Genomic DNA, 57,671 nt, shown 5'->3' with positions numbered 1-57,671 from the left:
TCATTGGCGAAGGTCTGAGCAATGTGACCCGACCAAATCCAACCGGACGCGCCCTTATTAAAGCCCCACAGACCGTCGAGCATGTACAGGGACGCATCGCCGCCACCAGTAGCCGCCTTAATCTGAACCGGAATATTGCGGTTCATAGCCGGCGAGAAGACCTGGCAGTACTGAACCCACCAGTTGTATGGATCCCACTCACAGCCTGGACGCAGTCGATCACGGTTTGGATCAGCACTCGCATCCTTCGCGGATGCGAGCATGATGCCACCAAACACCATTGCAACAGCCACAAGGGCAGCTACGACCTTCACCGTGAAGTTACGACTCACTGCAGTAAAGCTCATCGTTCTCCTCTTTACTTTCGGACTTACCTCCGCGCCAGACTTTTCGGAGGCAGTCGCTTACGCGAGCTTTCGCTTTTCTGCTTCCAGTTGTGACGCGACAACTGGAGACCCCACAAAAGAATCTCGAGTATGTAACGATACTCAATCGTTTCCCTACATCCAAGTTTAAATCGTAATCATTCCGTAATATTTCTCACATTTCTCCCCAAAACTATCCACCACAAGGAGAAACAATGTTTACCAGCATGGAATTACAAAATTGTAATTCTGCCCCCGGCTGATCCGTAGGACTAACTGAGAAACCTAAAACACGCCTACAAGAACCCCAAACACAACCTAAGTACTAACGAGGTACAGAAAAGCCCATGCACCCCTCGGTGCATGGGCTTTCAGCTACCACCCGAACCCGACGAGAAAACCGACGGAAATCGCAGTTCGCTTAAAGGGAAAAGAACTGGGAACTACCCCAGAGTCGGGACAGCGTAGACAGCGATAGCAATGGACAGCAGCCACAGTACGGCCAGTGCCTGCAGCGGACGGTCCTTGAGCGCAATCTCATCCGGGCTTCCCGCATCACCACGGTCAACGTCGGCTGCGAAGCGCAGGATGGCCACAGTGAATGGAACCATCGAGATCTCGTACCAAATAGCCGAAGTCGACGAAGTGCCCGGCGCGCGGCCCATCTCAAAGCCCCACAGCGCGTAGCTCAGCACCACGGCGGTCGCAGCGAGGGTCCACACAAAGCGCAGGTAAGTCGCGGTGTAACCCTGCAACGACTTACGAATCTTCTTACCTGTGCGCTCCGCCAACAGCAGCTCAGCGTAACGCTTACCGGCTGCCATGAACAGCGAACCAAAGGCGGCAACCAGCAAGAACCACTGGGACAGGTTGATGTTGGCCGCAACACCACCGGCCATTGCACGCAGCATGAAACCAGAGGACACCAGCGCAATATCAATCACCGGCTGGTGCTTCAGGCCAAAGCAGTAACCAAGCTGCAGTGCAATGTATACAGCCACAACAATTGCTAGCCCCGGCCCCTCAGAGGCAAACCAGGACACCGCAATCGAACCAATAATCAGTGCGACCGCCATAATGTACGCCATGCTAACCGGCAGTACGCCAGCGGCAATCGGGCGGAAGCGCTTGGTTGGGTGCGCGCGGTCAGCTTCGACATCGCGGGCATCATTAATCAAGTAAATCGACGATGCGGCCAAACAGAAGGCCACAAACGCCACCAGGATGTCGACGGTCAGCGTGCCGATCGAACGTCCCGAGTCCATGATCTCGTTGCCGGCCGCCAGTGGAGCCGCAATGACCAGGACATTCTTCACCCACTGCTTCGGGCGAAGCGCCTTGATCATGCCGTCCAGCAGATTCTTCGGCGGATGCCCCTGCGGGTGCGCAGGCTCATCGATACCGGAAGTGTGCGGCTCGGACCCAATCCTTGATTGAGAAGCTCGCCTCTGGTTGGCCGACACATTGGCCAAGTTGTCGTTCTCCGCCTGTGTCACTGTGCATTCCTTTCCGCAATGGAGGGCTGTCCACCCTGGTTATGCTGCGCCTTTTTCGGCTCGATGACCTTATCACCTATCTTGTCCACCGCAAGAGCAGTGGCTGTACCCAGCGCTGCTCCGAGAGCGACATCGGTTGGGTAATGCACTCCCAGCACCAGGCGGGAGAGCATGATTGCCGGCACACCCACAGCCGGGGCTGCCGGGTAACCCAACTTTGCAATCCCCACCAGCGCCGCCGTCGTCGACGTCGCGTGCGAGGACGGGAAACTCAGCTTGCTCGGCGTACCAACGCCGATTGCTATACGACGGTCATGGGGACGCGGGCGACGGACAATGCGCTTAAGCACCACCGATGCCGCATGCGAGGTAAAGGCGGATACACCGACCTTTGCCCAGCCAATGCGTCGCTCCTTATCCACCGCCGCCCCGAGGGCAGCGAGCCCCATCCACCCAAGGGCGTGCTCACCGAAATAGCTCATGGCACGCGCGGTGGGCAGCACACCCGGAACGTCGTTAAGCGTGTGCTGAATAGTAACGAGAACGTCGGACTCGCCGAACGGATCGCCTTTAATTTTCGAAGACATTCGCCCAGGCCTTCCTACTGGTCAGATCGTCATAGGCTGCGCGGTAGCGTGCCTGCATTTGCTCGAACCGCTCCTCAACCTGCTTTTGCAGCTCCCAGGATTCTTCCAGCAGAGCCTTGGCCTTGTCGCGGTCACGTTGGCGATACACCACGCCACGGCCGTCAGCGGTGGTGACCGTTGCGCCATCCAGACGCGACAGGGAGAACCAACGAGCCTCCAGCGGCGCCAGGTTTGCCTGCGGCACCGCATGGTGCTCGGAGTTTTCCGGGCGCACGCTGTGAAGCAGCCCCTTGGCCAGCCAACCGACCTTCTTCAGCTTGCCCAGGCGACCACCGACATCCTTTGTCGGAATCCCCGGAATACCGGAGGGCTTTGGCAGATCGCCTGCACTCGGCAGCACAACCGCGTCGGGGAAGCTCTTGCGCAGGGCATTGATGCGCGGCAGCGAAGATTCGAGAATGTCGAACAGATGCTCCGGACCTGCCAGGAAGTCCTTCATGGCTTCGTTTTGGATGGCAACAGTGGAGTACTCCAGGCACAGGAGGTGCTTGAATGTGGCCTTGCGCATGGAACGCACGATACCGGCAGCATCTCCCTCGTGCTGGAGAGCCGCGACGATCAAGCGGTTGCGCAGGTGGAAGTACGCCTGCCAATCAATCGCATCGTCCTTGTCCGACCAGGCCATATGCCAAATTGCGACGCCCGGCCACGTGGCCGTCGGAAAGCCTGCCTTGCCTGCGCGCAAACCGTATTCGGCATCGTCCCACTTAATAAACAGTGGCAGCGGCTGACCGATCGTCTCAGCAGCGACGCGCGGAATCAAGCACATCCACCAGCCGTTGAACTCAACATCGATGCGACGGTGAAGGTCCTTCGAATCAACAACCTCACCGGTTGCGTTGGTGCCATGCTCCCCGCGATCGCGCAGCGGGTGCGCATAAAAGTCGTGGTCATAGTGGACGTGCGGAGCGGAAGTCCACATGAAGTCATGGCGGCCGATGACTTCACCCATCGAGTGCAAGTGGCTGCGCTCCTGCAGGTTCAGCATCTGACCGCCGACCAGCATCGGGGACTTCGCGAACCGGCCGACAGCGACCGCACGCAGAATGGAATCCGGTTCGATGGCGATGTCGTCATCCATGTAGAGAATGAACGGGCTATCGGTCGCACGCTTCGAATCCGAATCCGGACCTCCCAGGGCCTCATACATAATGCGGGAGTACCCGCCGGAACCACCGAGATTTCCCTGTGGGAAGATACGCAGGCGGTCACCAAAGTGCTCGGCGACAGCATCGAAGCCCGGCTCGTCTGCCGGGTGCTTGGTGCCCTGGTCAGGCATCAAAACAGCATCGATGATGGCATCGACTTCAGGATCCGAGGACAGCGCCTCAAGAGCAGCAACTGCATCGGTCGGGCGATTGAACGTCGGGATGCCGATAGTGACGCGCCCCTCCGGCGCCGGGTGCTCCGTGCCGTCCGGGTACGTCTGGCGCGGTGCCTCGATATCGGAATACCAACCTGCAGAGTGGATTACCACGTCCGTCTCACAGGTGAGGTCAAACCAAATCCAGCCGCCGTCTTCAAATTGCGTCAGCGGTACTGGGATTTCGCAGACATGCACATCCTTGCCGTCCACCTTCGCTTCTGCGCCTTCAGCCGCCGCACCCAGGTCACCGACAACTTCGCCGGTCACGGCGATGCGCGCACCGTCAATCTTCGAACGGTAGATGTCCACGCGCGCGGTACCGGACAGCTCCAGGCGCAGGACAACATTGTCCAGATTCGTCCACCGGCGCCAGTAGCTGGCCGGAAACGCATTGAAATAGGTTTCAAAACTAACTTCATCACCCGCCGGAATGGTGGCTGACGTGCGCGAATGCGCTTGCACGCGACCGGCATTCGTCTCCGGCTCAACCAAGTAGAGCGAGCGGACATCACGGGGCTCACCCAACTTTGGCAGCAAAATCCGCTGCAGGCGTTCAACGGCAAGGCTTGACGACGTTGTCGGGGTATGTGTCCGCTTTTGTTCAGGCTGTGATGCCATGAGACGTATCAACCACTTTCCGAAAGGTCTACCGGGGATGTTGCCGCCGATAAGTTACCGACGTTTCTATCTCATAGCATCCTAGTGCCCGTGGCGGATTGCCTCTTGTTGCCACGCTAGCGACAGGCCAGAATGTGAAAGCCCCTACGCGCTGCGGACTATCTGCTGCGCATAGGGACTTTTCGTTCAGGTTCTAGTTTTAAGCTCCGAGGAAACCTTCGATGCGGGCTTTGGAGTTCTGGAGGTTGCGATCCCAGGTCGGCCAATCGTGGATACCGGTCGGCTCGTATTCAAAGGTGGCATCCAAACCGGAGGTACGAGCACGCAACTCAAACTCGCGGGTTGACAAGCGGGACAGCGACTCCAGCGCAACGCCACCGGCCTTCGGAACAACACGGTAGAGGTTCTTCGGGTCACGAACCTCATCCGGAACACCATTTGCCGAGGTAATAACCAGATCCAGCCCCTTCATCTTCTCGACGTTCAGGTACGGATCATTGCGGACACGCTCCGCTGACATAGGCGCACCCCACATGTCGAAGGAGCTGTAGCCAGCCGACAGCTGAGCAGCCTCAATTGCAGTGGTCATACCCGGCGCAGTGGTGTGCAGGTAACCGGAGAAGGCAAGAGCCTGACCGAACTGGTCTCGGTGGTTGTATGCCAGCGACAGTGCAGCAGATGCGCCCATGGACAGACCTGCAATGGAGTTACCAGTGCGAGAAATGCCGAACTCACGCTCAAGGTAAACCGGCAGTTCCTGAGTCAGGAAAGTCTCCCACATGTTTACAAACGGACCGTGCACACTAACCGACGGACGCTTCCAGTCGGTGTAGAAGCTACCGCCGCCACCACCTGGAATAACCAGGTTGACGTTGGACCCCTCAAAAGTACGTGGAGCGTTACCGTGCTCCACCCAGTCTGAGGCATCAGCCGGGCTACGCAGGCCATCTAGCAGGTAGAGAGCCTTGCTACCGCCATTGGCAGAGGCCACAATCTGGACCGGAATATCACGATCCATGGCCGGCGAATAAACCTGGCACTTCTGGGTGAAGTACTGGTACGAATCCCATTCACAACCCGGGCGCAGCGAACCTCGGTCGCCCGCCGCGCTCGCGGCCGGCGCCATGGTCAATGCAGACGCAGCCACAGCTGCTGCGGACGCAACGGCTGCAACCTTTCGGCGCCAACCACGGAAAGTAGAGGTGATTTTCACGTGTGCATTCTCCTCACAATGTGCGACTCCCCACGACCGGTGGGAGCTATCAGGCGTGTTTCCTCTTCAGGGAATTACCTTAAGAAACAATAAATCTTCGACAAACTTACCCGCATTCACTGTTGTTTTCCAGCAGAACACGTCGAAACCCCACCTTTCGGCGGGTTCCGGTATTCGCGTTTCTACTGCGCAAGCTCGCGCGACTCCCGCGCCCCGCGCCAGGTAATAATCGCGCCAGCCGCCGCGATTAGCACGATGCCCAGCGCCATGGACCAAGTCACTCGGTCACCGGAAAACGCCCAGCCCAGGATTGCACCGATGACCGGGTCCAGTGCAAAGAGCGTGCCGACGACCGCCGCTGAGACAATCCCCGCAGCGATGGTGTCCATCACGTAGGGAATAACAGCGCCAATAAACCCGGAAATAACGATGGTGGCCCACATCGAACCGTCGACAAGCGGTGCAGCGGAAACAGAAAATGGCGCGAGTACGATTGCTGCGACGACCACTGACAGCGCCAGGTCGGGCATGCCGCCGCCCTCGGTGCTGCCCATTCGGGCGGAGAAGAGCGTGTAAGCGCCGAAGAAGATTGCACCGATTGCGGCGTAACCAATGCCGATAATGTCAAGGTCATTGGAGGGCTGGGCAATCAGGGCAACGCCGATGAAAGCGACGATGGCCCATAGGCGGGAGCGCCACATTTTCAGCCCCAGGAAGGACACGACGCAGGGGCCGAGGAAGTCGATGGTGACGGCGACGCCCTGCGGGAGGCGCGCGATGGCTGCGTACACCATCATGCTCATCATGCCCATGGCGATGCCGTAGACCACGATGTTGATGGCGCGGGCGCGGGTCATCCCGGACAGTTTTGGCCGGAACAGAACCACCATAATGATGGCGGCGGCGGTCATGCGCAGGCCCGATATGCCCGGCGCGCCGACCGTGGAAAGCATGCCAGTGACCAGCACGGCTGCAGCCTGGGTACCAAGAGAACCGATGAGAACCAGAATGACAGGTGCCACTGGCAGGGTGAGAAACTTGTTCACACGCTGCAGCAATGGCCCCTGCTGGGGAATTCCGGTTTGGCTTTTCTCACGCGACACTCGCGCAATACTAGCGCGGGAGCCGGAAGCGGCAAATTAGTGCCCGCGCTCCTGCTCGATTGCTTCGCCGTCGTTGAAGAACGGCGCAATCTTGTTGTCGAACATCGACAGTGCGGAGCCGATGGCCATGTGCATGTCCAGGTACTGGTAGGTGCCCAGACGACCACCGAAGAGAACCTTGTTCTCCTGCGCTTCTGCTGCGGCGAGCTTGCGGTATGCCTCCAGCATCTCGCGGTCTTCCGGAGTGTTGATCGGGTAGTACACCTCGTCGCCATCGTCGGCGAAGCGGGAGTATTCCTTAACAATTACTGTCTTGTCCTTGACGTAATCGCGCTCCGGGTGGAAGTGGCGGAACTCGTGGATACGGGTGTACGGCACATCCGCGTCGTTGTAGTTCATCACTGGAGTGCCCTGGAAATCGCCGGTGTTGACAACCTCCATCTCGAAGTCCAGCGTGCGCCAACCCAGCTTGCCCTCTGCGTAGTCGAAGTAGCGGTCCAGCGGGCCGGTGTAGACGACCGGGGCGTCCGGGGAGACAGCGCGCAGTTCATCGCGCACCTCAAACCAGTCGGCGTCAACAACGACGTCAATCTTGTCGGAGGTCACCATGTTTTCCAGCCAGGCGGTGTAGCCGTCGACAGGCAGACCTTCGTAGGTGTCGTTGAAGTAGCGGTTATTAAAGGTGTAGCGAACTGGCAGGCGGGTGATGTTGCCGGCCGGCAGGTTCTTCGGGTCGGTCTGCCACTGCTTGGCGGTGTAGTGCTTGACAAATGCCTCGTACAGCGGGCGACCAATCAGGGAGATTGCCTTTTCCTCAAGGTTCTTCGCGTCACGCGGATCCAGACCATCGGTCTGGTCCTTAATCAGCTGACGAGCCTCGTCCGGGCTGTAGTACTTGCCGAAGAACTGGTTGATCAGCCCCAGCCCCATCGGGAACTGGTATGCGGTGCCCTTGTACATAGCGAACACGCGGTGCTGGTAGTCGGTGAAGTCAGTGAACTGGTTGACGTAGTCCCACACCCTCTTATTAGAGGTATGGAACAGGTGCGCACCGTACTTGTGCACCTCGATGCCAGTCTCCGGCTCTGCCTCCGAGTAGGCGTTGCCGCCGATGTGGTTGCGGCGTTCGACAACGAGCACGCGCTTACCCAGCTCAGTGGCGGTCCGCTCAGCAACGGTCAAACCGAAGAAACCCGAACCGACCACGATGAGGTCGTAGGTGTTGTCCTTGATGTCCTGTAGGGACTTCGGAGCAAATTCATTGGCAGTGGTGTTCTTTTCGCTACTCACGCCTTAAAACCTATTGCATTTCCATCCGGTTTGCGGGTGTACACGCGGGCTTTACGACGTCCACGTGAGCCCAGCCCAACGTTCGTTTGGTCACATTATTTGATAATTTTCCCAAAATTAACGAGGAAACACAGATGTCTCACTAGATTTTTTTAGTCACACTGGTAACATCCTCCTCAGAATTTTCTGTTGCTTTGCAACTTTCCTTCCTTTCGACCCCGGGTAGACCTCGGGTCGATAACCCTGTACCCCATTTTTTTGGAGCTTTTACCGTGCCAACTCGCCGTCGCATCAATGCCCCGTCGATGGGCCGTCGCACCTTCCTCTATGGACTGGCAGCTACTACTGCCGCAGCTCCGCTAGCAACATGGGGTATTCGCCAGGCCCCTACCCTGGTTGAAAGCCCAGGCGTAGGCCCCATCGCGGCCAAGATCTCGACATCGCCGCTGGTTGACGCTGTCACGATGATGATTGACGACGCAGCCGTCGGCACGCATGCCATTACCGATGCCCTGCACCCGCTTCGCGGATTCGTAAAGGACATCACCCGCGACGAACCGTTCTCCCAGTTCGCCCTGACCTGGCCGGGCGATGACAATCTGCAGCTCTACGTTCGCGCCGAGCGCGAAGACGGCAGCTTTGGCCCGTGGTTCCACGCTGATTCACACGGTCCGATGAATAACTCCGGGCAGTCCGGCACCGAGCTGCTGTTCGTTGAGCCCACCCGTCGCGTGCAGGTGTCGACTGTCGGCCTGAACCTCCTCGAAGGCCTGGATCCCCGCAACATCATTGGTATCGACAACCTTGACCCCGCCACTATCGGCGGTTCCCTGCAGGACCTCGTCAGCGCTACGGCCGCGTTGTCCCTCAACGCCGTCCAGGCAGTTTTCATCGACGGCGTAGAGCAGGCCGGCGAGGTTATTCAACCAGTTGCATACGAGTCGTCGATTTCCGGTGCGCCAAATGTAATCAGCCGTGCAGCGTGGGGCGCAGATGAGTCCATCCGCAGCGGTTCGAGCTCCTACAGCACTTTCAAGGGCGCGTGCATCCACCACACCGCGGGTTCCAATAACTACTCAGAGTCCCAGGGGCCAGCCATTGTCCGTGGCATTTATGCTTACCACGCAAATACGCTGGGCTGGGGCGATATTGGCTACAACGCGTTGGTCGATAAGTACGGCAACATCTACGAGGGCCGCTACGGCGGCCTGGACAAGAACATCGAGGGCGCACACGCAGGTGGCTTCAACAACGGCACCTTCGGTATCTCGGTGATGGGCAATCACGACCAGCTGGAGATTCCGGATGCGGCCGTCACCGCACTCGGCGAGATGGTCGGCTGGCGCATGAAGGTCGGCGGCGTCGATCCGATGTCCACCGCCGCACTGACCAGCGCCGGCTACTCGAAGGCACGCTACAGCTCCGGCCAGACCGTGAACCTCCCGGCCATCTTCGGTCACCGCGACACCGGCTACACCTCCTGCCCGGGCAACTTCGGCTACCAGCAGATGGATGCCATCCGCGCTGCAGCCAAAGCCAAGTTTGATGGTGCCGGTGGAGCGGATATTGCCGACCGCTCGACGGATCCGAACAACCAGGACGGAGAGGCCGCCAGCATTCCGCCGATTCCGGGCGCCGGCGAGTCGGGCGACAACGGCGGTTCCCTCGGAAACGTGGAAACGCCCACGCCAGGCGAGGTTGTTGGTGAGTTTCTAACTGAATCCCTGCCAACCAACCCTGCCGAAGCTACGCAGGCCTGGTTCGCACCTCAGAACTAAGTCCCCCGCTTATCCAATCCAGGCATAACCACATCACATTTGTGGTGTAACACCAGATTTTCGTAATCACCCAGGAGTTATTACCGTGTTTAGTCGCCGCCGCATCAATCGCCGCGCAGGTGCCAAGCAATCCTTGGTACTCGCTGCCGTGGCGACCCTTGCCCTGACACCCGTTGCCGTTGTCGGCGCAGGTGCCGCTTATGACCTCATCGAGGAAAACGGCGCCGGCCCCATCGACCCGGTTGTCCAGAGCAAGTCGCTTGCAGACAGCGTCTCCGTTCTCGTCGAAGATGCAGCAATCGCAACGCAGTCGCTTGCCGACGAAGCTCATCCCAACCGCGGTGTCGTCAAGGAAATTACCTCCGATACTGAGTTTTCCCAGTTTGCGCTGACGTGGGCCGGTGACCCTGATATCGCCAGCTTCGTCCGCGCCGAGCGAGCAGACGGCTCCTGGTCCGACTGGTTCAGCGTTGACCCGGACTACCCCGCTGAAGGCAATGGCAACGGCCTGAACGGAACGGAGCTCATCTACATCGAGCCAACCAAGCGCGTTCAGGTTTCCACCCACGGACTTAACATCTTCGGTCCGGGTTCCGGCGTGGATCTGAAGGACATCAAGGGCGCTGAGAAGCTGGATCTATCCAAGCTCAACCTCGACGAGATTAATGCCGAGGGCGCCAAGAAGGCCGTGGAGGATGCAAAGGATTCCGCTACGGATGCGGCCAAGGATGTCGCCGAGGCCGCTTCCGACTACCAGCAGACTCCGGATGCAGCTCCTGGGGACGCACTCGATGACCCGACTGCTCCGAGCGCTAACGACGCTGCAGATCTGGACTCGCCGAACCTCCCAGTGAAGTGGACGGACATCGAACCGGTCGCCGATGAACTGCCGATCGACCAGGTCGACGCAGTGCTAATCGACGGCCAGGCTGCTGCATCCGGCATCGACCCAATTGTCGATGCCAAGAATGTCACGGGCATGCCGAAGGTCATTACCCGTGCCGGCTGGGGAGCCAACGAAAATAGCCGCTGTAAGGGCGCGGACTACGACAGCAAGCTTGTCGGTGCCACCGTGCACCACACTGCCGGTTCAAACAACTACACCGAGGGCCAGTCCGCTGGTATCGTCCGCGGCATTTACCAGTACCACGCACAGACTCTGGGCTGGTGCGACATCGGATACAACGCCCTTGTCGACAAGTACGGCAACATCTACGAGGGCCGCTACGGTGGGCTAGATAAGAATGTCCAGGGCGCACACGCAGGTGGCTTCAACACCGGTACTTTCGGCATCTCCATGATGGGTAACTACTCTTCGGTTGCTCCCAGTGAGGCTGCACTGAACTCGGTGGGCAATATGATTGGTTGGCGCCTGAAGGTCGCCGGCATTAAGCCGACCGGCCAGATCCAGATGACCTCGGGTGGCACCAGCTACTCCAAGTACGGATACGGTCAGCAGGTCACTCTGCCGACAATCTTCGCGCACCGCGACGTTGGTAACACCACCTGCCCAGGTGATGCTGGCTACGCCCAGATGAGCAAGATCCGCTCGATTGCCGAGAAGAAGTACAACACACTCACCAGCGGAAAGATTGATAATGAGGGGCCTGACGGCTTGATTGATCTCCTCGTTCCGCAGGATGAAAAGGACGATAAGACCGCCGAGGACACAGACTCGCAGTCGAGCGAATCGACCGAGTCGAGCACGTCGACCTCGACCACTTCGACCACCTCGGCATCCACGGGTACGTCCACGACCTCGTCCTCCGAGAAGTCCTCGAGCGCATCGAGCACCACTTCGTCGACAACGTCGAGCTCCGACTCGACCACCTCGGGTACTTCGAATACCTCGGAGCCAACCGACGCCACGAACACCAGTGACACTGCTACGGCTGACTCCTCCGCACCGTCGGCAAGCGAGCAGAGCAACTCCTCCTCGCCGAGCGCATCCGACGAGCAGCAGAAGGCACAGGCTCTGGAGACAGTCTCGGGTGCACGTTCGATGCTGGCCTCGGCGCTGGGCATGCTCGGCGCACCGGGGCTCGGACAGACCGCCGATGCGATTCTGGGTGCCGTTGGACGCTCCATTGAAAACGGCCCATCGATTGCTGACCTGCCGGTACTGATTGACAAGATCATCACTATCAATGAGCAGAACGACCTGGCTGCCGAATGGCGCCAAGTTTCCGAGGAAATGGGCTCCGTTCTCGGTTACGCAATGTCCGGCATCCAGAGCGGTTCTACCGTAGCGAACAATGCTGGCCAGGCCGATGCCCTGCGCTACGTGAAGTTCTCCAACGGCGTAATCACCGACTCCGACACCACCGGCGCGCACGCTATCTGGGGCAAGATTGCTGATGAGTGGGCCCGCCAGGGCTTCGAGGTCGGCAAGCTGGGTGCCCCGACGAAGACCCAGGTGGTCGATGGAAACATCGAGCGCGCTGAGTTCCAGAACGGCTCAATCACCTTCGACCGCACCACCGGCGAAGTCAAGACCGAGCTGAAGTAAACGCTGTCGAGCGCTGGGTGAGCTAGCTGGCGCGAGGAAACCCTCGAGGCTAGCTAGAACCAGCGCTCCAGCACACGAGCAACACCGTCATCATCATTGGTGGCGGTGATTTCGTCTGCAATCTCCTTGACGTTGTCAGCCGCATTGCCCATGGCCACACCCGTGCCCGCCCACGACAGCATCTCGATATCGTTCGGCATGTCACCGAAGCAGACCACATCTTTCGCGGTCGCTCCGACCAGTTCAGATACGTATTCAAGCCCGGCGCGCTTAGTCACGCCCGGCGCGGACACCTCCAAAAGCCCGTCCGGCATGGAGTAGGTCACGTGCGCCAGGCTCGCGTCAATTGCGGGGGCGACCAGTTCATATAGCTGGGCACTGTTCACATCTGAGTTTCGCAGTAAGAGTTTCGTCGCGGGTTCTGACAACACGGCCTCTTCAGCAAGCTCACCGTGCTCATCCGATTCCCACGCATGGTCATAGGACGGCGCCACCACAAAAAGCTCATCGATGGCATCATTCGCCGACGTCCCAGCGCGCTCTGCCGCAATGCCGATTCCACCGATGGATCGCGCCGCTTCGCGCGCATGCTTGACGACGTATCGCAGCGTCTCCGGCTTCAGTGTGTTGGCGGCAACCACTTCATCACGGCCGGAGTCGTAAACCACGGCGCCATTGGCACACACGCACAACGGCTGAACCGGCAGCTGCTCGAGCACTGGTTGCAACCACCGAGCCGGCCTTCCCGTGGCCAGCACCAACGGGGTTCCGCGGCGTAGCATTCGCGTGACGGCCTGTCGCAGGCGGGGAGTTACCCGCTCCCGCGAGTCGATGAACGTCCCGTCAATATCCGAAGCTACGAGTAGTGGGTGTAGTCTCTCGGTCACTTCGAACTACTTGCCGTCCTCACTGTTGTCATCTTCACCGTCATCGCAGAACCGGTCGTGCAACAACTGCAGCGTTGCGGCTACTCCCCCATGCTCGACAGTGTCGATTACCCAATCCGCGTTCTTCAGCAGGGACCAGTCCGCATCGGCCGTAACTACCGGCATGCCGACACGCTGTGTGGCTTCCTCAAAGTTCGAGCGACCGGCAAAAAGAATCGCGGTTTCTTCCTTGCGAGCCTGCTTGCGCAGCGTGCTAACCACCGCATTTGTGACGTCCAGTTTGCTGGCGCCCTCCGGGAGTTCCACGACCTGCAGGTCAACCGACTCCAAAGCCGATAGATTCGGCTTATCTCCCGGTTCGTGCAGAACAACGATTGTGGCTCCGGCATCGCCGAGCTGCTGCAAGGCCTTCATGTTTTCTTCGCTGGTATTGCCCGCGTCGTCGGCAAGCGATGCGGGGTAATCGAAGATGAACGTCTCCGGCTGAGCGGTGATGAGCCTGTTCAAGCGCTGTGGAAGCTTGTCGCGGATCATCATCGACTGGCCGATAAGACGGTAAACGGTCTGCTGCGTCTGTTCGACACCGGAGGCGGAGGCCTTCTCTAGTTGCACGTACGCTTCGCGGAAGGTCACGCGCATCGAATCCGTGGCCGTACGCACGGACTCCTTGCTCTCCTTAGCACCGGCGACAACATCATCAGCCATCTGTTCCACAGACTGACGGAACTGCGCCAACAAGGCGGTCGTCTGTTCCCTTCGGCGAGCAGACTCCGCGCTCATCGTTTGCGAGGCATCGAGGAACTGCTGCCTGGTCTGATCGCCGAACTCACGCGCACTATCGCCGAATTCACGTGCCGACTCGGCTAGCTTTTCCTTGAATGCGGCCAGATCACCGCGCAAATGACGGATACGCTGACGCTCTTCTTCGACTTTCAGGTCCTCTGCCTGGGCCTCTTCGAAAGTCGGTGCGCCGCCGCCAAGGCGAGCCGGTACCCAGTAGGCGCCCTTCGGCAGGGGACCTTCTTCAACTGCATACTCGTCCCAGAGCTGACGGACACCCTGATCCATGATTTCGTGTAGCTTTTCGGTGGCTTCTGCCGGATCGCCCTCCGGGGTCCACGGCGGCAAAACCGTAATATGAATCGGAGTATTGCTGCGGCCGAGATGCTTGGGGTGCCCCTTCGTCCACACGCGCTGGGATCCCACAATCAGCACTGGGATGATGGGCTTACCGGTGCGCTGCGCCATACGCACCGCACCGGACTTCAGATTCTTGACTTCAAAGCTGCGAGAGATAGTCGACTCCGGGAAGATGCCTACCAACTCGTCGTTTTCCAGCTTCTTGCAGGCCTCTTCAAAAGACTTGGAGCCGTCGGTGCGATCGACCGGAATGTGTTTACAAGCACGCATGATTGGTCCTGCGATCGAATGGTCGAAGACTTCCTTCTTCGCCATAAAACGGACAAAACGGCGGTGCTTGCGGAATGGAAGACCGACATAGGTGAAGTCCATGTATCCGGTGTGGTTAGTAACGAGAACGGCGCCAGAGTCTTTCGGCACGTTTTCCCAGCCCTTAACGGTGAACTTCAAACCTTGGGCAAAGAAGACGGTGCGCGCCAATCCGATAATCGTTAAGTACACAGGATCCTTGAACATGGCCTTTACTCTACAATCTTTCGCACCCCTTAGCGGGGCGATATGTACTGGTATCTGAGACCCATGAATAAATGTCGTTACAGGCCCAGATCTATGTGTAAAAACCAGGTACATCCCCCTTGCGCGTACTGCGCACCTGTCATACAGTCCCGGTACACCCCATAGTCGCTTTTACCACCCCCGTTATGGGGTGCGCTCCGCTGGTGGGCATTCATTCCAAAAGTAGTAAACCTCTATTAACATATCTATCTACCTGCGGAAAACCAGACAACATTTTGGGGCGGGTTTTCTTGGCTTTTTGACCCATTGTTTATATCTACGTAACCGTAAGTTACCGCTTACAAGTAAGCCGATTTTTGGTACCCTGAGCCGTGAGCCGAGAAATTCTCTTCGACGAAAAATCAACGCCCCCACCGGGAAGGATTGGAAAATGTCGTCCTCTTCATCTCTCGCCCCATCTGCAGTTCTAAATAAGGAACAGCATGAAAAGACCTGGGAGAAATTCGGTACCGAGCAATACGACGTCGTCATTATCGGCGGCGGTTCTGTAGGCGCTGGCGCTGCACTCGATGCCGCAACCCGTGGTTTGAAGACTGCGGTCATTGAAACTCGTGACTTCGCAGGCGGTACCTCCAGCCGCTCCTCCAAGATGTTCCACGGCGGTCTGCGCTACCTGCAGATGTTGGACTTCCGCCTGGTAGCTGAATCCCTGCGCGAGCGCGAACTGTCCATGTCGCACCTGGCACCGCACCTGGTTAAGCCACTGCGCTTCGTCTTCCCGCTGACCCACCGCGTGTGGGAGCGCCCGTTCATGGCATCGGGCTTCTTCCTTTACGACGTCATGGGTGGCGCCAAGCAGGTTCCAATGCAGAAGCACTACTCCCGCAAGGGAACCCTGAAGCAGGCTCCGGGCCTGAAGGAAGATGCCGTGGTTGGCGGCGTTCGCTACTACGACACCCTGGTTGACGATGCCCGTCACACCATGACTGTCCTGCGCACCGCTGCTCACTTCGGCGCTGATGTCCGCACCTCCACTCAGGTTGTCGACTTCGTGAAGGAAGGCGAGCGCATCGTCGGCGCGAAGCTCCTTGACACCGACACCGGCGCCACCACCACCATCCGCGGCAGCGTTTTCGTCAATGCCACCGGTATTTGGTCCGATGAGATTGAGAAGCTGGCTGGCGTCACGGGCAAGTTCCGCGTCCACACCTCCAAGGGTGTCCACATTGTTATTCCGAAGTCCGCTCTTGAGGGCTCGGTGGCAATGACCTTCGTGACCGAGAAGTCCGTCCTGTTCGTTATCCCGTGGGGTGAATACTGGATTATCGGTACCACCGACACCGACTGGACCATGAATTTGGCCAACCCGGCAGCTACCCGCGCTGACATCGACTACATCCTCGATCACGTCAACGCCAAGGTTCGCCGTCCAATTACTTACGACGACATCGTCGGTGTCTACTCGGGTCTGCGGCCACTGGTGGAAGGCGACTCCGACTCCACCACCAACCTCTCCCGCAACCACGCTGTTGCCCACGTTGCCCCGGGCATGGTTTCCGTCGCAGGCGGTAAGTACACCACCTACCGCGTCATCGGTGCTGACACCATCGACGCTGCAGTCCAGGACGTCCCCCGCAAGGTACCGGAGTCCGTCACTGCAGATGTCCCGCTGCTCGGCGCTGACGGCTACCACGCACTGAACAACCAGAAGCCAGCCCTGGCCAAGCAGTTCGGTATCACCGAGAAGCAGGTCGAGCACCTGCTCAACCGTTACGGCTCCCTCATCTACGAGGTTCTGGCTCCGACAGCCGAGGACAAGTCCCTGCTCGAGCCGCTGGAGGCTGCTGAGCAGTACATGCGCGCTGAGGTTCTCTACGCCGTGACTCACGAAGGCGCAATGCACCTCGACGACATCCTGGAGCGCCGCCTGCGTGTCTCCATGGAGTACGCACACCGCGGTGTCGACAGCGCCCGGGCCACCGCTGAACTGGTTGCCCCAGCTCTGGGTTGGGACAAGGACACGATGGAGAAGGAGATTAAGGTCTTCATCGAGCGTGTCGAAGCAACTCTGGCAGCTGAACGTGAGCTGACTGACAAGGCCGCTAACGAGATTGCTGCTCATGCAGTGGAGACTCGCGCGGACGTCGATGTCAGCCTCGACCGCTAGTTTGCCCCTCCCCCGGTGGCCGTACTAGTTAGTTCTTAGATGGCCACCAACGCTGTAGCCATAACGAAATAGCTTTCCCTCTTGGGAAAACGGCTTTGCACTTCAAGGGGCTAATGGGCTCGAAATAAAAGTGCCGGCGAAAAGAATCAGTTCTCGCCGGCATTTCTTATACCTAAAAGTTTACGTTGCACGATTCCTCGTGGCCTTTCCCGGTCACGACGCACAGAGAGTTTCACATCTCATGGAGACAATCACAGGATCCCAGGCATTCCTCTGGGAGTTTTTCGGAACCGCCATTCTAATTCTGCTCGGTAACGGAGTCTGTGCCTCTATCAACCTCCGGACTACTCGCGCAGCAAACGCTGGCTGGATGGGCATCGCCTTCGGTTGGGGTATGGCAGTTTTCGCTGGCGCATCGATTGCCGACGTATCCGGTGGCCACTTGAACCCAGCGGTAACCGTTGCCCTAGCAATCAAGGGCAGCCTGGCCTGGAGCCTGGTCCCTTACTATGTCGCAGGTCAGCTGTTGGGCGCATTCGTAGGTGCAATCCTGGCATGGGCCGCTTTTAAGCAGCTGTTCGACGCCAATGGTGTCGACGAAAACGGCAACCCAACCAATGCGAATGCCGAAACTGGCGGCAACTTCTTCACCGCGCCGGTTCACCCAAATAACTTTTGGAATGCCGTCACCGAGTTCATCGCGACCTTCGTTCTGCTCGCATTCATCCTGTTCGGCCCAGCCGGCGGCGAACTTGGCCCGCTGACCTACTTCGGTGTCTCGTTCATCATTGTGTCGATTGGTCTTTCCCTTGGTTCCCCGACCGGATACGCCATCAACCCTGTTCGTGACCTCGGCCCGCGTTTGGCCTACGCTTTCGTGCTCCCGATTAAGGGCAAGGGCGATGCGAACTGGGCCTATGCATGGGTTCCGATTGTCGCACCGATGCTGGCAGCCGTGGCTGCAGGCGCTCTTGCCTTTGCCATCGGATAACGGGAATATGAGAGATATCGCACAATAAAATATCGCAAGCCTGAACACTCACATTTACACACAATTTCGCTAGGAGTATCCCCCATGACGCACAGCAAATACGTCCTCGCCATTGACCAGGGAACTACTTCCACCCGCTGCATCATCTTCAACCATGACGCAGAAATCGTCACTGTTGCACAGATGGAACACAAGCAGATTTTCCCGGAAGAGGGCTGGGTCGAGCACGACGCTCAGGAGATTTGGACCAACACTCGTCGAGTAGTCAGCGAAGCTCTCGCCGATGTCGACATTGCTTCCCAGGATATTGATGCCATCGGTATCACCAACCAGCGTGAAACCACTGTCGTCTGGGACAAGAACACTGGTGAACCGGTCTACAATGCCATCGTCTGGCAGGACACCCGCACGAATGAGATCTGCAAGGAACTCATGGGGGATGAAGGCGCTGACCGCTGGCGTGAGACCACGGGCCTACGTATCAACTCCTACCCAGCTGGCCCGAAGGTGCGCTGGATTCTCGACAACGTCGAGGGAGCTCGCGAAAAGGCTGAGGCTGGCGATCTACTCTTCGGCACCATCGATACTTGGCTGCTGTGGAATCTCACCGGTGGTGCAGAGGGCGACAACGGCGAAGACGCAGTTCACGCAACCGACGTCACCAACGCCTCCCGTACTCTCCTGATGGACCTCAAGACCCTCGAGTGGGATGAGGACATTTGCCGTGAAATTGGCATTCCGATGTCGATGCTGCCTGACATCCGACCGTCGGTAGGCGACTTCGGCCGTATCCGCGCCCGCGGTTCTCTTGCGGAGCGACCGATTACTGGCATCCTCGGCGACCAGCAGGCCGCCATGTTCGGCCAGGGCTGCTTCGGCGAGGGCGACACCAAGAACACCTACGGCACTGGGCTGTTCATGCTAATGAATACTGGTGAGAAGCCGAAGTGGTCTGACCACGGACTCATCTCCACCGTCTGCTACCAGGTCGAGGGAGAGAAGCCGGTCTACGCGCTCGAGGGCTCCGTCTCCATGGGCGGCGCACTTGTTCAGTGGCTGCGTGACGAGCTGCAGATGATTCCGAATGCGGCATCCATTGAGAACAAGGCAAAGAGCGTCAAGGATAACGGCGGCGTGTACATCGTGCCGGCCTTCTCCGGTCTTTTTGCTCCTCGTTGGCAGCCGGACGCTCGTGGCGTCATCGTCGGTTTGACCCGTTTCGTCAACCGAAACCACATTGCCCGTGCTGTGCTGGAGGCTGCTGCGTACCAGACCCGCGAGGTCCTCGACGCCATGGTCGCAGAATCCGACACGGACATCACAACGCTGAGCGTTGATGGTGGCATGACCATGAACGAGTTCCTCATGCAGTTCCAGTCCGACATCCTGAATGTCGCTGTCACACGCCCGAACAACATTGAAACCACGGCCCTTGGTGCGGCATACGCTGCGGGCCTTGGCATTGGCTTCTGGTCGAACCTGGATGAGGTCAAGGCTCACATCACGATTGACAAGAAGTGGCGTCCGAAGATGGAGGCCGAAGAGCGCGATCGCCTGTTCCACCAGTGGAACCGTGCCGTTGAGCGCACCTATGGTTGGGTCGAGGATACGGATGCTGAGGAGGCACCGAAGCCTGAATAAGTCCTCGTAAGAGCCGAAAAATAGCCCGGAAAACCTATTCGGTTTTCCGGGCTATTTTTATTATAAATTCAGGGCTTGTTTGTTATAATAAAATTATTATAACTATCATCCACTCCTCGATTGAAAACAGAAAAGAGCAATCATGCGTCGCGCATCAATTTTCACTGCGAGTGTGACCACCGCCCTGACTTTGGCCCTGGCCACCCCGGCAGCATCAGCAGCCCCAACGGACTTCATCAAGAACCCGCTGGAACCAACTCCCGACCCGCAGTCCACTGCAATGGTCGAGCTGCCCACCACCCCGGCACCAACCACTACGGTTGACGGACGCCACGTTACGGTCACCGACGGCTACATGACCTCACAGGATGGCAAGGGCACCCAGATTTACTGGAAGTCCAACACCATCCCGAATGCCAAAGCCACTGTCGTCGTCGTGCATGGCGCTGCAGAACACCTGGGTCGCTACGAGTGGGTAACCGGCAAGCTGCTGAACGCCGGCTACAACGTTTACCGCATTGACCACCGTGGGCACGGCCACTCGGGCCAGGTCGAAGGAACCCCAGTTGCCCGTGGCCATATTGATGATTTCCACTCGCTTGTCGATGACCTGCACATGCTCGTCGAAAAGGCCAAGGCGGAGAACCCGAGCACGAAGACCTTCCTGCTCGGCCACTCCATGGGCGGCCTTGCCGTGGACTTCCACGGCATCAAGTACCCGGGCAGTGTCGATGGCATTGTCGCCAACGGTGGTGGCGCTCTTTTCAACCCCTACGGTGGCACGGACGAGGGCGAAACCATCACCCCAGAGGCCATGACCGATGTCCAGCGCGAGGCGCAGCCGACGATTTACCAGCGCCTGCCATTCCAGGACATGACCACATTCAACACTCGCATGCTCAAGGAAGTGCCGAACCGCACCGAGATGCGCGTGCCATCACTACCCGGCAGCGACTTGATTCAGCTTGGCAACCCGCTGGGTTCGAAGACCTCTTCTTCGCAGGCAGTGCGTGATGAGTACGAAACTGATCCGTACAACAACTCCAAGCTCTCGCTCGGCATGGCTCAGCAGATGGCTTTTGCCGCCACCTACAACGGCACCAACTCCGTCGACTTTGTTGAGCCGACCCTGGTCATGATGGGCGGCCAGGATGAGATTGTGCCGCCGTTCTTCTCGCGCGACTGGTACAACGGCATCTCGTCCACCGACAAGCAGCTGATCGAGTTCGAAGGCCAGTTCCACGAGACCTTCAACGAGCCGGCACAGCACGAGGCCATTGCGACGGCTATTGCCTGGCTTGATGCGCGTATCTAATTGAACGCTAAATAGGAACCGAACCGCTTCCTAGCAGTTACGAGTTCTCCATAGAGCTAACCCGGTGGAATGAGGGGCGATTGCCTTCTGGCAATTGCCCCTCATTTTCTTTGCCCTGCCCTCTCCGCGCCGTATAAAGCATGCAGTACTTGGCAATACAAACTACTGTGCGTATAGTTGGTATTACAAGGTACTAGGTATGAAAAGTATTCTGCCTGGGCAGATTCCTCCATACCGCCGGAAAGAAAGCACAACGCTATGCCCAAACGTCCACAGACACAACTGAAGAAAGGGGTACTTGAGCTCGCCATTCTCAAGCTGATTTCTCGCGAAGAGCTCTATGGCGCGGCACTCGTCGCAAAGCTCAACGCCTACCCCCACCTCAGCGCGCCCGCAGGAACCGTCTACCCCCTACTCTCGCGGCTTACCACCAACGGCTTGATTAGCAATCGCTGGGAGGAATCCCCCAAAGGGCCGCCGCGCAAGTACTACTCACTGACAGCCAAAGGAAAGCAAACACTCACGCAACTGCATCAGGACTTCATCGACCTATCCGCCGACATGACCGCACTATTTTCCGAGGAGCCCCAATGAACACCTACCTCACTGCCATTGACCACAAACTGCGCGAAATCGGCATATCGCACGCACAACGCAAGGCGATCATCGCCGAGCAGGAGAGTCTTCTGCAAGAGCTTAACGACGTCCACGCGGACCTGGCCGAAGAGCTGGGAACGGCGACCGAATACGCCGAGCAAGTCGCCGAACAAGTTGGTGAACCAAACACTTTGCGCAGGTACCTCTCCAAACCGCTTCGGGTATTTACCAAAAGCGGTCGCGCTTCCCTGTGGAACATGGACGACCCGCGGATCCTCCAACCTCACCTGTTGGGTTTTGGCTGGTCTATCAACTGGGCCGCAGTAGCGACCAAGCTGGGGATTGTCCGACCGGACGATATTGACGGTGAGGTTATCTCTGAAATTCCAGCTCGCACACTGCAGGCGACCGCTCTTCTCCCCGCGGCCGTGACGGTTGCGCACGGAGTCGCACTGGCTATGTCCTGGAAGCAGTTGCCTTCAGAAGTCCACACGAAATGGAAGCTAAACGGCAAGGCAGTTCAGAAAACAGCACCGAAGGAAACTCTGCTTCTTCCCTTCGTGGTTTCTACGGTCGGAGCTGGATTTTCAGCTGCTTCGCTGCTCAAGGCAGATGACCGTGAAGACGCGCTGCGCGTTGCGTCCCTAGGCGCGCTCGCAAGCACAATTGCGCCATCTCAGCTGATCGGAGTCCTCACGGAAGAAAACTCCAAGACCAATCCGGCATTAGTCCAAGCTGGTGTTGCCGTGGCATCGGTCGCGGCTTCGGCCGCATGCCTTGCCCTACCTCTCTTCGCTGGGCTGAAGGCTACGTGGAAGAAAGCTGGGGTGGCCTAGATCACGGTGCAGGAGACATCAGCAGGTGAAAGACTCATCAGAAAGATTGTTGTAATCCGAATGTTGTAAACAACCTCTACCACCTCGAGTGAGGCTATCCCCCTGGTTCAGGTGTGTTTTCGGTTGTGTTTCTACACTCAACCTTCCCGGTGTTTTTACCTTCTCAATCCCCCAATTAATTTTTTAGCGCAATTACACGACTCACGCCCGAAAAAGCCACTTCACGACACCTATGTCACCTCGTGCCAGCTGTGGAGGTGGCATGAGGTGACATAGGTGTCGTGAAGTCGCGGATGAACTGGGGCGGGGCCGCACCTGCTTAACCGGCTCGCTTAACCGGCTCGCTTAACCGGTTCGAGAACTTCCTTGCCCATCATGAACGGGCGCAGCGCCTCCGGAATCACCACAGAACCATCGGCCTGCTGGTGGTTTTCCAGAATGGCGACCAGCCAACGCGTCGTGGCCAGCGTGCCATTTAGGGTGGCGCAGTACTGAGACTTGCCATCGGCATCGCGGTAGCGGGTCTTCAAACGACGAGCCTGGAAAGTCGTGCAGTTCGAAGTCGAGGTCAGCTCGCGGTAGGTGTTCTGCGTCGGCACCCATGCCTCGGTATCGAACTTGCGGGCAGCCGATGCACCCAGGTCACCACCAGCAACATCGATGATGCGGTATGGAACATCGACCGCGGCCAGCATCTCGCGCTCCATGTTCAGCAGCTTCTGGTGCTCTGCCTCCGCCTGCTCCGGCGGACAGTAGGAGAACATCTCCAGCTTGTCGAACTGGTGCACGCGCAGGATTCCGCGGGTGTCCTTGCCGTAAGAGCCCGCTTCACGACGGAAACAGGAAGACCAACCAGCATAGCGACGCGGCCCCTCCGACAGGTCAATAATCTCGTTGGAGTGGTAGCCGGCCAGCGCGACTTCCGAGGTACCGACCAGGTAGAGGTCATCTTCCTGCAGGTAGTAAATCTCATCGGAGTGCGCACCGAGGAAACCAGTACCCGACATGGTCTCCGGACGAACCAGCACCGGCGGCACCATCAGCTGGAAACCGTTCTGAGTTGCCTTCTGAGCAGCCAGGTTCATCATGGCCAGCTGCAGCATGGCACCGTAGCCGGTCAGGAAGTAGAAGCGGGAACCGGAGACCTTGACGCCACGCTCCATATCAATAAGTCCCAGCGACTCACCGAGGTCCAGGTGGTCCTTGGGCTCAAAATCGAACTGTGGAATCTCGCCAATTTCCTCCAGCACGACAAAGTCATCTTCGCCACCGGCGGGCGCACCCGTAACGATGTTGCCAATCAGGTACTGCAGACGCTCGACCTCAGCCTCGGCTTCCTTCTGCTCCGCTTCGGCTGCCTTCACGGCGTCGGAAAGCTCCTTGGCCTTCTCCAACATGGCCGGACGCTCTTCCTTCGACGCCTGACCAATCTTCTTACCGAAGCCCTTCTGCTCCGAACGCAGCGCGTCGGTGGAGGCAATAACCTCACGGCGCTTAGCGTCAGCTTCCAGCAGCTGATCGACCAATGCCGGGTCCTCACCACGGGTGCGCTGGGACTCGCGGGCTACTTCAGGGTTTTCGCGGAGAAATTTGAGATCAATCACGTTACCTAGAGTACCTGGTTTACGTCGATAAGCAGGTACGCGCGGGTTAGAGCGCCGCTTCCGCTCCTGAGGCGACCAGCAGCGCGCCGAGGACGAGGAAGATCGCGCCGGCGACAGTGTCAATCCACGGCCCTGCCAGCACCATTCGCTTGACGACGGCATCCGTCGACACCACGATCGCGATAAATAGGAAGAAAGTGATTTGGGAGGCGATTAGCACCAGCGTACAAAGCACGAGCGTCCCCACAGATGCGCCCGCGGGAATGAACTGTGAAAGCACTGCCGTGAGGAAGAGAACAATCTTCGGGTTCGACATGTTGGTGAAAAAGCCCTGGCGGAACGTCGCCTTCGGCGACCGGAGCGCCTCGCTTCCCAGGGCTGGTGCGGCACCGGCGCGCAGTTCGCGGAGAGTATTGATGCCCGCCTTGGCCATGCTGATGCCCATGTAGATGAGATAACAACCACCGACGAGCTGGATTACGCCCATCAGCAAAGGATTGGCGGTGATGACAGCTGCGAACCCAAAAACGGTAAGCGTCATCCAGATAGTGGCGCCAGTACTGATACCTGCAACCGCTGCGATCGCGTGCTTTCGGGATTTGGTGGCAAGGCGCAGGATTAAGAAGACGTCAGGCCCTGGTGAGGCCATACCAATAATGTGGACGCCCAGCAGGCTGAGTAGTGCAGTCCAGGTCAAGACTCGTGTCCTCGGGTAGCGAACGAATACCGGACTATTGTAGTGCTTAAAGCTCTTGAGCAAATTTGGACCGCAAACTCGGGCAGAGCGTTACCTTGTCCACAGGCTCATTGGCGGTGCACAATGGGGTCACTATGGCTGATGACAATATGAACCAGGATCGCGAGCACGCTGCCGCCACAGACACTGACTCCGGTGCAGGTACTGGCGCAGATGCCAGCGCTGGTGCATCCTCCGCAGCCGGCAACGATGCCAACGCTTCGAATAACTCCCGTGGAAGCTGGGGAATGCGCGCTTTGTCGACGGCAATGCTGGTTGGCGCCGCGGGAATGGCATTCGCGCTGCAAGCGGGAGTCATCGAGCCACCGAGTGGGCCACTTGGGGGCAAGGGTTCGTCGGCAAGCGCGTCATCGTCGACAACGACGACCATCGTCGACAAGGAGACGACGGCGTTCACCAGCGCAACCGCGGGCAACTGTCTGGACTGGAATCTGGCAGAAGATTTGAATGTTTCTGACTTCCGCGTCGTGCCCTGTGAGCAGCCGCACGCTTATGAGGTCGCCAAGAAACTGAATCTCGCCGATTACGAGGAACATCCGGGGCAATACGCCAAAACTGCCAACTACCCGACAGCGGACAATTTGGTGGCTCTGCAAAATGGCGTGTGTCGCAACACTGTGACTGAATACCTGGGCGGCCAGTACGATCCAGACGGTCGATTTATCACGGCGCCGATCATTCCTTCACCTAGCCAGTGGGAAAAGGGTGACCGAACCTTCCTGTGCGGTATCCAGGTCGTCGATGAAGACGGCAACACGGCGCACATGTCCGGTCCTGCGGCCGGGCAGGACCAGTCCCGCGTGTTCGAGGGCGGCCGCTGCGTGACATTGGACGAAAACGGCGCCATCCGCCAGGTGCCGTGCGTGGAAGATCATCTGATGGAGTCGACGGGAGTTGTCAATCTCCGCGACCATTTCGGTGACAACGTCCCCACTGACCAGGAGCAAAATGATGTGCTCGCGGAACAGTGTGTGACTCTCGCGCAGAATTACCTCGGCGGTGACGACCCGCTGTATAACTCCACGCTGCTGCCATTTTGGACATCACTGTCGCAGGAGTCGCTCAATGCCGGCTCGCGCAGTGTGAACTGCTGGTTGATTAAGGACAATGGCCAGGGCGGGTTCTCCACTCTCAACGGCCACGCTAACGAGTCCTTCACTATCGACGGCCAGCCGCCCGTAGCTCCGCCACCGCGCAATCCGCTGCGGGAGGAGCAGGGTGACGCTGGCGCTGGCGCTGGCACAGGTGACGTCGGTGAGGTCGGTGCCGACGGTACTGGCGCAGGAGCAGGCGCTGCGGATAACGCAGTCGCTCCCGCCGGACAATAGAACAATCGGCCAGTAAAACAAGAGGACATTGCGAGGCAGCACCATAAATGGTTGACGTTAGCCCGGAGCGGTTCGATGCACTTGTCGATGAGGCCATCGACCGCATCCCCACGCAGTTTCTCGACCAGCTCGATCAGGTCATCATCCAGGTCCACCCGTATAACCTCGACGAACCCACACTGCTGGGCCTCTACGAGGGCATACCTCTGACCGAGCGTTCTAACAACCACTGGGGTCCGCCTGACCAAATCAGCCTGTATCGCGACATGCTCTGCCGCATCAGCCGCACCGAAGAGGAGCTGGTGGAGCAGATTCGGGTCACTCTCCTGCATGAGATCGGGCATTATTTCGGCCTCGAGGAGGAGGATCTGGACCGACTCGGCTACGGATAAGTTTGTCCCGCCGTGCACGGTCTCGTCCCTCTCGCGATGCTGTCCCCTCCCCTCTTCTTCCCTGTAGCCTTAATAACCATGAGCGACAACTCGAGCGAGAAGCCAGAAATCAGGGTCGGCGACAGGGAGCGCAACGCTGCCATGGAGCGTCTCGGCAATCATTTCGCTGATGGCTACTTGGATGTCGATGAGTTCTCCAAACGCGCCGAAAGTGCTGCTTCCGCTAAAACTCGGGCAGAACTGCAAACTCTCTTCGCGGACCTGCCCGCTGAGGTCTCCCCCGAGAGTTCACAGGGCACCCCGGCTAATCCGCAGCATCAAAGTGTCGATCAAGAGCTGCAAAACCTGATGAAAAAGGGCCGCCAGCTCAACATTGTTGATTCTGCTGCAGGCGTTATCGTATGTGTCACTATCGTTCTGATGTTTTTCACCAATATCGATAACGCGTGGCTCGGCTTCATCGTCGCTGCGGCCGTTGCCCTTATCGGGCGCGCCGCCTTGAACATCAATGATGACGAAGAAGAGCTCCTCAACGAAATCAACGAAGAGGAATCCAAGCGTCGCACGGAACGCCTACGCCTGGCAGCGCAGAAGCGCCGCGAGATTCAGGAAGGCCAGCAGTAACGGTCAGCAGTAACGGTCGCCGTTTCGCTCCCTTCTAGGGCAACTCGCTGTCGCCCCAGCGACGCACATCCCACGCGCGCGGTTCAATGCCAGCACGCTTGCCGACGGCCGCTGCGTTCGGAACCAGCTCAATTCGCTCGGTATTGGCAATGCGGTGTCGCAGTGCGTATTCCGGATCCACCCCGGTCAGATACTGCCCAATCAGACGAATAGCCGCGCCGTGGCTGACAATGACGACATCCTTGCTGCTGCCGTCCTTCTTGGACTCCTTGGATTCACCACCTGTCGCTCCTGCCTGCTCCAGCAGGTGCTGTAGCGTCGGCAGGTAGCGATTCAGCACGTCAGCACCGGATTCACCGCCGGGAAGGCGGTACTCCAGCTCCCCATTGAGCCACTGGTAGAAGGCGCGCATGTACTCCATGTGCGCATCGCGATCATTGCGCCCCTCCAGGTCACCGGCCTGAACCTCGTGGAGGCCACCCTCATGACGGATGCGAACAGAAGTCTCTCCCAGGTGGTGCAAACTCGCGACCGCGCCTGCACCAGTCTGGCGGGCACGCAGGGCATGGGATGTGACGATGTCACCGATTCTGTGGACGTCGGGAAGCAAAAGGCGTCCTAGACTGCGCGCCTGCCTCACACCGAGGTCGGTGAGCGGTGCGCCCGGCAATGCGGTATCCAGGCGGCGGTTGATATTCCCTGTGGTCTGCCCGTGGCGGATGAAAATGATGCGCTGGGAATCAACCGGCATGACAGATTCAGGGCGGTCTGGGCGGTCATCGAGGAAAGGCAGCTGTCCAACTGGATTTTCGGGCGCGGCGGGTGTCATGTTTTACCTTCGTCCTTCCTTAAGCGCGTCGACCCACTCAATTGACTGGGAAATATCCGGTGGCGGTGTCATAATGCTGCGGCGACCGCCCTCAGCGACCGGCCAAGACCCCAGATAGCGCAGGTCTTCGGCGTATTCGTGCAGTGCCGCGAGAGCTGCGGCAACCTGTGCATCATCAACGTGGCCGTTGCAGTCGATGTAGAAGCGGTAGAGGCCCAATAGCTCGCGTGTCGGCCGTGACTCGATGCGGGTAAGGTTGATCTGTCGCACTGCGAACTCGTTCATGGCGCGCATCAATGTGCCAGGCTGGTTCGGCAGCGTGAAGGAGACCGAGGTGCGGTCGGCGCCGGTGCGCCGCGTCGGCACGCCGGGGCGCCCTACCAGCAGGAAACGGGTGCGGGCACCGCGCACGTCGGCGACCTCCGTGGCCAGCGCCTCCAACCCGAGCAGTTCACCCGCGCGGGCAGGGGCAGCGCAAGCGTCGTGGGTGCCCTCGGCGACCTGGTGAGCCGCCGCCGCATTGGAGCTGGCCTGGTGAACTTCCACGCCCTGAAGGTTGGCGTCCACCCACTGTTTGACCTGCGGATACGCCACAGGATGTGTCGTAAAAGTACGCACCTGTTCCGCCGTCGTACCGGGACGGACCAGGATAGAGAACACCACCCCGACCTCGGTTTCGCGAAAAACCTGCAGCTCTGGCCCAGCGGCCAGGGCATCAAAAGTTGGTGTGACGGGACCGTCCACGCTGCTTTCGATAGCCACGCAGGCAAAGTCCGCTTCCCCTCGGCGCACGGCTCCAAGCGCAGCCGCGGGGCTATCCACCGGCACCGCATTGACCGCGGATTCCCCTGCCGGATCAATCTCGCCGGCACGCGCCATGTCCCACAGCGCCTGCTCGGTGAATGTGCCCGCAGGACCCAAATAAGTAACCGTCGTCATAAGCTCAGATTAGAGGGCTTCTACACTTATTGCATGACCTCTTCTTCCGAGATGCCCGCCCGCGCCCTCACTGAAGCCGTGCGCAGTGGCGCAATCTCGGTATCGGAAATCGTTTCGGAATTCGCCACGCTTGCCGACGACGCCGCGACCAATCCCGCCCGTTTCGGTATTGCCACGTCCTTGGCCGAGCACGCTGTCGACCGCGCGCGCAGCCTCACTGCCGAATCCGAACCCGCCCGGCGCGCTAGCCACGGACTCCCGCGTGACCTCCTAGGTCTGCCAGTGGCAATCAAGGACCTATTCACCATCGCTGGTGTCGAATGCACGATGGGCTCGACCAACTTGGCTTTCACCGCCACCGAAACCTCGGAACCCGTGGCGAAACTGCTGGCTCGCGGCGCGGTCCTCACGGCGACAACGCACACCTCCGAGGTCGGGATGACGGCCTACACCGAGCCGATTGGCTACCCGGCCCCAGAAAACCCCTACTTCGCCACGCCCAATCAGCTGTCCAATCAGCCGGATACCACGCCACGCACTCCCGGCGGTTCCTCGGGCGGCAGCGCGGTGGCTGTCGCAACTGGTGTCGTTCCCGCAGCTCTGGGCTCTGACGGCGGCGGTTCTATCCGTGTGCCCGCCGCCTGCTGTGGCCTCGTTGGGTTGAAGCCAGCACACGATATTGCGGGTGGAAATCTCTCCACGCCCGCCTTCCTCACTCGCACAGTTGATGACGCAGCACTGCTGGCCGGGGTGCCACTTTCCGCAACCCCGCATGCTTTCCGACGGCCCCAGCGTCCCCTTCGCATCGGTGTCACTGTCAGCCCTTTTCATGCTGAGGTGGACGTCGATAAGCGCTGGGCAAACGGTGCGTGGGCGGCGGCTGACCGTCTTGCCGACGCCGGGTACGACGTGGTGGAAGTGCCCAGCCCCTACGATCCGGCAGGTCCGGACGTGTTCGAGATTTTTCGACGGACCATCACGCGAATGGCCACGAAATTGCCGCGCGCGGACTACTCCGAGATTGTGCAGTGGATTCGAGCCTGTGGCCAGGAGATTTCCACAGCAGAGGCGGCGGCGACACATCAGCAGCGGATGGCTCTGCCCGGCGCGATTCGGTCGCGTTGGGAAGTCGATGCGGTGATTACGCCAACGCTGGCGTTTGATCCTCCGCGTATTGGGCATTTCTCTGCGTTGGCGCCGTGGGAGGACTTTGACGAGCAAACCCGGTGGACACCGTGGTTGTCGCTGTGGAATCTGACTGGGTGGGCGAGTGTGTCGGTGCCGATTGCTGTGCCGGGTACGAGCGGTGCCAGCGCCAACACAGTGCACCCCGCCACCAGCGTCAATATCGGTGCGGTGCGCTGCGGCGAGGCAGAGCTACTGGAGATGGCTAGCGTGCTGGAGGCTGCTAACGCCAACTAGCGCACGTACTTCGCCGCCATTGCCGCCGCCTGTCCGGCGTATCCGCCACCAAAAAGCACCGCGTGCATGAGCACGGCGTAGAGCTGATGGAGTTCGCAGCTCTCGGCGAAATCCGGCAGGGGATGTACGGATTCGTAGCCACGCAAGATCTCGTTGAAGTGCGTTGCCCCGAATAGCGCCAGCAGTGCCAGATCTTCCTCGCGGGCTCCGCCGTGCGCTGCGGGGTCAATCAAAATCGCGCCGTCTGCATCCCACATGAGGTTTCCCCACCACAGGTCACCGTGGACACGCGCAGCGTCTGGCTCGTTGTCGAAATCTCCAGCCAAGAGTCGCTCAATGAGCTGGTCAAAGATGTCTAGCTGACGGTTATTGTAGGAGCTTTCCAACTTTCCCAGCGCTGGCAGCAGACGCCCTTTGGCCCAGTATTCACCGAAGCTCTCCCGTGGAGTCAGGTCCATCTGCAGTGGCTGATCCAGTGGACCGAAGTAACCGTGCCCCTCCCACCCATCGGGGCCGGCACCCCAGCCAGCAGCGCCCAGATTGTGGGTAATGGCCAACGATTTTCCGAACTCGTACGCTGCCTGCGGAGTCGGCACCGTCGACTCAATTCGACGCAATTTCAGCGCATGCCCGCTCACGCCCAGCACCTCCACTACGCGCGCACCGCCGTCAGCTTCACCCTCGCGCAGCCAACCCAGCCCCGCCGCCTCACAGGCGAAGAAGTCCCGCGGGACACCATGTCGGCTCTTGACATAAACATCCGACTCGTTGACTGCACGTTCGTTGTTCTGGTTCATTGCGGACATATTTCCAGCATATTCTTCTTCGTTCCCAACCCCTTTCAGCACGTCGCATGCAGGGTAACGCCAGCGCTACCAAGACTTGTATTGCTGTCTCGGTTCTCTTAGTCCGCTGTCGTTGCCTATTCTTTATTGGTATGGAAGGCAACTTCGACGACTCGCGCATTGCCCGCGACCGATACGGTAGGCCGCTTAAAGATCGCTATGGCCGCCCCATCTACCGCCGTGTGGACGAGGCGTCGCCGAAGCATGCCCGCCCCCGTGAGGCCGATTCGCGTGGCGCTTCACGACGCCCCATCCCGCCCCGTTCCGACCGCCCATCTAGGGCAGGGGCAGCCCGCCCAGCGCCTATGCCTCCGCGCAGGTCTAGGCCGCAACCGGAACGTCGGCAGGCGCCACTGAACGAAACGCGCATTGAGTCCCGTCCACCGGTGAACCGGGCCGGTAGCGGACGCGCTGGCAGCGATCCGCGGTTTCCCCCGCCCGGATATAACCCGGATGCGGATTTCCAATCTTCCTCGCACGGCTCGTCACAGGACTACTACAGTGCCCCACAAGCAGCGAGTTCTGGCCGTGGTGGACGCCGTGGCAGTCGTGGCGGCGCCGGCGTCAGGTCTGGGTTCCGCATGCCACGCTTGCGACTGCCACGCTTGCGCTTTAAATCCATCATCCTGCTTCTCGTCATCTTCCTTGTCGTCACAATGGCACTTGTCGACATCCGCCTGACCAGGGTCGATGCGTTCTCCGGTCTGGCAGATCGTCCTGCCAATACGATGTCCTCCAACTGGTTGCTTGTCGGTTCGGACTCTCGTACGGGCTTGTCAGAGGAAGATGCCGCCAAGCTGTCGACGGGCAGTGGTGATTTCGGCCAGCGCACCGACACCATCATGATTGCCCACATTCCGGTGCTCGGTAAGCCGAAGTTGGTCAGTATCCCGCGTGACTCCTTCGTGGATATCCCGGGCAATGACAAGAACAAGATCAATGCGGCATTCGCATTTGGTGGCCCCCAGCTACTCATCGACACTGTAGAGAAAAACACTGGAATTCACATCGACCACTACGCCGAAATTGGCTTTGGCGGTTTCGCCGGTGTCGTCGATGCTGTCGGTGGTATCGAGATGTGCCCTGAAGAAGCCATCGACGATCCGCTGGCAGGACTGAATATCCAGGCCGGTTGCCAGAAATTCGACGGCGCGGGCGCCCTGGGTTACGTGCGCACGCGTGCTACCGCCCAGGGAGACTTGGACCGCGTAGAGCGGCAGCGTGAATTCATGAGTGCGCTGATGGGACGGCTGAAATCACCTGCGGTATGGCTCAACCCCTACCGCTGGATTCGCCTGGCCAATGCTGGCACTAAGGCCGTGTTCGTCGGCGATGGTGACCATGTCTGGCACCTGACCTGGCTGATGTTGCGCATGCTCTTCGGTTCCGATTCTCTTACCGTGCCCACCTCAGGCGCCATGGATACCGGTTATGCGGGCAATGTGCTGCTCTGGGACGAAATCGAAGCGCCAGCACTTTTTGCGGAGCTGAGATAGTCAAGAAGGTAGCTAAAACAGCTTCAGATAGCTTTCGAGACAACTAACGCGTGTGACTTAGCTTTTTGCTGAGCCACACGCGTTAGTTTTTAAACCAGCTACGCCTAGTTCCGAATGGTCACCTGACGGGACACGATGGTCTCACGGGACTTACGCTCCTCGGCGGTCAGCGGCTCTTCGCTGGCCAGCGCCTCAGCGATACGCTTATCGGCCTCTTCCACAGCAGCAATCCAGTGGTCGTGCGGCTTGGTGTTATCCAGGTCCCAGACCGGCACCAGCAGGCCATCGGTGCGGAAGACACCAGCGAACTTAGTGCCCTCTCCCAGCGAAAGGTTGTCCGCAGCGTGCACGCGTGCCAAGGCATCCAGCAGTGGCTTCTCATCTTCACGGCGCACCCAGCGGATGTGAGCGCGCTCGCCCGGATCAATCCACCACACAGCGCCAGCGACCTTCGCATCCAGGCGGTACGACGGGAGAATCGCGTCGTTAGCCACGGCCAGGTTCTGCTCGATCATCGGGGTGCGTTCAATGCCCTTGGGAATCCACCACTCGAAGTCCTGGTGGACCTCCAGGTTGTCGAGATCCACGGCGGTCAGGACGTCGGTAAGCGGTGCGGCCTCGCCGTCAGTGGCGGAGGAGAGCTGCTGGCCCGGCTCTGCGTCACGGGCCCATGCCAGCGCACGGGAGAGATCCGCAGCGCCGTCATTGGTGCGCGCCTGCGTCTGCAGCGCGACGAAAGCCTCATTGCCCTGGTCAGCGGCACGCGTCAGGGCAGCAACGCCGCCTGGCAGCACGGTGCAGAGCTTGATGTCACGCTCGGCGTCAGCGACCGTGACCGGAATGACCACAGCCGGAGCGAACTCGCGGACAGCCACGATGTCAGCCTCTTCGTCGAAGTCCTTGAACGGACGCGGATTACCCAGCAGCGCTGCACGCTCAGCAGCGCGGGCTGCCAGCTTCGCCTGACGACGGCTCATGCCCTCCGGGGCCTGATTATTCTTCTTACGAGATTTCTTTCCCACAAGGCCACAGAATACCTATTCGCTCTCCGTAGTTCGCGACTGCCTGGGCTACTTATAAAAATCGTCGACGAATTCGCTCGCCGTTCCTTCGAAAAGCTGCTTGTCGACGGCCATTGCGCCCGTCTCCCCTTGTTCATCGGTAGCTTCGCTGGGGATGAAGCCCTTGGACCAGAAACCGGGCTGGGTGCGTTCGCGACCGGATCCAACGGGAATGTTGCGATGCACTTCCTCGGGAGCCAACACGTAGCCGAGTAGCCGCGCTGTGAGGGCAGTCGTCACACAAGCTAAAACGGTGATGATTCCGGCCTGGAAGTATGTCCGGGATACGTCGGCAGCGATAAACCACCCCACTGCAAGTGGCCACAAAACGCAGGCCAGGTACCAGATAAAGCGACCTGGCCCCATTACGGCAGTGACTCCTGTTTCAGCCAACGCGACCACGGGCCCCGTGATGTTGCGCACTGGCCACATGTGCATCGTGCGCACATCCGTTGCCGTGCGCGACAGCAGTGGGCGAGCATACGTTGCGCGGTCACGCAGCACCTGGAGGGTCTTGTAGACCGAAAAACCCAGCCCAATGAGGGAAACCATTCCACAGAGACCGAAAGCCCATGCTCCAAACTCACCGAGGAGGGAAACCACTAGGTCCTGACCGGGGCTCAGGATGCTCATCCAGACGAAAACGGTAAATGCGGCGAATACTCCGGCGCCGCTCATCGCCCATCGAAAGACGCTGTCCGCGCGCTTGCGAACAATCTCATCGGCCTTCCAGCGCGGCGTCGCACCCGTGATAGTCGAATCCGAGACAGTCGGCTGCCAGTTCTGCTGCGGTGGCAGCACCACCTGAGGTGGGGACTGCTGTGGCTGCTGTTTTGGAGACTGCGGCGGCACAGCCCACCCCGCGTTTTCTGCCTGTTCATTAGACATTTTCCGCAGGGCTCCTCTCGTACGCGCGGCCGGCTTCTTCCGCAGTCTTTTCTCCCACGGTGTTTTTAAGTGCGCTCCCCCTAACCTACCTAAACTAGCCCGGCCCCTACCCCAGCCACTAGTCCGACCAGCTGCGAATCTTCCGCAGCATGATGCGGCTCTTACGCTGCGAACGTCCCATCTTCCGGGCCAGGTTGTTCAAAATCGCGATGGCCTCGGTAATGTGCGGCCCCTTGTTCAGCATCACGCACTCGGCACGCAGGGCGAAGGCCGCATCGGTAATCTCCGCGCGGGACGGCAGGCCGGCCTTGGCCATGTTCTCCAGCACCTGAGTACCCAGAATGGTCGGCACACCGGCTGCCTGCGCCAGCGTCAGAATCTGGCCTGGGACCTCACCCATACGGTCGAAGCCCAGCTCCACAGCCAGGTCACCACGAGCAATCATCAGACCGGACTTGGCGCGCTTCATGCTGGCGATGATGATTCCCGGCAGATTCTGGAATGCCGGAATAGTCTCAATCTTCAGCACAACACCCAGGTTCCGAGCCTTCGACGCCAGGTCCTCGCGGCCCGCAGCCTCATGTTCCGCCGCAATCTCATCGAGCACCTTGTAAACGTACTCAGCATCCCCCTGCGTGCGAATAAAGCTCACCGCAGCAATATCCGCATGCTCCACCACAAAGCGCAGGTGCTCAATGTCTTCGTCGGTAAGCGAATTGAGTGGCAGGTCGGTGTTCGGCAGATTGATGCCCTTATGCGCCGCCAGCGGCTGACCATTCGGCTTCGTACGCAGGACACGCAGCCGGGCATCGACGTGACTATCTTCGCTTGACGACGTCTCGGAGACCTCAACCACCTCAGCGCCGAGCGCACCGTCGTCGAAAAGCACCGGATTGCCCGGCTTCAGAGCCGCCACGGCAGACGGCAGCGAACAGGAGACGCGTGGAATTTCATCGTCAGTGCGTGGAATGGTGGTGATTTCCTCGCGGCTGGTGAGAATAAACTCATCACCGGTGTGGAAGCGCAGCTTTTGCACGGTCGGTGGCACGCCACCAGCGCGCGTGACCTCGTAGTTGCTGCGCAGGTGTGTTCCCTCGGCAATCCAGGCGTTCTTTTCGCCCTCGGCGAGGACAGCCTCGACCTCGCCCTCGGAGTCGGTGTCGATGCGCACAACAGTGAAGTGACGCTTCGCCGAGCGGGAGTCATGCAGCGTAATGACATCGTCAAGCTGCAGCTGTTCCAACCACCCCTGATCTGCTTCCAACGGCAGTGCGGGACGCCCCGGCAAATCGCTCGGAGCTGGCTTGGGGTGCTCATCCAGTCGCGGAGTCAGCCAAATCTTGGACTTGGAGATGACCGTGCCAGCGTCGTCACGCACAACACGGGCGCGCCCCACACGCGGCCCCGGTTCGATATCGCCCGTGCGCAGCTTCGGACCAGCCAGATCCATGGACACGAAGATGCGGCGACCGGCCTTCTCAGCTGCAGCATTGACGTTGTCAATCATGCGGCTCCACTGCTCAGGTCCGTCGTGGGCGCAGTTGATGCGAGCGAGATCCATGCCAGCGGCAGCGAAGCTCTCCACCAACTCTGCATCGTCGGCGGCCTCGGCGGGCAGGGTCACCATAATGTGCGAAGTGACATCCGCGCGCTCCTGACCGAACAGCTCGGTGGCGTTGTTATCCAGGGCAATATCCGCGCGCTCATCGTCGGCAATAATGCGGGCGACATCGATGTCTGAGGTGCGCCCCGCCAGCGCCAACAGCGCGTTGAGAGCGAGCTCAAGGCGCCCCCGGGTGAAAGTCTCCACCGTGGTCAGACTGGTCACGCCGAGGTCGTGCAAGCTGTTTTGCAGCTCACGGATGTCAATTGTGCGCAGGTGTGCGTAGTGCAGCAGGTTTTCCGCGTGCCGACGGCGCTCTTCCGGCACCTCTGCGAGCAGTGCAGAAGCCTCCACCGAGACGTCGTCCAACTCTGTGATCAGATCAGTGACCTTGCTGATGAGGTCATCCAGACGCGGTACGGCCGCGCCGCTTTCAGTGTTGTCAGTTGCTGTGTCTTGAGGGCTCTGCGCTGCCATAGAGAAGGCACTCCTGTGTTGAAGACGAAGCGTTGGCCAGAGTCGGCCACGCGGGCCAATAGAAGGTGGGCATTCTCATTCTCAAATGAGACGGCCGAAAGCGCATGTCGAGAAGACATCTACTCTCGCTACCAGCAGTTACTTCCAGAATGGATCCTGCACATCTCGGAGCGTCTGAATGGACTTGTCCAGCTGCTTCTTTTCGTATTCGTCCAGCTCAAGCTCGATAACGCGGCGAATTCCTCGACGGTTCACAATGGCTGGTGTTCCGATGAACACGTCCTCATGACCGTATTCACCTTGCAAGTATGCGGAGACCGGCAGAGCTACCTCTTGGTTCTGGAAAATGGCGCGCGTGATGCGGGCCAAACCCATACCGATTCCGTAGGAAGTGGAGCCCTTGGCATCGATAATCTCGTAGGCGGCATCACGGGTTCGGATGAAGATGTCCTCCAGCTCGTCGTGAAGCGTGGGGTCAGCGGCGAGACGCTTGGACAGACCGACGCCTGCAACGTTGGCGCTGGACAATACCGGCAGCTCGGAGTCGCCGTGTTCACCGATGATGTATGCGTGCACGCTCATCGGGGAAACATCGTAGTATTCACCCAGCATGTAGCGGAAACGTGCGGTGTCCAGGATGGTGCCGGAGCCGAAGACACGGTTGTGCGGCAGCCCGGAGTACTTCCACGCAGCGTATGTGAGTACGTCGACGGGGTTGGAAGCAATCAGTAGGAGCCCATCAAAACCGCTGTCCATAACGGAATCGACGATGGACTTCATGATTTTCATGTTCTTGTCCACCAGCTGCAGGCGAGTCTCGCCCGGCTTTTGTGCCGCACCTGCACAGATAACCACCAGCGCGGCATCGTCACAGTCGGCGTACGTGCCCTGGGTGACTTTGGTGCGCGACGACGCCCACACCACGCCATGGTTTAAGTCCATGACGTTGCCCATCGTCTTCTTCTCGTCGATGTCAATGATTGCCAAGTGGTCGACAGTGCCCTGGTTGACCAGCGAGTACGCGTATGCCACGCCGACGTCGCCAGCGCCGATCAGCACGACCTTATTTCCTGTGGATAGCTTCATAGCCCTCGGATCCTTCTCAACCGATTCGGAAAAAGTTGCGACACCCCACAGGCTACGCTTTGTGCGGAAAACTGGCGCGGGATGAATAACCCCCGTGGAAAAAATTTTGCCATGATGGGAGTTATGGGATTCCTGCGTCGCGCATTTACTTCGATTGCGCCCTCGATTGCGTCTACGGGCAACACACCTGTAGCTCAGTCAATCGAAACCACCAGGACAGTGCGAGCTGCACGAGCAGCGCGAACGGGAATTACAGGAGTCGCTGGCACAGCTGGCATGGCCAAAGCGCTGGGCGCAGTCGGCACCGGCAGTCTGATGGCTACCAAAGTCTTTCGCGAACGCCTCCTAGGTACCGGCCCTGGCACTATCCGCAGCGCACTGCGGGCGGGCATCCCCTCCAACCCCGGTCTAATTGGTGCAGAAATTGCGTCATGGGCTGCCTTTAGCCCCTCGCTGATGCCGCGCACTCGGACCGCCACCGTTACTGTGACCTTCCTGGCACAGCTGGCGGGCCATGTCACCGGGGTGGCCATCGGCTATGGCTACAACACGACGATGCGGCGTCTGGCCAGCACTTCACTCAGCCGCTTTGCGCTGGCACCTCGTCACGAACGCGCACTGGCCGTGACCTGGCACGTGGCCACCACGGCCACCACCGCGGCGCTGTGGCTGCGCTCCATTTCCCAGCAGCGCGAAATTGGTCGCCTGGTGGGCAAGGATGAGCAGGAATCCGCACGCAGCCAGTTCGCCTCCACAATGATTGCCAGTGGTCTTTACCTGACCACTCGGGGGCTCTCCGCGCTGGCCAACCGCGGCTATGACCTACTGCGGGACAACCTCCGCCCCTGGCTTCCTCGCGGTCTCGCCCCGGTTCTCAGCGGTGCCATCGTCGGTGGTGCCGTGGCCGCCAGCATTGATCGACTGCTTATCCGTCGGACTTTGGAGTCCATCGCCAAGAAGTCCCGATACCTGAATACCCTGGTAGTTCCAGGCCGCATGCAGCCCTGGGAGCCGGAACGTTCCGGGAGTCCATGGTCTTTGGAGCCGTGGTACGCACTCGGCGCCGAGGGGCGCGTCTTCGTCGCCGAAGGCCCCCGTGCCCGAGATTTGGCGGTGGTCACTGGCAAGCCGCTCTCCGAACTGCAGGAACCCATCCGCATTTATGCGGGCAAGGTGCCAGGTCGTTCTCTGCGGGAACAGGCGGAGCTCATCATCCGCGAGATGCACCGCACCGGCGCGTTTCGGCGCGATCATCTGGTTGTCTTCACCACCACCGGCACCGGTTGGGTGCCACCGTGGTCGGCGCAGGCTGCAGAGTTCTTGACCCTTGGCAACTGCGCCACTGTCGCTCTGCAGTACTCTGACCTCCCCTCCCCAGTGGCATGGCTAACGGACCACGAAACCCCAATCGCGGCTGGCCACACCCTTATCCATCGGGTGTTGCAGGAAGTCGACAAGATGCCGGAGAACGACCGGCCAAAGGTCTACGTCGCCGGTGAATCCCTCGGCGGGTTTGGCGGTCTCGGCGCATTCGAGAATTCCGCTGACATGCTCGCACGCGTCGACGGTGCTGTCTGGACGGGCGCACCACAGTTCTCCGCGATGTGGAAAGAGCTGACGCACCGTCGGACAAAGGGGTCTCCGGAAATCGCTCCAGTCATCGACGAGGGGCGAAACATCCGCTTCGCTACGCGCCCCGACGAGCTGTACCACTCCTTCTATGGCACCAAGTTCGGGCCGTGGGAATTCCCGCGCGTCGCATTCCTGCAGCATGCCTCTGACCCCATCGTTTGGTGGGATTACCCACTGGCCTGGCGCCGCCCCGACTGGCTTGCAGAGCGCGTCGGCCGCGATGTTCTCCCCTCCATGCGCTGGCATCCGTTCGTCACCTTCTGGCAGGTGCTTATCGACGGCCTCGCCTCCGTCACCGTCCCCGGTGGTCACGGCCACCGGTACGAGGAAGAAATGTTGCCAACGTGGGCTTCCATCCTCGACATTCCGCTTGACGACGACCTGGGTGGCGCAGCCGGAATGCGCTTCAAGCGCGTGAGTAAGTGGATTCGCCGCACTCAGCCGCCGCGTTCATAAACTTGTGACAGATATCCCTGAACAGCATTTTTTATGAATTTCGCATTAATTGTATTGCTTAAATGGTTGCGCATCCACTCATCTTGAGTACCATCGACGGCACAACCTAAAAACGTGTTGAGGAGGAGTTTTCCTAATGACTAAGTACGAACTTCCTGAGCTGGATTACGCTTACGACGCTCTGGAGCCGCACATCTCCGGCGAGATTATGGAGCTGCACCACAGCAAGCACCACGCTAATTACGTCAACGGCGCCAACGCTGCTCTGGAGAAGCTCGCTGCTGCTCGCGAGTCCGGCGACTTCGCAGCTGTTACCGGCCTGTCCAAGGACCTGGCCTTTAACCTGGGTGGCCACACCAACCACTCCCTGTTCTGGAAGCTGCTGTCCCCGAACGGTGGCGGCCAGCCGACCGGTGAGCTGGCTGAGGCTATCGAGCGCGACTTCGGCTCTTTCGAGAAGTTCCAGGCTCACTTCAACGCTGCTGCTCTGGGCCTGCAGGGCTCCGGCTGGGCTGTTCTGGGTTACGACACCATTGCAGAGCGCCTGGTTATTGAGCAGATGACGGATCAGCAGGGCAACCTGTCCATCAACCTGAAGCCGGTTCTGCTGCTGGATATGTGGGAGCACGCTTTCTACCTGCAGTACAAGAACGTCAAGGCTGACTACGTCAAGACTGTCTGGAACGTCTTCAACTGGGATTACGCTGCAGAGCTGTTCGCAGCTGCCAAGTAATTTCAGCTAACAGCGCGCGGCTTTTTACGCGTCCCTGCCGCGCGCTAAAGATGGCTTACCGGCTCGCTGACGGGGCTTACCCTCAGCGGGTCGGTTTTTTGTGTCTTGTTTGAGACCACTTTTGGTATTTCCCGGGCGGCACACGTAGCCGTCGTTTAGCGTTAGTGCCCATGAACACCAGCAACAATGTCAACGTCGCCTATGAATACCTCGCCGTAGCTGATTCAGAGGCGGCGAAAATCGCTGTCGTCAGTTTGGACCGCGGAGACAAACTCAACGGTCTAACACTTGAGATGCTGACCGAGCTGTCCGCCGTCGCCCGGAAACTGGCAGCTGACCGTGATCTGCGTGGCGTAATCCTACGTGGCGAGGGCAAATCGTTTTGCGCTGGACTCGATTTCGCCTCGGCATTTAAGAAGCCCTCACGCATCCTGCGCTCATTCGTCCCCGATATCCACGGCACAAACCTGTTCCAGCGCGCCTGCTGGGACTGGCGAGGCCTGCCGGTGCCGGTCATTGCGGCGGTGCATGGGCACTGCTACGGCGGTGGTCTACAGATTGCACTAGGTGCTGATTTCCGCATTACTACGAGCGATGCCAAGTGGTCAATCCTCGAAGCGAAGTGGGGACTGATTCCGGATATGTCCGGTATGCGAACCATCCTCGATGAGGTCAGCGCCGATACTGCACGTTGGCTGACCATGTCTGGCGAAGAACTCAACGGCAAGGAAGCAACTGAGATCGGTCTGGCGACGTGGGCCGTGGACACGGAGGACGCTGCACTCAAGCTGTCCAAGGAGAAGTTGGCACAGCTGGCGACACGCTCGCCGGATCAGCTGGCGGCGACGAAGCGGCTTTTCCGCGATGTGCACCGCTCTCCTCGCGCAACATTCCGTGCCGAGCGCACACAGCAGCTGCTGCTGTTAGCCCGCAAGAACACGGCCATTATTCGCAATGCTGCGATGAAGAAGGTCTCACCTAAGTTCGCCCGGCGCGGCACGTGGGCGCGTGGTTAGCGCGCTAAGGAACCGGCAGGTCATCCCCATGCGGCAGGTCCGCGGCCGCGCGCTGTGAATCCAGCCAGTCGCGGACGTGGGCTACCGATCGGCAGTCATCGCCGTTGTAGCGCAGCAGCATGGCGCGAGCCTCGGCTTGCGTGAGCTTTTCAAAGGACTGTTCCGAGACAAAGTCAAGGTCAGTGGCCGTCGCAATGCGATACAGATCCAGCGATGCCTCGCCGTCAACATCGGCGTCGCGCCAGTGGAAGCCCGACCACGGGGCCACGACTTTAAGCCCCATGCCGACGGTGGAGAGGATCTGGCGACGGGCGACCTTCAGCATGTCCACCCAGTCCTCCGAGGCAATGAACTTGTCCACTTCTTCGCGGGTCGGCACCCGCACAATCTTTGTCGGGCCAGCTGCCTCGGAACTGGAACCAGCCGCATCGCCTGTAGCCAGCTCCGCCGAATCTGCGGGCACCACAAATTCCTGGCCGCCGAACCGGGTGGCGCTCTGACGCAGCCAATAGTTCTCACCCTCTGCCGCCCAGCAATAGGCGCGGAAGGTCTTGCCTTGTTCATGCGCCGCATTTCGACGACGCATCAGGTAATCCCAGAAAATCGCAAAGTTCCTGGCCTCTGCCGTGCCACCGAGCCCTTCTGGCCCCGGTGGCTCCCAGGTGATAAACCCGCGGTAGTCCTCCCCAGGCACCCACGTTCCCCACAGGTAGGCGCCATCGTTGGGGTACGCCTCCATATCGATATCCATCTCAATATCGCCACGCGTGGCCGATGTCTTAGCGGCTACCCGGAGCGCGTCGACGTCGGCAAGCCGCGCCCTCGCCATCCACACCTGCTCCTTGCTGACGTGCGGAGTGTTGGTACTGGCCTGCGCCAGTGCCGTGACTGTGTCGATGCCCACACTGCGCAACCGCATGGACTTATCGCCAGGTAGGAGGAGGGAAATATCGTCACTTGCGGTCAGCTCATCCAAGCAAAGGTCGTGGTGACGGCAGGTTCGGCACTCCCGGATGCGCCGTGGCGCCAGCGGCCAGGTGCCTGGCGTAAACCGTGACGGTCGCCCCTGAGTGGCAGCGACGGCATCACGCGCATCCCGCAACGCCATCCGGTACGAGGCCACGCGCGAACCTTCATCGGCAATGACAATATGCCGTGTATCCAGGTTCATCCCGGTGGCACTAATCGCCCCCACCAGACCACAGGACACGCCCAGGCGGTGCAGTATCGCCGCTGCCTGCCCAAGCTTCACAGCATCGGGTCCGTAATGCCGTAGCTTCCACTCGTCCGTGACAACCATCGCCTGACGCAGGGTCCGCCCCATCACACCATCACGCCCGAGCCGATCAACGCCCAGCAGTCGCACCTTCATCGCCGCCGCACGCGCCGCATTGCTTGACGACGGCTTACGCCGCCGGCCCGGTTTGCGCGCAGAGAGCAGGTGCCGTGTGACAACCAGGACCGGCATGTACGTCGGAGAGGTCGTCTGTGGTGAATCATCGACCTTGACCAGCAGATCGGGGTGGCAAATCTCGTCGATTCCCGAGTACACCCCGCCGGGAATCGGGCGCTCATGCATGAGCACGCCACCGGTGATGACGCTTTCTCCGCGGGCGATGGCCTCAAGGGTATCCAGGTGAGCGTCCGGTCCCGAGGCCACTGTGTACAGGCCGGGGATGGACGCGATGGACGTCGGCAAGCGGTGCTCGTGGTGAGAAGCAGGTTCGACTAGCCGCCCCTCGCGCAGGTCGAGGCTCAGCCGGTAGCGGCAGCCGATGAGGTCGCTCGCGTGGAGAAGCGGGCGCGAAACGGATGAATCAGTCACAATGAGAATTAGCGTATCGCCACTCGGTAGGAAGTTTCACGTTAAGCTTGGATAGCAAGAATCGTGATGCAGCCACTGCATCTGGCAAGCGCACTCCGGCGCGGTGGGGTTTACGGGTTTTCCGCCCCGCTTTTCCGGAGGGACTATCTGCGAGCAACTAGGCGAAGGAAAAAATGAGCTTCTTGGGTGACATCCGTGAGCGTCGGCGCGAAACCGCCAAGCAGGTGAAGGCTGCCAAGGCGAAGGCTAAGGAAGAGGCTCGCCACGCAGCTCGACTTAATCGCAAGGCACATAAGGCTGAGGTCAAGGCCGCTAAGCGCGACCAGAAGCACCAGCACAAGCTGGAGCTGAAGGAGGCCGCTGGCCGCGTTCGTTCTGAGGAAAAGCTCGGTAAGAAGGAACTCAAGCTGGAAAACCGTGCTCTGAAGCGCGCGGAGAAGATCCGCAAGGCGAGTGCCAAGGACGAGAAGAAGGCGCTGGCCGCCAAGCAGCGTCACCAGACCAAGATGGCCGAGAAGATCCTGCAACAGCAGCGCAGCCAGGGCTTCAACAAGGACAAGGCAAAGTCGTGGATCGGTGGCGCACGCCTGCTGGTACCGGTGCTGGTTCCGCTGGCCTACCGCGCCATCACTGCCATTCAGCGCCGTGAACACTCTTCGGCCGCGCAGAAGTTCGGTGTTTCCGCTAATGATGCCGCTCGTTACCAGGGGCACGGTGCGCCGCTGCTGGCCCGCATTGAGGCCACTCGTGGTTCACTGACAGAGCTGCGTAAGTCGGGTGTCAAGGGTACCGATGGTTTTATCAAGGACGCCAACTCGCGTCTGGATGTCATGACTGACGCCATTAACACTGCCGAGAAGATGACCCCGGAGCAGCGTCGTCGCGCACACCACTCCATTACCGCAGAGCTGGATTCTCTGGATCGCCAGATCATTTCGGAGCTGGGCGCGTAAACCTGGCCGCTTCGGGTTAAGGCCACTCGCCGAGATTCGTCGAACTAAGCGCGACTGTTGTTGAGCAGCAATAGTCGCGCTTTCGCTCTTAGTACCCCCGTATCGGGCTATTTTCTCCCTCCGATGGCGCTACGGACTGAGAACTACTGTAATGAGGGCTATGCCATCTTCAGATAAATCTCAGACTGCAGCCTCGGATCTGAACGGCGCAGTCTCGAACAGCGACGCAACAGCCCAAAAGCCATTCACCCCTACTCGTCGTGCCGTACTGCGTGCCGGCGCTACCGGTGCTGCTGCTGGCGCCATCGGCCTGGCGACCGCTACTAGTGCGGGGGCCAATCCTGAGTCGCAGTCCCCAGCTAATGCTGGCGGTTCTGGTGGTTTTCAGGTCTTCCAACACGGTGTGGCCTCTGGCGATCCACTGCCGGACTCCGTTCTTATCTGGACTCGTGTGACATCGCACCCAGGCGACACCGCAGGTGCAAACCAGGGCCGCCCTGTTGCACTGAAGTGGGAAGTCGCTTCTGATGAGGGCTTCGGCAACATCGTTGCCTCTGGTGCCCTGAACACCGACCCGGATGCTGACAACACCGTCAAGATCGATGTCAAGGGTCTCTCCGCTGATTCCTACTACTTCTACCGCTTTACCGTCACCGCTGGTAATCACGCGGGCCAGGTTTCCCCGATTGGCCAGACTCGCACTGCGCCGCCGGTGAACTCCTCGCCAGATCACCTGGGCATCGCGCTGACCTCCTGCGCTAACTGGGAAAGTGGCTTCTTCTCCGCTTACCGCGATATGGCGGAAAATGACCGCATCGACATCATTATGTGTGTCGGTGACTACATCTACGAGTACGAGGCCGGTGGCTACTCCGGCAAGGGCCCGGTTCGTGACCACAAGCCGGCTCACGAGATTATTTCTCTCGCTGACTACCGCCTGCGCTACGCCACCTACCGCACCGATGCGGACCTGCAGGAAGCTCACCGCGCAAAGCCGTGGATTGTGACCTGGGATGACCACGAGGTCGCCAACGATGATTGGCACAGTGGCGCTGAGAACCACGACCCGGAGACCGAAGGCGACTACGTTGCCCGCCGCGACGCCGCTATCCAGGCTTACCTGGAGTGGCTGCCGGTTCGCGCTGTCCCCTTCTCCCAGGGCGGCAAGCTCTACCGCAGCTTCCGTTTCGGCGATCTCGCCGACCTGACCATGCTGGACCTGCGCACCTACCGTGACCAGCAGCTGAAGTTCATCCGCGCTGGCGAAACCGATGATGAGAGTCGCTCCATGCTCGGCTCTGAGCAGTTCAATTACCTGCTCGGCCAGTGGCGTTCCTCGAGCGCAAAGTGGCGTGTCGTGGGCAACTCCGTCATGTTCACTCCAGTGCTGGTTCCGCCGCTGGATCCGGAGGCCACTCGCGCTGTCACTGAGCTGCTGAGCTTGCCTCAGGACGGCCTGCCGTACAACTTGGATCAGTGGGATGGCTACGCTGCTGAGCGTCGTAAGCTGATCGACATCATGGGTAAGGAGGGCTACGACAACGTTGTCTTCCTCACCGGCGATATTCACTCCTCCTGGAACTGCAACGTACCGAAGGTCCCGGGCCAGTACCCGAGTGCCGGTATTGCCGCCATTGAGATTGTCTGTACTTCCGTCAGCGCCCCGAACATCGATGACATTGTGAAGCTGCCTCAGGACAACCCGATTTCCTTGGCTGCTACCGCTGGACTCAAGGCTGCGAACCCGTACGTCAACTACCTCGAGTTCGACCGCCACGGCTACACCGCTGTCTACTTCGGCCGCGAGGACGTTACCTCTGAGTACCGCCTCGTCGAGGTCAAGGAGGAACCGAACCAGCCACTTTTCGTCGCCGCTACCTACCGAGGCAAGCCTGGTGAGGGCATGACCCAGGCTTAAGCGCCTTCTCATCCTTTCGCTTTCCGACGACCACTGAGAGCGCACCCCGCATTGCGCTCTCAGTAGCGTAGTTGCTGTTCACGACGGCCCTGCACAACATGCAGGGCCGTCTTTTTATTACCCCAAGTTCTTGTGCACAATTAATCGAATTATTAACAAACCATGTATTCGATATAAGTTGCACAATCTAACTCAATTATCGTCAATAGACATTAAATTTCTTTGCACTTATACTGTGGGGGAAAGAAAACAGGGCTTGATATTAATTTGAAATTTCACCGTATTGAAGTTTCACCGTAAGCCTTCTTCATTATTACAAGTTCAGCACCAAGCTTAGGCAGGGATTCTATGGCACGCCGCGAACTAATTCAGTACATCGACGACCTCGATGGGACTCCGCTTGATTCCGCAGATCACCAAGTCGTTCGTTTCTCTTTCCGCGGTAAGAACTACATTCTCGACCTCTCTCAGGAAAATGCTGAGAAGTTCGAGCAGGTATTAGAACCGTATATTGCGAACGCTTCTATTGATCACAGCACGGTTGTAGCTCCGCGTAAGCGCTCTTCCGCTAATCCCAATGCCGCTGAGGCCCGTGATCGCAATCGCAAGATTCGCCAGTGGGCACGAGAGAATGGCATGGATGTTGCAGACCGCGGTGCGCTGCCAAAGCACATTATTGAAAAGTACGAGAGCGCTAACTAGTTCTCACCCAGGTTCGTTTGCCTTCCACTGGATGTCATCCAGCTTCACTATCTTAAAGACAGGGTCCCGCCACAGCGGGGCCCTGTTTTAAAGTTGGGGCAGGTGATTCGAGTCGCTAGGATAGCGGCTGGAATTGGCACACCGGCCTAATCCGGTTGTCTTACTTTTCTTATCCTTGACATGGAGGAGTCGGCCCGTGGTTATTTTGGAACCATTTGTTTGGCTGGTCTCGTTTGTCCTTAAGGCGTGGCACCTTTTACTGGCCTCAGTGTTTCACCTGCCATCTTCTCTGTCCTGGACGCTTTCTCTCTTCCTGCTGGTGTTTACGGTGCGTGGCGCTCTGGCGTTTCTCGCGTTCCAGCAATTTATCTCGGCGCGCAAGACGGCCAACCTACGGCCGCAGCTTTTTATACTCAAGGAGCGCTACCGCAGGAGCATCGAGCCGAACTCGCCACAATACGTAAACTTTGCCAGCAAGGAAATGCGCAAAGCCGAAGGTATTAAGACCTCCGTAATGCTGGCGCCCCTCTTCGTCCAGATTCCCGTGATTATGGGCCTTGTTCGCATGCTGAGGCACATGCTGCGGGCGTCTGAGGGGCCTGGACTGCCTGCGTCTCATAATGTCGGATTCATCTCTAAGGATGAGATTTCCGACTTCCTGAGCGCGACATTCTTGGGGCAGCCTCTACCCGCGTATCTGCGCATGGACCCGGAGCAACTACAAATCCTTGGGGGCAATCATGATTCGCTGTTAGCTTTCTGCATTATCGGCATCGTGGCAGCGGCCATTTTCACCGGTTTTAACTTGGTCATTTCCTACCGCCGGTTGCAGCGCACTCTCGACTATTCCAATAGCGTCAGTGTATTCCTCAGCAAATTCATGCGCGTAATGCTTATCTACGCACCGCTGATGATCCTCTTCGCGGGGTTCTTTGGCCCAACACCTGTGGCTCTAATTGTCTACTGGGTCACCAATAACTTCTGGACACTGACCCAAAATATTATTCTCACCCGCTATGTAGAAAAGACCTACCCACTCACGGACGATTTCCGAACTCTGCAAAACCACCAAAAGGGTGAATACGAATCGGAGCGGGAAGAAAAGAAGAAGTTAAAGCAGGCCAAGCGTCGCTTTTATATCAAATCCGCATTCGCTCCGTGGAAAATAAAGCAGTATAAGAGCGAATATGCCGCTATTGAGAAGGAATCGCGGGACCGTCGTAAAGCAAAGCAGGACGAAGAATATGCCCAGGCTTTGAAAATTGCGAAGGTTCGCTACATGGTGACCCAGATGAGGCCTGGCGCTCAGGACAATTTGCCGTCCCTGACGCAGGATATGAAGATTTCCTCGGGTATAGTTCCGCCGCTTCCCGGCCTGGCTAAAGTGCGGGCAGACATGAAACGACAAGCCGAGAAAGCACAAAAGGCGCAGAAGCGGCCGAAACCAATTCTGATTGCAAAGAACCTGGGAATGCTGCTCGGCCAGAATACGAAGAATATGGTTAAGAAAGCCACCGGCTCAAAGGAGTCGGACTGGAAACGCTTCCGGGATTAGCCCGTGAGCAAAAGGCGAGAACTAGGGCGCGTTAAAAAAGGGAATTAGGTATTTACGTGACCAAGTCACGGGCCAGGTCGCGCGCCATCTGCAGCGGGTTCAGATCCTTGGACATCTTGGCACCCGCGAGGCCGCCGTCGAGGTAGAGCAACAGCATATTTGCGTGAGCAGACGGCATACTAGATTCATTTTCAGTCAGCAGCGTGTGTAGCTGTTGCCAAACCCAGGAACGGTGATCGGCTGCGGCCTGACGGATGTCCTGCTCCGACTCCGTTTCCGGCCGCGGATATTCACTAGCCGCATTCTGGAAGTGTGAACCACGGAAGTCGATTGCCGGCTGCTCCGCAATACACTGATCAAAGAACGCGAGAATCTTCTCCGCCGGGGTATCCAACGAGGCCACTCGCTGCTCCCAAGCCTCCCGCCATTTGGCGTCGAGGTCTTGCAGATATGCAATGACTAGCTTGTCCTTGGATCCAAACAACGAATACAGGCTGGCTTTGGCCACATCAGCTTCCCGCAGGATGCGGTCAATGCCGACAACGCGGATACCCTCTGTTGTAAACAGAGTTGTCGCTGATGCCAGGAGGCGCTCCCGCGGACTGGGGCGGTTACGACGGCGAGAGGAAGCGCGGCCGCCTTTTGCGCCCTTGCCCGTTGTCGCTTCTGCCACGGCAGTACCTCTCGTCCTTCCAAAGTCACACCCCGTTCTAACAGCTGCTTACTCGCAAACACCGGCATTAGCGCCATTGCTTTCAGAGCACTGAACAGGGCGTTCATAGTCTGTGATATTCCATTGTAGGCGTATCTGCGACTGTGATTTTGTAAAAGAACAAACTAGTCAGTCTTTCAGCCTCTAGTCCTACTTTAGCGTGCGATGATTGCCGCCCCCAACAGATGTCGCGACAATCGCAGAACGCCAACGTCACGACAACCGCACAACAAAAAAAGGGCATCTCAATGTTGATGAGATGCCCCGCGCTCTAGCTCACTATCCAGTAGATAGCAGCGTTACGACGCTTCGTGCATAGTCGCGCTGTTTTGCTTGGCTTACTTGCGCTTTTGAACCAGGCCGACAATCCACAACAGGATCACGGCGCCGAGCAGACAGGTGAGGAAGCTGAAGAACTTTCCGCCACCGGCGACATCAACGCCGAACAGGGTGAGCAGCCAACCGCCCAAGAAACCACCGACGATACCAACGACGATATTCAGGACGACGCCCATCTGTTCATCGGTGTTCATGATCTTAGAGCCGATCCAGCCGGCAAGACCACCGATGATAATCCAGCTGATGAAGCCCATCGTGGGACTAAAGGAGGCAGCAAGAAGAATCTCGTTCATGATAGATATTCCTTTCCCGAAATCGTTCTGACTCAACTATAAGTCTTTCCGAAAACTCTTGCATACACTGCAAGCACTATCAGGCCATTTCGGCCACTGAGAAACTAGCGAGATAACAGTCGGATAGCCACAGGAAAACTCTTATAAAATCTGCACTTTCTGCATGAAAACAGGGTTTATGCAGACGAGAGGCCTCATTTGGATAAACCGAAGCCGGCCCCGACACCTGTCGGAAACCGGCTAGGTTCTACGTATAAATATTCGGTAACGGTTTCTACTCTCGGCGCTAACCGCGCCTCGACGACCGCCGCCGGCGTCTTTTCTCAGCCCCCTCGAAGGGCGCTTTAGGCGTCAGTCTCCGGGCGGACGACCATCATCGGGCAAGCAGCCGCCTGCAGGAGTGCACGCGAAGTGGAGCCGAGCAGCATGCCCTTGAAACCTCCGCGGCCGTGGCTGCCGACGACCAGCAGCTGCGAGCCTTCCGAGGCATCAGCCAGAGCACGAACCGGGCGGTCGCGGGTAACAACCTTCTTGATGGCCACTTCCGGGTACTTCTTAGCGTACTTCTCCAGACGGTGGCCGAGCAGAGCCTTCTGCTCCTCTTCCACAACCTGCCACTGGCTCTGAGCTGCAGAAAGGCCAGCCAGGGAAGCCTGTACCTGCATGTCCATCCAGGTGTGAACCGCAATCAGTTCGGCACCACGAGCATCGGCCTCACGGAATGCGTACTCCGTTGCCTTTTCGGAAATATCGGAGCCATCGACACCGACAACGACAGGACCGTACTTGGTCTCATCGGTTACCAGGTTGTCCTCGCGGACAACAACAACCGGGCACGATGCGTGGGAAACAACAGCGGCGGAAACCGAACCCATGACCATGCCAGAGAGCCCACCCAGACCGCGAGAGCCCATAACCACCATGGTTGCCTGCTCAGACAGGTCGAGCAGCATGTCAATCGGACTGCCCTCTTCAATCTGGTGGCTGACATCTACCGACGGTGCGAAGTCGAGGGCAATCTTCTTGGCCTCGTTAATCTTCTCCAGGGTCTCGGCCTCAAGATCGTCGTAAAGCTCCTGCGGCGGAACCATGCCCTCTGCGTAGAGGAACTGCGGCATGGAGTAGCTGCTGACCAGACGGAGCGGCTCACCGCGCTTCACTGCGGTGTTAGCGGCCCACTTGACGGCGGTCTTGGATGCCTCCGAGCCATCGACCGCGCACACAATGATGTTCTGCCTTGGCATTGATTGCCTCCTTATTATGCGATCCATAAAAATTGGCTCTCCGCGGCCCGACCGCAACGCAGCTACACCTATCGCACCTGCTTGGACGCCATTTTAATGGACAAGCTTTGCTATTTAGTCAACTCTTCCGAGCCAACCCTTTTATTACTTTCACCTCCACCCTACCCCCATTATGTTGCGACCGACAGGGCAGAATGTTGTCCACCTACGCCATTAGGGGCGGTACCAACACAGCCCTGCGCCAGCAGCTCCGCTTGCCCGCCGGGTGAATCCGGGGCACCTGTTAAAGTCAGCCGTATGCGTCGCATGCCACTGCCCATTCGCGATGGGCTCAACCCCTCCCGCATCGCCGCTCCCGGGCGTCGTGGCGATGCCCCCACCCGTGCGTGGGATCTGCTCGCAGGCGCTATCGCAGGTCAAACCCACCGCCACCCGGACGATGATGAAGCGGCCGTGGCTAAACGCTTTGCAGATGGGCTCGTCGTTCGCGCCAACTCAGTGCCGTACAGTCCGGATGACATGGTGAAGCCCGGCGCGGAAATGTGGTTTTACCGCACCCCGGCACCGGAGCGCACAATCGCGGGGCCGATGCCGATTGTCTTTCAAGATGACAACCTTGTGGTCGTCGACAAGCCGTCGTTTTTGGCAACGATGCCACGCGGCCGACACATCACGGAAACCGCTGTCGTACGCCTGCGGCGGGAGCTGGGAAATCCGGAGTTGGTTCCCGCGCATCGCCTCGACAGACTGACGTCGGGGTTGCTCATCTTTACCGCCCGGCGCGAAGTTCGTGGCGCCTACCAGGGGCTTTTCGCATCTGGGGAAGTCACTAAGCGCTATCACGCGCTGACATCGCCCACACCCATCGCTGGCGCGACCAGCGAAGCCCTGCCCGAGCCCCCGCTGGAATTGCGCACACGACAGCATAAAGTTGCTGGCCAGATGCAGGCTTATACTCTCGAGGGCGAGCCAAACGCCCACACCATCATCGAGCACATTTCGCTTGTCGACGTGCCTTCGGACGCCGACGGCCTCGCTGCCGACAGTGGTCGCGTTGCGCTGTGGCAATTGAAACCCATCACCGGACGCACTCATCAGCTGCGGCTGCACTTGAGTGAGCTGGGCTTTCCCATCCTGGGCGACCAGTACTACCCGGAGATTCTGCCGCTGGAGGCCGAGAATACCTCGGAGCCCCTGCACCTGGTCTGTGTAGAAATGAGTTTCGCTGACCCCGTGACTGGTGAACAACGAACGTTCCATTCCCGCCGCAGCGTTTTCAATCCGCTTTCGCTGCCGGATTTTAATTCGCCGTTGATCAAATCTAATTAGAAGAGAACCCCCTCCCCCATGTCTGCCAAGCATGCACAACAATCCGCTAAATCATCCGCTGAATCTTCTTTGGAACATTCCGCCCCACCAGCGGCGGCCTACGCTGAGGGGCTCACCAAGAAGTACGGTGTCGGCAATGCCGCTGTTACTGCACTGGACCATGTCGATATCTCTTTTGCCGCTGGTGAGTTCACCGCGATCATGGGGCCGTCCGGGTCGGGTAAGTCGACATTGATGCACTGCATGGCCGGCTTGGACTCCGCGACGTCGGGAAGCGCGTACATCGGCACGACGGAACTGTCGAAGCTGTCGGACAAGGAGATTACGGCGCTGCGGCGTGACCGCCTGGGCTTTGTGTTCCAGTCCTTCAACTTGGTGCCGACGTTGACAGCGGCGGAGAACATCACCCTGCCTATCAATATCGCTGGTCGTAAGGTGGATAAGCAGTGGTTCGAGGAAATCACCACGCGCCTCGGGCTTAAAGAACGGCTTACGCACCGCCCCTCGGAACTGTCCGGTGGCCAGCAGCAGCGTGTCGCCTGTGCGCGTGCCATTGTCAGCCGGCCGGAGATCATCTTTGGAGATGAGCCGACGGGCAACTTGGACTCGAACTCATCCCGTGAGGTGTTGACGATTCTCCGCGATGCGGTTGATGACATCGGCCAGACCGTTGTCATTGTGACGCATGATGCCACCGCCGCGTCCTACGCAGACCGTGTTGTGTTCCTCGCGGATGGCCGCGTGGTTGACGAGCTTCGCAACCCCACGCCCGCCGATATTTTGGCGCGCATGGCAGATATTGAGAATCTTTAGGAAGGCAGGTCATCTCTCCCCATGGCATCATCGTCTTCCACGCTAAGCCGCGTCGCCTGGCGTAATATCACCTCGCACAAGTTGCGCCTCGTGCTCACAATTATTTCGGTCGTGCTGGGCACAGCCTTCATCACCGGCGCATTTGTGTTCACATCATCGCTGGACAAGGCCTTTAAGGGCGCAATGAGTACCGCTTATGACGGTGTCGACGTGGTGGTGACGGCCCCAGCTGACAATCCCGGTGCTCTCACCGAAGAAACCGCGCAGGAAATCGAAAGCTTCCCCGGGGTGCGCGCCCTCAACATTGGCGATCCCAACAACAGCATTACGGCCACGGGAGCCGACGGCAAGCCGATTCAAACCAATGGTTCGCCATCGATGGGTCTTCCCTACTATCCAGCGGCCGAAGCGGTGGGCAACAAGGTCACGGTTACCGAGGGGCACGCGCCGGAAACACCAGGTGAGGTGGTCGTCAACTCCACTACCGCCGAACTCGGCAACCTCCACGTCGGCACTGAAATCAAGGTGGCCACCCGTCTCGAGCGGGCGACGGTGAAGGTCGTCGGCATCGCCGATACCTCCATCGACGAAACCGGCTACCTCGCGGTCTTTTTCACCCAGAATCAGTGGCGAGAGCTCTACGGCGCGGACAGCCATATGGACATGTTCACCCTCGCCGCCGATTCCACCACTGACGCTGCCACGCTTACCCGTGATGTCGCAGAAGCATTCCCCGAGCTCAAGGTAGAGGCAGGCTCTAAGCTCGCCGACGAGGCCTCCGAACGTGTCTCCTCTGCCTTAAGCTTTGTCAACTACTTCCTCATCGCTTTCGGGCTCATCGGGCTGCTGGTCGGGATCTTCATCATTTCCAATACTTTCACCATGCTGGTCACTCAGCGCATGAAGGAATTCGCTCTCCTCCGCGCCCTCGGTGCTTCACGACGACAGCTCACTGCGTCCGTCCTCTTGGAGGCATTCATTGTTGGCCTCATCGGTTCCGCACTAGGTGTCATCACGGGATTTGGGCTGAGCCAGGGGCTATTCATGCTTCTCGATGCCATGAGTATCTCCATGCCCGGCGATGGCCTGACATTCGAACCGGTGGCAGTCATCGTTCCTCTCCTTGTCGGCGTGGCCATCACCATGATCGCCGCCTGGACGCCGGCCGCCCGCGCTGGCGCGGTCCCTCCTGTAGAAGCCATGCGCTCTGGGGATCAAACAACCAGCAATAGCCTCAGTGCTAGGACGTGGACCGGTACTGTGCTGGCGTCCGCCGCGATCGCAATCATTGCCTGGGCATTGCAGTGGAACGACGCAGAAACCAAGATTCGTGCCGTCTTCGTTGGTGTCGGTGCAGTGATGGCCGTAGCCTCCGTCTGGCTTGTCGGCCCCGCGCTGTCCATGCCTCTGATCGGAGGACTGGGGCGCGTCGTAGGTGCGCCTTTTGGAACCGTCGGCAAGCTTGCGGCGACGAACTCCCACCGCAATCCGCGCAGAACGGGAACCACATCGTTTGCACTGACGCTCGGGCTTGCGCTGGTGACTGTGATTGGCATGTTCGGTGTGTCCATGAAGGAGGCGGTCAATGAGTGGTCAGAGACCAATCTGACGGCTGACTTCGTGCTCTCGCCACCTCTGACCGCGCATTCGGCCCTGCCGCTTGGGGTCGAGGACGCAGTGAAGGATATCGATGGTGTCGACGACACCGCAACTTTGTCGATTGGTGCGCTGCTGGTGATCCCGCCTGAGGAAGCCGCCACGATGATAGCTTCCGACGGCGAACAAACTGAAGTCGGACCGGAATCTAGTAATGCGTCGGTTTTCAACTCCAACGTCGGCAAATGGTACGGCACTCGCGCCATCCAGGGCTCCCTGGATCTGGCCGAGTCGGATGCGGGAATTGTCATCAGCGAATCAACAGCGAAAAAGAATAGTTGGAACGTTGGCACTGAACTCGCAGTGGTTTCCAAAGGCGGCATAACACGGCTCCCCGTCACCGGCATTTTTGCTGACACGAATGATCCCGGCCAGTCGATTATTGTCTCCGACGAAGCCGCCCATAAATATGTCAAAAGCAGCCACCTGTTGCCGTTCCAGACCTACGTCGATGTTTCTGATTCCATCGCGTCAGACAGCGGCTCCATGGATGAAATGAAGCAAAAGCTTAGCGACGCAGTTGCGGACTACCTCGTAGTACAGGTGATGACTGCTAAGGAGTTTGCGGGCCTCGCGAATGCCTCTATCGATGTCATGCTGGGAATCGTGTACGCGCTGCTGGCACTGGCGGTCATCATTTCGATTCTGGGAATTATCAATACTGTCGCACTCTCAGTTGTCGAGCGCCGCCAGGAGATTGGCATGCTTCGGGCCGTCGGCCTGCAGCGCTCGGGGATTCGCCGGATGATTCGCCTGGAATCTGTGGAAATCTCCATTTTCGGCGCGGTTGTAGGTATTGTCCTCGGCTTGTTCCTTGGCTGGTCACTGCTGACCGTGCTGAAGGATGAGGGCCTGAATACTATTGCGGTACCGTGGCTGCAGGTTGTTCTCATGCTGCTTGGGTCTGCGCTTGTAGGCGTTATTGCTGCTCTCGGACCTGGTCAGAAGGCCGCGAAGACACCACCTCTGGCCGCTATCGCAGACGAATAGCCGCCGCTATATGAAAGCGCCCCGTGCAGATATAGTTTCTGCACGGGGTTTTATTTCGCCTTATTACCTAGGCCGAATCAGCTATCCGACTCACGCATTTCCGCTGGAAATTTATACGGCTGCGTTGGCCTTGCGAACCTCGCGTTCTCGATTCTTCAGCGCCTTATTGAGAAGCATAAAGAACCACACAAAGCCAACCGTCAGGATAATGTGGCCGAGTCCTGCAATTCCCGAGTACATCGCACCCCAGGCCTCCGGGCCTGAAACAACGTGCACGATACCGTTAGCCACCATCATGCCAATCGTCCAAACAATGCCGACATTCTGAACGATGAACCAGCGATCAAAGCCCTTGACAGCTGAAATATTGAATTGCCCATCCAATGCCAGCGCAACCAAGAAGAAAATCATGCCAAGAACAAGGAAATGCGTGTGCAGCGTATTGAGCTGCGTTTTATCCCCAAAATCCATCGCACGGGTAAATTCACGATAGAAAACGCCAGAAAACAGACCAAGACCGAGATACACCGAAGCAGCTGTGAATAACTTACGCATACTTCGTAGCCTACTCAGATAACACTGGCTTCTAAACAGACTAAACCCAGGGGGTTAAACGAAAGTTTGATTCCGCGAATCTAGACGGCCTCAAACTAACCGCGCGAATCGAGCCACCACACGTTTCGGCACAGTTTTGGATAGGGCCATCACTAGGCCATATAGGCCGGGCGCTACCTCCGCCCGACCCCTCTCCGCTCCACGTAACGTGCGCTCCACTAGATAATTGAGATTCTGCTCCGGCATGAGACGCAACTTCACCGACTTCGCCTGCTTCACGACGTCCCGTAGCGCCTTGGTCTTAACCTTTCCCGGGTAGCAAATAGTTACAGTTACACCATTAGGTTTCAATTCCTCTCTAAGGCAGATACCCCAGTGCCGAATAAACGCTTTCGATGCTGTGTACACCGCCAGCCCTGGAGTTGGTGCTACAGCTGAGATCGATGAAACGAAAATGATGTGGCCGTTCTTTTCGAATAAATCGTTTAGCGAGTAAACCGCTGCGACCGTACCGCGAATATTCGTCTGTATCATTTGATCAGCCTGCGAAAAATCCTGGGTTTTAACATCGCCATAATTCGCATACGCGGCATTGAGGATTAAATAAACTATCGTCGCGTGATGGCGGTCAACATGATTCCGGAGTTTATCGCCAAAATCATCATCGGACTGATCTAGACAAAGATATCGAAGACGAGGACCTTGCCTCTGCGAGAACTCAGCGTCTTCACCGGAAGAATCATCGTTGTAGCTACGAGAAACACACCAAATTTCATCTAGGTCTGGACGTAGCTGCCCAAGTCTATCGGCAAAGACGGCGCCTATGCCCCGAGATGCTCCAGTCACGATTCCCACTCGCATGAATTCCAAGATACAGCCGACTGAGTCGAGCAATTAAAACGGCGCCGACGTAGCGCGCCGCATAGGAATAAGCATACGAACAGCAAAATGCAGCACTAAAACGCTAGTTAATTCTGTTTACCCGTAGGTACAAAAGTGGGCCGCAGCACCCAACCCCACACAAGGGGCAAGGCAACCACGACCCACAAACAAGATTATTATGCCGGCGGCGACCTACTCTCCCACACCCTCCCGAGTGCAGTACCATCGGCGCTGGTGGACTT

The 57,671-nt window shown here is 58.7% G+C and carries 47 protein-coding genes (1 of these 47 running past the window's edge); 23 read left to right on the top strand and 24 right to left on the bottom strand.

Translation table 11 applies throughout. The annotated features are described in order from the left end of the window. From QP995_RS05440 to glf, 7 genes are all read right to left on the bottom strand, one after another. Positions 1 to 347: the 5' portion of an alpha/beta hydrolase gene (locus QP995_RS05440; RefSeq protein WP_070437281.1), read on the bottom strand. Its footprint begins 697 nt before the window's first position; only the first 347 of its 1,044 coding nucleotides appear in the window; its start codon is at positions 345 to 347; its stop codon lies beyond the left edge, outside the window. 461 nt (positions 348 to 808) lie between these two features. Next, positions 809 to 1,828: a decaprenyl-phosphate phosphoribosyltransferase gene (locus QP995_RS05435; protein ID WP_042388985.1), complete on the bottom strand. Its 1,020-nt coding sequence runs from the start codon at positions 1,826 to 1,828 to the stop codon at positions 809 to 811. Positions 1,829 to 1,857: 29 nt separating this feature from the next. After that, on the bottom strand, positions 1,858 to 2,448 hold the full coding sequence (locus tag QP995_RS05430) for a phosphatase PAP2 family protein (protein WP_016421646.1): 591 nt from the start codon (positions 2,446 to 2,448) through the stop codon (positions 1,858 to 1,860). Next, positions 2,432 to 4,492: a glycosyltransferase gene (locus QP995_RS05425; protein WP_284853001.1), complete on the bottom strand. Its 2,061-nt coding sequence runs from the start codon at positions 4,490 to 4,492 to the stop codon at positions 2,432 to 2,434. The genes QP995_RS05430 and QP995_RS05425 overlap by 17 nt, the downstream gene beginning before the upstream one ends. Before the next feature lie 199 nt (positions 4,493 to 4,691). Beyond that, entirely contained in the window at positions 4,692 to 5,705 is a 1,014-nt protein-coding gene (locus QP995_RS05420) for an alpha/beta hydrolase (protein ID WP_284853000.1), read from the bottom strand. Between the two features lie 182 nt (positions 5,706 to 5,887). Further along, on the bottom strand, positions 5,888 to 6,808 hold the full coding sequence (locus tag QP995_RS05415; protein WP_284852999.1) for an EamA family transporter: 921 nt from the start codon (positions 6,806 to 6,808) through the stop codon (positions 5,888 to 5,890). 36 nt (positions 6,809 to 6,844) lie between these two features. After that, entirely contained in the window at positions 6,845 to 8,041 is a 1,197-nt protein-coding gene (glf, locus tag QP995_RS05410; RefSeq protein ID WP_042388989.1) for a UDP-galactopyranose mutase, read from the bottom strand. Between the two features lie 329 nt (positions 8,042 to 8,370). On the opposite strand from glf, the gene QP995_RS05405 reads away from it, so the two are divergent. Further along, on the top strand, positions 8,371 to 9,876 hold the full coding sequence (locus QP995_RS05405) for an N-acetylmuramoyl-L-alanine amidase (RefSeq protein ID WP_070642615.1): 1,506 nt from the start codon (positions 8,371 to 8,373) through the stop codon (positions 9,874 to 9,876). 85 nt (positions 9,877 to 9,961) lie between these two features. Further along, the gene (locus tag QP995_RS05400; protein WP_070642613.1) at positions 9,962 to 12,385 is read left to right on the top strand and encodes an N-acetylmuramoyl-L-alanine amidase; all 2,424 of its coding nucleotides are present in this window, start codon (positions 9,962 to 9,964) and stop codon (positions 12,383 to 12,385) included. A gap of 53 nt (positions 12,386 to 12,438) precedes the next feature. On the opposite strand, the gene QP995_RS05395 is transcribed toward QP995_RS05400, so the two are convergent. Beyond that, positions 12,439 to 13,272: an HAD family hydrolase gene (locus tag QP995_RS05395; RefSeq protein WP_284852998.1), complete on the bottom strand. Its 834-nt coding sequence runs from the start codon at positions 13,270 to 13,272 to the stop codon at positions 12,439 to 12,441. A 6-nt stretch (positions 13,273 to 13,278) separates the two neighbouring features. Further along, positions 13,279 to 14,928 (bottom strand): 1-acyl-sn-glycerol-3-phosphate acyltransferase, encoded by a 1,650-nt coding sequence (locus QP995_RS05390; RefSeq protein WP_284852997.1) that lies wholly within the window; start codon positions 14,926 to 14,928, stop codon positions 13,279 to 13,281. 430 nt (positions 14,929 to 15,358) lie between these two features. Here QP995_RS05390 and QP995_RS05385 point away from each other — a divergent pair, with 430 nt between their 5' ends. The 6 genes from QP995_RS05385 to QP995_RS05360 all read left to right on the top strand — a co-directional run bounded on the left by QP995_RS05385 (position 15,359) and on the right by QP995_RS05360 (position 22,475). Beyond that, positions 15,359 to 17,095, top strand: a complete 1,737-nt coding sequence (locus tag QP995_RS05385) for a glycerol-3-phosphate dehydrogenase/oxidase (protein ID WP_016421655.1) — start codon at positions 15,359 to 15,361, stop codon at positions 17,093 to 17,095. Between the two features lie 241 nt (positions 17,096 to 17,336). After that, positions 17,337 to 18,086 carry an MIP/aquaporin family protein gene (locus tag QP995_RS05380; protein WP_172954626.1) on the top strand — a complete coding sequence of 250 codons (750 nt, stop codon included), beginning with the start codon at positions 17,337 to 17,339 and terminating at the stop codon, positions 18,084 to 18,086. A gap of 84 nt (positions 18,087 to 18,170) precedes the next feature. Beyond that, positions 18,171 to 19,727, top strand: coding sequence for a glycerol kinase GlpK (gene glpK / locus QP995_RS05375; protein WP_048732791.1), 1,557 nt, complete (start codon positions 18,171 to 18,173; stop codon positions 19,725 to 19,727). A 142-nt stretch (positions 19,728 to 19,869) separates the two neighbouring features. Further along, positions 19,870 to 21,042, top strand: a complete 1,173-nt coding sequence (locus QP995_RS05370) for an alpha/beta hydrolase (protein ID WP_048732793.1) — start codon at positions 19,870 to 19,872, stop codon at positions 21,040 to 21,042. Positions 21,043 to 21,300: 258 nt separating this feature from the next. Next, entirely contained in the window at positions 21,301 to 21,636 is a 336-nt protein-coding gene (locus QP995_RS05365) for a PadR family transcriptional regulator (protein WP_049190945.1), read from the top strand. Further along, entirely contained in the window at positions 21,633 to 22,475 is an 843-nt protein-coding gene (locus tag QP995_RS05360) for a DUF5808 domain-containing protein (protein WP_284852996.1), read from the top strand. The genes QP995_RS05365 and QP995_RS05360 overlap by 4 nt, the downstream gene beginning before the upstream one ends. Before the next feature lie 332 nt (positions 22,476 to 22,807). On the opposite strand, the gene serS is transcribed toward QP995_RS05360, so the two are convergent. Together serS and QP995_RS05350 are read right to left on the bottom strand one after the other, a co-directional pair. After that, positions 22,808 to 24,079 (bottom strand): serine--tRNA ligase, encoded by a 1,272-nt coding sequence (serS, locus tag QP995_RS05355; RefSeq protein WP_048731242.1) that lies wholly within the window; start codon positions 24,077 to 24,079, stop codon positions 22,808 to 22,810. Between the two features lie 46 nt (positions 24,080 to 24,125). Beyond that, a complete protein-coding gene (locus QP995_RS05350; RefSeq protein ID WP_070429918.1) occupies positions 24,126 to 24,776 on the bottom strand; it encodes a LysE family translocator in 651 nt (216 codons plus the stop codon). A 134-nt stretch (positions 24,777 to 24,910) separates the two neighbouring features. On the opposite strand from QP995_RS05350, the gene QP995_RS05345 reads away from it, so the two are divergent. The 3 genes from QP995_RS05345 to QP995_RS05335 all read left to right on the top strand — a co-directional run bounded on the left by QP995_RS05345 (position 24,911) and on the right by QP995_RS05335 (position 27,180). Continuing rightward, positions 24,911 to 26,164 (top strand): septum formation family protein, encoded by a 1,254-nt coding sequence (locus QP995_RS05345; RefSeq protein WP_240593260.1) that lies wholly within the window; start codon positions 24,911 to 24,913, stop codon positions 26,162 to 26,164. Between the two features lie 47 nt (positions 26,165 to 26,211). Further along, positions 26,212 to 26,556, top strand: a complete 345-nt coding sequence (locus QP995_RS05340; protein ID WP_038626990.1) for a metallopeptidase family protein — start codon at positions 26,212 to 26,214, stop codon at positions 26,554 to 26,556. A gap of 78 nt (positions 26,557 to 26,634) precedes the next feature. Further along, positions 26,635 to 27,180: a DUF1707 SHOCT-like domain-containing protein gene (locus QP995_RS05335; protein WP_038627001.1), complete on the top strand. Its 546-nt coding sequence runs from the start codon at positions 26,635 to 26,637 to the stop codon at positions 27,178 to 27,180. Between the two features lie 34 nt (positions 27,181 to 27,214). Here QP995_RS05335 and QP995_RS05330 read toward each other — a convergent pair whose 3' ends face one another. Together QP995_RS05330 and pheA are read right to left on the bottom strand one after the other, a co-directional pair. Then, positions 27,215 to 28,009 (bottom strand): histidine phosphatase family protein, encoded by a 795-nt coding sequence (locus QP995_RS05330; protein WP_284852995.1) that lies wholly within the window; start codon positions 28,007 to 28,009, stop codon positions 27,215 to 27,217. 3 nt (positions 28,010 to 28,012) lie between these two features. Next, positions 28,013 to 28,948 carry a prephenate dehydratase gene (gene pheA, locus QP995_RS05325; protein WP_049171681.1) on the bottom strand — a complete coding sequence of 312 codons (936 nt, stop codon included), beginning with the start codon at positions 28,946 to 28,948 and terminating at the stop codon, positions 28,013 to 28,015. Between the two features lie 33 nt (positions 28,949 to 28,981). Here pheA and QP995_RS05320 point away from each other — a divergent pair, with 33 nt between their 5' ends. Further along, on the top strand, positions 28,982 to 30,370 hold the full coding sequence (locus tag QP995_RS05320) for an amidase (protein WP_284852994.1): 1,389 nt from the start codon (positions 28,982 to 28,984) through the stop codon (positions 30,368 to 30,370). Here the strand turns inward: QP995_RS05320 and QP995_RS05315 are convergent. Further along, the gene (locus tag QP995_RS05315; protein ID WP_070549934.1) at positions 30,367 to 31,176 is read right to left on the bottom strand and encodes a fructosamine kinase family protein; all 810 of its coding nucleotides are present in this window, start codon (positions 31,174 to 31,176) and stop codon (positions 30,367 to 30,369) included. The two genes, QP995_RS05320 and QP995_RS05315, sit on opposite strands and share 4 nt — an antisense overlap. 131 nt (positions 31,177 to 31,307) lie before the next feature. Here QP995_RS05315 and QP995_RS05310 point away from each other — a divergent pair, with 131 nt between their 5' ends. Next, positions 31,308 to 32,711, top strand: a complete 1,404-nt coding sequence (locus QP995_RS05310; protein ID WP_350309315.1) for an LCP family protein — start codon at positions 31,308 to 31,310, stop codon at positions 32,709 to 32,711. 104 nt (positions 32,712 to 32,815) lie between these two features. Here QP995_RS05310 and QP995_RS05305 read toward each other — a convergent pair whose 3' ends face one another. The 4 genes from QP995_RS05305 to QP995_RS05290 all read right to left on the bottom strand — a co-directional run bounded on the left by QP995_RS05305 (position 32,816) and on the right by QP995_RS05290 (position 37,826). Further along, the gene (locus QP995_RS05305; protein ID WP_048731261.1) at positions 32,816 to 33,733 is read right to left on the bottom strand and encodes a DUF5926 family protein; all 918 of its coding nucleotides are present in this window, start codon (positions 33,731 to 33,733) and stop codon (positions 32,816 to 32,818) included. Positions 33,734 to 33,781: 48 nt separating this feature from the next. Further along, positions 33,782 to 34,660, bottom strand: a complete 879-nt coding sequence (locus tag QP995_RS05300) for a hypothetical protein (RefSeq protein WP_150963515.1) — start codon at positions 34,658 to 34,660, stop codon at positions 33,782 to 33,784. Positions 34,661 to 34,778: 118 nt separating this feature from the next. Further along, positions 34,779 to 36,740 carry a pyruvate kinase gene (locus tag QP995_RS05295; RefSeq protein ID WP_049171694.1) on the bottom strand — a complete coding sequence of 654 codons (1,962 nt, stop codon included), beginning with the start codon at positions 36,738 to 36,740 and terminating at the stop codon, positions 34,779 to 34,781. 138 nt (positions 36,741 to 36,878) lie between these two features. Beyond that, complete coding sequence (locus QP995_RS05290; protein ID WP_284852993.1) at positions 36,879 to 37,826, bottom strand: L-lactate dehydrogenase; 948 nt, start codon at positions 37,824 to 37,826, stop codon at positions 36,879 to 36,881. Positions 37,827 to 37,937: 111 nt separating this feature from the next. Here QP995_RS05290 and QP995_RS05285 point away from each other — a divergent pair, with 111 nt between their 5' ends. From QP995_RS05285 to QP995_RS05275, 3 genes are all read left to right on the top strand, one after another. Next, entirely contained in the window at positions 37,938 to 39,914 is a 1,977-nt protein-coding gene (locus QP995_RS05285; protein WP_284852992.1) for an alpha/beta-hydrolase family protein, read from the top strand. A 136-nt stretch (positions 39,915 to 40,050) separates the two neighbouring features. Further along, positions 40,051 to 40,647 (top strand): superoxide dismutase, encoded by a 597-nt coding sequence (locus tag QP995_RS05280; protein WP_284852991.1) that lies wholly within the window; start codon positions 40,051 to 40,053, stop codon positions 40,645 to 40,647. A gap of 170 nt (positions 40,648 to 40,817) precedes the next feature. Next, the gene (locus QP995_RS05275; protein WP_069359720.1) at positions 40,818 to 41,663 is read left to right on the top strand and encodes a crotonase/enoyl-CoA hydratase family protein; all 846 of its coding nucleotides are present in this window, start codon (positions 40,818 to 40,820) and stop codon (positions 41,661 to 41,663) included. A gap of 4 nt (positions 41,664 to 41,667) precedes the next feature. Here the strand turns inward: QP995_RS05275 and QP995_RS05270 are convergent, their stop codons facing one another. Beyond that, entirely contained in the window at positions 41,668 to 43,488 is a 1,821-nt protein-coding gene (locus tag QP995_RS05270; RefSeq protein ID WP_284852990.1) for a ribonuclease H-like domain-containing protein, read from the bottom strand. A 173-nt stretch (positions 43,489 to 43,661) separates the two neighbouring features. On the opposite strand from QP995_RS05270, the gene QP995_RS05265 reads away from it, so the two are divergent. From QP995_RS05265 to yidC, 4 genes are all read left to right on the top strand, one after another. Next, positions 43,662 to 44,441 (top strand): DUF6474 family protein, encoded by a 780-nt coding sequence (locus QP995_RS05265; RefSeq protein WP_016421682.1) that lies wholly within the window; start codon positions 43,662 to 43,664, stop codon positions 44,439 to 44,441. 160 nt (positions 44,442 to 44,601) lie between these two features. Next, positions 44,602 to 46,359 (top strand): alkaline phosphatase D family protein, encoded by a 1,758-nt coding sequence (locus tag QP995_RS05260; RefSeq protein WP_224783757.1) that lies wholly within the window; start codon positions 44,602 to 44,604, stop codon positions 46,357 to 46,359. Positions 46,360 to 46,707: 348 nt separating this feature from the next. Then, positions 46,708 to 47,061, top strand: coding sequence for a histone-like nucleoid-structuring protein Lsr2 (locus tag QP995_RS05255; protein ID WP_016421684.1), 354 nt, complete (start codon positions 46,708 to 46,710; stop codon positions 47,059 to 47,061). Positions 47,062 to 47,257: 196 nt separating this feature from the next. Beyond that, entirely contained in the window at positions 47,258 to 48,616 is a 1,359-nt protein-coding gene (gene yidC / locus QP995_RS05250; protein ID WP_016421685.1) for a membrane protein insertase YidC, read from the top strand. 52 nt (positions 48,617 to 48,668) lie between these two features. Here yidC and QP995_RS05245 read toward each other — a convergent pair whose 3' ends face one another. The 3 genes from QP995_RS05245 to QP995_RS05235 all read right to left on the bottom strand — a co-directional run bounded on the left by QP995_RS05245 (position 48,669) and on the right by QP995_RS05235 (position 51,204). Beyond that, a complete protein-coding gene (locus QP995_RS05245) occupies positions 48,669 to 49,289 on the bottom strand; it encodes a TetR/AcrR family transcriptional regulator (RefSeq protein ID WP_048731284.1) in 621 nt (206 codons plus the stop codon). Between the two features lie 377 nt (positions 49,290 to 49,666). After that, a complete protein-coding gene (locus QP995_RS05240) occupies positions 49,667 to 49,960 on the bottom strand; it encodes a GlsB/YeaQ/YmgE family stress response membrane protein (RefSeq protein WP_049171710.1) in 294 nt (97 codons plus the stop codon). A 344-nt stretch (positions 49,961 to 50,304) separates the two neighbouring features. Next, complete coding sequence (locus tag QP995_RS05235; RefSeq protein ID WP_005510554.1) at positions 50,305 to 51,204, bottom strand: universal stress protein; 900 nt, start codon at positions 51,202 to 51,204, stop codon at positions 50,305 to 50,307. A 297-nt stretch (positions 51,205 to 51,501) separates the two neighbouring features. Here QP995_RS05235 and QP995_RS05230 point away from each other — a divergent pair, with 297 nt between their 5' ends. From QP995_RS05230 to QP995_RS05220, 3 genes are read left to right on the top strand one after another with little or no spacing between them, the layout of a single operon-like run. Then, the gene (locus tag QP995_RS05230) at positions 51,502 to 52,533 is read left to right on the top strand and encodes a pseudouridine synthase (RefSeq protein ID WP_284852989.1); all 1,032 of its coding nucleotides are present in this window, start codon (positions 51,502 to 51,504) and stop codon (positions 52,531 to 52,533) included. Positions 52,534 to 52,551: 18 nt separating this feature from the next. Further along, positions 52,552 to 53,346: an ABC transporter ATP-binding protein gene (locus QP995_RS05225; protein WP_284852988.1), complete on the top strand. Its 795-nt coding sequence runs from the start codon at positions 52,552 to 52,554 to the stop codon at positions 53,344 to 53,346. 21 nt (positions 53,347 to 53,367) lie between these two features. Continuing rightward, positions 53,368 to 55,992, top strand: a complete 2,625-nt coding sequence (locus tag QP995_RS05220) for an ABC transporter permease (RefSeq protein ID WP_284852987.1) — start codon at positions 53,368 to 53,370, stop codon at positions 55,990 to 55,992. Positions 55,993 to 56,103: 111 nt separating this feature from the next. Here the strand turns inward: QP995_RS05220 and QP995_RS05215 are convergent, their stop codons facing one another. Next, complete coding sequence (locus QP995_RS05215) at positions 56,104 to 56,547, bottom strand: DUF2871 domain-containing protein (RefSeq protein ID WP_069359716.1); 444 nt, start codon at positions 56,545 to 56,547, stop codon at positions 56,104 to 56,106. 90 nt (positions 56,548 to 56,637) lie between these two features. Beyond that, positions 56,638 to 57,393 (bottom strand): SDR family NAD(P)-dependent oxidoreductase, encoded by a 756-nt coding sequence (locus QP995_RS05210; protein WP_187405443.1) that lies wholly within the window; start codon positions 57,391 to 57,393, stop codon positions 56,638 to 56,640. Between the last annotated feature and the right edge of the window lie 278 nt (positions 57,394 to 57,671).

Origin of the sequence: Corynebacterium sp. MSK032, assembly GCF_030232065.1 — a bacterium.
GTDB lineage: Bacteria > Actinomycetota > Actinomycetes > Mycobacteriales > Mycobacteriaceae > Corynebacterium > Corynebacterium jeikeium_D.
Note: the sequence above shows the minus strand (reverse complement) of the source record. Positions and strands in the feature narration are given on the sequence as shown.

Coding starts and splice junctions, on each gene's coding strand:
- QP995_RS05255 (WP_016421684.1), top strand. CDS start 46,708: ATGGCACGCCGCGAACTAATTCAGTACATCGACGACCTCGATGGGACT.
- QP995_RS05235 (WP_005510554.1), bottom strand. CDS start 51,204: ATGCCAAGGCAGAACATCATTGTGTGCGCGGTCGATGGCTCGGAGGCA.
- QP995_RS05240 (WP_049171710.1), bottom strand. CDS start 49,960: ATGAACGAGATTCTTCTTGCTGCCTCCTTTAGTCCCACGATGGGCTTC.
- QP995_RS05380 (WP_172954626.1), top strand. CDS start 17,337: ATGGAGACAATCACAGGATCCCAGGCATTCCTCTGGGAGTTTTTCGGA.
- QP995_RS05285 (WP_284852992.1), top strand. CDS start 37,938: ATGATGGGAGTTATGGGATTCCTGCGTCGCGCATTTACTTCGATTGCG.
- QP995_RS05220 (WP_284852987.1), top strand. CDS start 53,368: ATGGCATCATCGTCTTCCACGCTAAGCCGCGTCGCCTGGCGTAATATC.
- QP995_RS05385 (WP_016421655.1), top strand. CDS start 15,359: ATGTCGTCCTCTTCATCTCTCGCCCCATCTGCAGTTCTAAATAAGGAA.
- QP995_RS05295 (WP_049171694.1), bottom strand. CDS start 36,740: ATGGCAGCGCAGAGCCCTCAAGACACAGCAACTGACAACACTGAAAGC.
- QP995_RS05260 (WP_224783757.1), top strand. CDS start 44,602: ATGCCATCTTCAGATAAATCTCAGACTGCAGCCTCGGATCTGAACGGC.
- QP995_RS05430 (WP_016421646.1), bottom strand. CDS start 2,448: ATGTCTTCGAAAATTAAAGGCGATCCGTTCGGCGAGTCCGACGTTCTC.
- QP995_RS05300 (WP_150963515.1), bottom strand. CDS start 34,660: ATGTCTAATGAACAGGCAGAAAACGCGGGGTGGGCTGTGCCGCCGCAG.
- QP995_RS05230 (WP_284852989.1), top strand. CDS start 51,502: ATGCGTCGCATGCCACTGCCCATTCGCGATGGGCTCAACCCCTCCCGC.
- QP995_RS05340 (WP_038626990.1), top strand. CDS start 26,212: ATGGTTGACGTTAGCCCGGAGCGGTTCGATGCACTTGTCGATGAGGCC.
- pheA (WP_049171681.1), bottom strand. CDS start 28,948: ATGACGACGGTTACTTATTTGGGTCCTGCGGGCACATTCACCGAGCAG.
- QP995_RS05275 (WP_069359720.1), top strand. CDS start 40,818: ATGAACACCAGCAACAATGTCAACGTCGCCTATGAATACCTCGCCGTA.
- QP995_RS05290 (WP_284852993.1), bottom strand. CDS start 37,826: ATGAAGCTATCCACAGGAAATAAGGTCGTGCTGATCGGCGCTGGCGAC.
- QP995_RS05315 (WP_070549934.1), bottom strand. CDS start 31,176: ATGTCCGCAATGAACCAGAACAACGAACGTGCAGTCAACGAGTCGGAT.
- QP995_RS05345 (WP_240593260.1), top strand. CDS start 24,911: ATGGCTGATGACAATATGAACCAGGATCGCGAGCACGCTGCCGCCACA.
- QP995_RS05310 (WP_350309315.1), top strand. CDS start 31,308: ATGGAAGGCAACTTCGACGACTCGCGCATTGCCCGCGACCGATACGGT.
- QP995_RS05370 (WP_048732793.1), top strand. CDS start 19,870: ATGCGTCGCGCATCAATTTTCACTGCGAGTGTGACCACCGCCCTGACT.
- QP995_RS05390 (WP_284852997.1), bottom strand. CDS start 14,928: ATGTTCAAGGATCCTGTGTACTTAACGATTATCGGATTGGCGCGCACC.
- QP995_RS05365 (WP_049190945.1), top strand. CDS start 21,301: ATGCCCAAACGTCCACAGACACAACTGAAGAAAGGGGTACTTGAGCTC.
- QP995_RS05225 (WP_284852988.1), top strand. CDS start 52,552: ATGTCTGCCAAGCATGCACAACAATCCGCTAAATCATCCGCTGAATCT.
- QP995_RS05330 (WP_284852995.1), bottom strand. CDS start 28,009: ATGACACCCGCCGCGCCCGAAAATCCAGTTGGACAGCTGCCTTTCCTC.
- QP995_RS05280 (WP_284852991.1), top strand. CDS start 40,051: ATGACTAAGTACGAACTTCCTGAGCTGGATTACGCTTACGACGCTCTG.
- QP995_RS05425 (WP_284853001.1), bottom strand. CDS start 4,492: ATGGCATCACAGCCTGAACAAAAGCGGACACATACCCCGACAACGTCG.
- glpK (WP_048732791.1), top strand. CDS start 18,171: ATGACGCACAGCAAATACGTCCTCGCCATTGACCAGGGAACTACTTCC.
- QP995_RS05215 (WP_069359716.1), bottom strand. CDS start 56,547: ATGCGTAAGTTATTCACAGCTGCTTCGGTGTATCTCGGTCTTGGTCTG.
- QP995_RS05265 (WP_016421682.1), top strand. CDS start 43,662: ATGAGCTTCTTGGGTGACATCCGTGAGCGTCGGCGCGAAACCGCCAAG.
- QP995_RS05320 (WP_284852994.1), top strand. CDS start 28,982: ATGACCTCTTCTTCCGAGATGCCCGCCCGCGCCCTCACTGAAGCCGTG.
- QP995_RS05335 (WP_038627001.1), top strand. CDS start 26,635: ATGAGCGACAACTCGAGCGAGAAGCCAGAAATCAGGGTCGGCGACAGG.
- QP995_RS05360 (WP_284852996.1), top strand. CDS start 21,633: ATGAACACCTACCTCACTGCCATTGACCACAAACTGCGCGAAATCGGC.